The 56,558-nt window shown below is 69.4% G+C and carries 59 protein-coding genes (2 of these 59 cut by a window edge); 34 read left to right on the top strand and 25 right to left on the bottom strand.

The window, feature by feature from the left end; genetic code table 11:
* Together AU194_RS06625 and AU194_RS06620 are read left to right on the top strand one after the other, a co-directional pair.
* Positions 1-395: the 3' portion of a TetR family transcriptional regulator gene (locus tag AU194_RS06625; RefSeq protein ID WP_059088438.1), read on the top strand. It extends 205 nt beyond the left edge of the window; the window shows 395 of its 600 coding nt (coding positions 206-600); the start codon falls outside the window, past its left edge; its stop codon occupies positions 393-395.
* A gap of 34 nt (positions 396-429) precedes the next feature.
* Entirely contained in the window at positions 430-1,287 is an 858-nt protein-coding gene (locus AU194_RS06620) for an alpha/beta fold hydrolase (RefSeq protein WP_059088437.1), read from the top strand.
* A 54-nt stretch (positions 1,288-1,341) separates the two neighbouring features.
* Here AU194_RS06620 and AU194_RS06615 read toward each other — a convergent pair whose 3' ends face one another.
* Positions 1,342-2,955, bottom strand: a complete 1,614-nt coding sequence (locus AU194_RS06615; RefSeq protein ID WP_059088465.1) for an NAD(P)/FAD-dependent oxidoreductase — start codon at positions 2,953-2,955, stop codon at positions 1,342-1,344.
* Positions 2,956-3,044: 89 nt separating this feature from the next.
* Between AU194_RS06615 and AU194_RS06610 the strand changes: the two genes are divergently transcribed.
* The 8 genes from AU194_RS06610 (at position 3,045) to AU194_RS32515 (ending at position 10,554) form a co-directional block, all read left to right on the top strand.
* Positions 3,045-4,067, top strand: a complete 1,023-nt coding sequence (locus AU194_RS06610) for a ferredoxin--NADP reductase (RefSeq protein ID WP_059088436.1) — start codon at positions 3,045-3,047, stop codon at positions 4,065-4,067.
* An 87-nt stretch (positions 4,068-4,154) separates the two neighbouring features.
* Positions 4,155-5,336, top strand: coding sequence for an acyl-CoA dehydrogenase family protein (locus AU194_RS06605; protein WP_059088435.1), 1,182 nt, complete (start codon positions 4,155-4,157; stop codon positions 5,334-5,336).
* Positions 5,337-5,350: 14 nt separating this feature from the next.
* Entirely contained in the window at positions 5,351-6,259 is a 909-nt protein-coding gene (gene bphC, locus AU194_RS06600; RefSeq protein ID WP_059088434.1) for a biphenyl-2,3-diol 1,2-dioxygenase, read from the top strand.
* Positions 6,256-7,716 (top strand): FAD-dependent oxidoreductase, encoded by a 1,461-nt coding sequence (locus AU194_RS06595; protein WP_059088433.1) that lies wholly within the window; start codon positions 6,256-6,258, stop codon positions 7,714-7,716. The genes bphC and AU194_RS06595 overlap by 4 nt, the downstream gene beginning before the upstream one ends.
* Positions 7,717-7,886: 170 nt before the next feature.
* Complete coding sequence (locus AU194_RS06590) at positions 7,887-8,708, top strand: IclR family transcriptional regulator (protein WP_059088432.1); 822 nt, start codon at positions 7,887-7,889, stop codon at positions 8,706-8,708.
* Positions 8,705-9,631 carry an alpha/beta hydrolase gene (locus tag AU194_RS06585; RefSeq protein WP_059088431.1) on the top strand — a complete coding sequence of 309 codons (927 nt, stop codon included), beginning with the start codon at positions 8,705-8,707 and terminating at the stop codon, positions 9,629-9,631. Before AU194_RS06590 ends, AU194_RS06585 begins: the two co-directional genes overlap by 4 nt.
* Positions 9,624-9,965: a hypothetical protein gene (locus AU194_RS32520; RefSeq protein WP_059088430.1), complete on the top strand. Its 342-nt coding sequence runs from the start codon at positions 9,624-9,626 to the stop codon at positions 9,963-9,965. Before AU194_RS06585 ends, AU194_RS32520 begins: the two co-directional genes overlap by 8 nt.
* A complete protein-coding gene (locus AU194_RS32515; RefSeq protein ID WP_059088429.1) occupies positions 9,958-10,554 on the top strand; it encodes a Dabb family protein in 597 nt (198 codons plus the stop codon). The genes AU194_RS32520 and AU194_RS32515 overlap by 8 nt, the downstream gene beginning before the upstream one ends.
* A gap of 8 nt (positions 10,555-10,562) precedes the next feature.
* Here the strand turns inward: AU194_RS32515 and AU194_RS06570 are convergent, their stop codons facing one another.
* Together AU194_RS06570 and AU194_RS06565 are read right to left on the bottom strand one after the other, a co-directional pair.
* On the bottom strand, positions 10,563-11,450 hold the full coding sequence (locus AU194_RS06570; protein WP_059088428.1) for an SDR family NAD(P)-dependent oxidoreductase: 888 nt from the start codon (positions 11,448-11,450) through the stop codon (positions 10,563-10,565).
* The gene (locus AU194_RS06565) at positions 11,447-13,330 is read right to left on the bottom strand and encodes an NAD(P)/FAD-dependent oxidoreductase (protein WP_059088427.1); all 1,884 of its coding nucleotides are present in this window, start codon (positions 13,328-13,330) and stop codon (positions 11,447-11,449) included. The genes AU194_RS06570 and AU194_RS06565 overlap by 4 nt, the downstream gene beginning before the upstream one ends.
* A 101-nt stretch (positions 13,331-13,431) precedes the next feature.
* On the opposite strand from AU194_RS06565, the gene AU194_RS06560 reads away from it, so the two are divergent.
* From AU194_RS06560 to AU194_RS06520, 9 genes are all read left to right on the top strand, one after another.
* Positions 13,432-15,012 carry an acyl-CoA synthetase gene (locus tag AU194_RS06560; RefSeq protein ID WP_059088426.1) on the top strand — a complete coding sequence of 527 codons (1,581 nt, stop codon included), beginning with the start codon at positions 13,432-13,434 and terminating at the stop codon, positions 15,010-15,012.
* 14 nt (positions 15,013-15,026) lie between these two features.
* Positions 15,027-16,133 (top strand): zinc-binding dehydrogenase, encoded by a 1,107-nt coding sequence (locus tag AU194_RS06555; protein ID WP_059088425.1) that lies wholly within the window; start codon positions 15,027-15,029, stop codon positions 16,131-16,133.
* Between the two features lie 13 nt (positions 16,134-16,146).
* On the top strand, positions 16,147-17,565 hold the full coding sequence (locus AU194_RS06550; RefSeq protein WP_059088424.1) for an aldehyde dehydrogenase family protein: 1,419 nt from the start codon (positions 16,147-16,149) through the stop codon (positions 17,563-17,565).
* A gap of 66 nt (positions 17,566-17,631) precedes the next feature.
* Positions 17,632-18,114: a nuclear transport factor 2 family protein gene (locus AU194_RS06545; protein WP_059088423.1), complete on the top strand. Its 483-nt coding sequence runs from the start codon at positions 17,632-17,634 to the stop codon at positions 18,112-18,114.
* Between the two features lie 4 nt (positions 18,115-18,118).
* Positions 18,119-18,970, top strand: a complete 852-nt coding sequence (locus tag AU194_RS06540; protein WP_059088422.1) for an SDR family oxidoreductase — start codon at positions 18,119-18,121, stop codon at positions 18,968-18,970.
* A gap of 12 nt (positions 18,971-18,982) precedes the next feature.
* Positions 18,983-19,771: an SDR family oxidoreductase gene (locus AU194_RS06535; protein WP_059088421.1), complete on the top strand. Its 789-nt coding sequence runs from the start codon at positions 18,983-18,985 to the stop codon at positions 19,769-19,771.
* A complete protein-coding gene (locus AU194_RS06530) occupies positions 19,768-21,357 on the top strand; it encodes an FAD-binding protein (protein WP_059088420.1) in 1,590 nt (529 codons plus the stop codon). The genes AU194_RS06535 and AU194_RS06530 overlap by 4 nt, the downstream gene beginning before the upstream one ends.
* Positions 21,354-22,295 (top strand): alpha/beta hydrolase, encoded by a 942-nt coding sequence (locus tag AU194_RS06525; RefSeq protein WP_059088419.1) that lies wholly within the window; start codon positions 21,354-21,356, stop codon positions 22,293-22,295. Before AU194_RS06530 ends, AU194_RS06525 begins: the two co-directional genes overlap by 4 nt.
* A gap of 93 nt (positions 22,296-22,388) precedes the next feature.
* Positions 22,389-23,465: a hypothetical protein gene (locus tag AU194_RS06520; RefSeq protein ID WP_059088418.1), complete on the top strand. Its 1,077-nt coding sequence runs from the start codon at positions 22,389-22,391 to the stop codon at positions 23,463-23,465.
* A gap of 58 nt (positions 23,466-23,523) precedes the next feature.
* Here the strand turns inward: AU194_RS06520 and AU194_RS06515 are convergent, their stop codons facing one another.
* From AU194_RS06515 to AU194_RS06495, 5 genes are read right to left on the bottom strand one after another with little or no spacing between them, the layout of a single operon-like run.
* A complete protein-coding gene (locus AU194_RS06515; protein ID WP_059088464.1) occupies positions 23,524-24,321 on the bottom strand; it encodes an SDR family NAD(P)-dependent oxidoreductase in 798 nt (265 codons plus the stop codon).
* 25 nt (positions 24,322-24,346) lie between these two features.
* The gene (locus tag AU194_RS06510; RefSeq protein WP_059088417.1) at positions 24,347-24,637 is read right to left on the bottom strand and encodes a hypothetical protein; all 291 of its coding nucleotides are present in this window, start codon (positions 24,635-24,637) and stop codon (positions 24,347-24,349) included.
* Positions 24,634-25,773, bottom strand: a complete 1,140-nt coding sequence (locus AU194_RS06505) for a Rieske 2Fe-2S domain-containing protein (protein WP_059088416.1) — start codon at positions 25,771-25,773, stop codon at positions 24,634-24,636. Before AU194_RS06505 ends, AU194_RS06510 begins: the two co-directional genes overlap by 4 nt.
* Positions 25,774-25,824: 51 nt before the next feature.
* Entirely contained in the window at positions 25,825-26,322 is a 498-nt protein-coding gene (locus AU194_RS06500) for a nuclear transport factor 2 family protein (protein ID WP_059088415.1), read from the bottom strand.
* A complete protein-coding gene (locus tag AU194_RS06495) occupies positions 26,319-27,113 on the bottom strand; it encodes an SDR family oxidoreductase (protein WP_059088414.1) in 795 nt (264 codons plus the stop codon). The genes AU194_RS06500 and AU194_RS06495 overlap by 4 nt, the downstream gene beginning before the upstream one ends.
* Positions 27,114-27,214: 101 nt before the next feature.
* On the opposite strand from AU194_RS06495, the gene AU194_RS06490 reads away from it, so the two are divergent.
* Positions 27,215-28,924 (top strand): 3-ketosteroid-delta-1-dehydrogenase, encoded by a 1,710-nt coding sequence (locus AU194_RS06490; RefSeq protein ID WP_059088413.1) that lies wholly within the window; start codon positions 27,215-27,217, stop codon positions 28,922-28,924.
* A gap of 9 nt (positions 28,925-28,933) precedes the next feature.
* Positions 28,934-29,731: an SDR family NAD(P)-dependent oxidoreductase gene (locus tag AU194_RS06485; RefSeq protein ID WP_082698505.1), complete on the top strand. Its 798-nt coding sequence runs from the start codon at positions 28,934-28,936 to the stop codon at positions 29,729-29,731.
* Here the strand turns inward: AU194_RS06485 and AU194_RS06480 are convergent, their stop codons facing one another.
* Genes AU194_RS06480 through AU194_RS06465 form a run of 4 tightly spaced genes read right to left on the bottom strand, consistent with a single transcriptional unit; the run spans position 29,732 to position 32,980 of the window.
* Positions 29,732-30,583, bottom strand: a complete 852-nt coding sequence (locus tag AU194_RS06480) for an LLM class F420-dependent oxidoreductase (RefSeq protein WP_059088412.1) — start codon at positions 30,581-30,583, stop codon at positions 29,732-29,734.
* Between the two features lie 10 nt (positions 30,584-30,593).
* The gene (locus tag AU194_RS06475; protein WP_059088462.1) at positions 30,594-31,022 is read right to left on the bottom strand and encodes a hypothetical protein; all 429 of its coding nucleotides are present in this window, start codon (positions 31,020-31,022) and stop codon (positions 30,594-30,596) included.
* Between the two features lie 8 nt (positions 31,023-31,030).
* Entirely contained in the window at positions 31,031-32,257 is a 1,227-nt protein-coding gene (locus AU194_RS06470; protein ID WP_059088411.1) for an NADH:flavin oxidoreductase, read from the bottom strand.
* A gap of 57 nt (positions 32,258-32,314) precedes the next feature.
* Positions 32,315-32,980 (bottom strand): PadR family transcriptional regulator, encoded by a 666-nt coding sequence (locus AU194_RS06465; protein WP_059088410.1) that lies wholly within the window; start codon positions 32,978-32,980, stop codon positions 32,315-32,317.
* A 100-nt stretch (positions 32,981-33,080) separates the two neighbouring features.
* On the opposite strand from AU194_RS06465, the gene AU194_RS06460 reads away from it, so the two are divergent.
* Positions 33,081-34,640 (top strand): FAD-binding protein, encoded by a 1,560-nt coding sequence (locus tag AU194_RS06460; RefSeq protein WP_059088409.1) that lies wholly within the window; start codon positions 33,081-33,083, stop codon positions 34,638-34,640.
* Positions 34,637-35,206 carry a PaaI family thioesterase gene (locus tag AU194_RS06455; RefSeq protein ID WP_059088408.1) on the top strand — a complete coding sequence of 190 codons (570 nt, stop codon included), beginning with the start codon at positions 34,637-34,639 and terminating at the stop codon, positions 35,204-35,206. The genes AU194_RS06460 and AU194_RS06455 overlap by 4 nt, the downstream gene beginning before the upstream one ends.
* Here the strand turns inward: AU194_RS06455 and AU194_RS06450 are convergent.
* From AU194_RS06450 to AU194_RS06440, 3 genes are read right to left on the bottom strand one after another with little or no spacing between them, the layout of a single operon-like run.
* Entirely contained in the window at positions 35,203-35,682 is a 480-nt protein-coding gene (locus AU194_RS06450; RefSeq protein ID WP_231743192.1) for a twin-arginine translocation pathway signal, read from the bottom strand. The two genes, AU194_RS06455 and AU194_RS06450, sit on opposite strands and share 4 nt — an antisense overlap.
* Positions 35,679-36,299: a hypothetical protein gene (locus tag AU194_RS06445; protein WP_231743191.1), complete on the bottom strand. Its 621-nt coding sequence runs from the start codon at positions 36,297-36,299 to the stop codon at positions 35,679-35,681. Before AU194_RS06445 ends, AU194_RS06450 begins: the two co-directional genes overlap by 4 nt.
* On the bottom strand, positions 36,296-36,676 hold the full coding sequence (locus AU194_RS06440) for a hypothetical protein (RefSeq protein WP_369804038.1): 381 nt from the start codon (positions 36,674-36,676) through the stop codon (positions 36,296-36,298). The genes AU194_RS06445 and AU194_RS06440 overlap by 4 nt, the downstream gene beginning before the upstream one ends.
* 148 nt (positions 36,677-36,824) lie before the next feature.
* Between AU194_RS06440 and AU194_RS06435 the strand changes: the two genes are divergently transcribed.
* Positions 36,825-37,328: a hypothetical protein gene (locus AU194_RS06435; protein WP_059088406.1), complete on the top strand. Its 504-nt coding sequence runs from the start codon at positions 36,825-36,827 to the stop codon at positions 37,326-37,328.
* A 1-nt stretch (position 37,329) separates the two neighbouring features.
* Here the strand turns inward: AU194_RS06435 and AU194_RS06430 are convergent, their stop codons facing one another.
* The 9 genes from AU194_RS06430 to AU194_RS06390 all read right to left on the bottom strand — a co-directional run bounded on the left by AU194_RS06430 (position 37,330) and on the right by AU194_RS06390 (position 47,211).
* Positions 37,330-38,844 (bottom strand): MCE family protein, encoded by a 1,515-nt coding sequence (locus AU194_RS06430; protein WP_059088405.1) that lies wholly within the window; start codon positions 38,842-38,844, stop codon positions 37,330-37,332.
* Positions 38,844-40,019 carry an MCE family protein gene (locus tag AU194_RS06425; RefSeq protein WP_059088404.1) on the bottom strand — a complete coding sequence of 392 codons (1,176 nt, stop codon included), beginning with the start codon at positions 40,017-40,019 and terminating at the stop codon, positions 38,844-38,846. Before AU194_RS06425 ends, AU194_RS06430 begins: the two co-directional genes overlap by 1 nt.
* Positions 40,016-41,428, bottom strand: coding sequence for an MCE family protein (locus AU194_RS06420; protein WP_059088403.1), 1,413 nt, complete (start codon positions 41,426-41,428; stop codon positions 40,016-40,018). The genes AU194_RS06425 and AU194_RS06420 overlap by 4 nt, the downstream gene beginning before the upstream one ends.
* Positions 41,425-42,507, bottom strand: a complete 1,083-nt coding sequence (locus AU194_RS06415) for an MCE family protein (RefSeq protein WP_059088402.1) — start codon at positions 42,505-42,507, stop codon at positions 41,425-41,427. The genes AU194_RS06420 and AU194_RS06415 overlap by 4 nt, the downstream gene beginning before the upstream one ends.
* Complete coding sequence (locus tag AU194_RS06410) at positions 42,507-43,532, bottom strand: MCE family protein (RefSeq protein WP_059088401.1); 1,026 nt, start codon at positions 43,530-43,532, stop codon at positions 42,507-42,509. Before AU194_RS06410 ends, AU194_RS06415 begins: the two co-directional genes overlap by 1 nt.
* On the bottom strand, positions 43,529-44,716 hold the full coding sequence (locus AU194_RS06405) for an MCE family protein (RefSeq protein WP_059088400.1): 1,188 nt from the start codon (positions 44,714-44,716) through the stop codon (positions 43,529-43,531). Before AU194_RS06405 ends, AU194_RS06410 begins: the two co-directional genes overlap by 4 nt.
* A gap of 10 nt (positions 44,717-44,726) precedes the next feature.
* A complete protein-coding gene (locus AU194_RS06400; RefSeq protein WP_059088399.1) occupies positions 44,727-45,584 on the bottom strand; it encodes an ABC transporter permease in 858 nt (285 codons plus the stop codon).
* Positions 45,585-45,587: 3 nt separating this feature from the next.
* Positions 45,588-46,304, bottom strand: a complete 717-nt coding sequence (locus AU194_RS06395; protein WP_157575927.1) for an ABC transporter permease — start codon at positions 46,302-46,304, stop codon at positions 45,588-45,590.
* A gap of 244 nt (positions 46,305-46,548) precedes the next feature.
* On the bottom strand, positions 46,549-47,211 hold the full coding sequence (locus AU194_RS06390) for an FMN-dependent NADH-azoreductase (RefSeq protein ID WP_231743190.1): 663 nt from the start codon (positions 47,209-47,211) through the stop codon (positions 46,549-46,551).
* Between the two features lie 32 nt (positions 47,212-47,243).
* Between AU194_RS06390 and AU194_RS06385 the strand changes: the two genes are divergently transcribed.
* A complete protein-coding gene (locus AU194_RS06385; protein ID WP_059088398.1) occupies positions 47,244-48,041 on the top strand; it encodes a siderophore-interacting protein in 798 nt (265 codons plus the stop codon).
* A 199-nt stretch (positions 48,042-48,240) separates the two neighbouring features.
* On the opposite strand, the gene AU194_RS06380 is transcribed toward AU194_RS06385, so the two are convergent.
* Complete coding sequence (locus AU194_RS06380; RefSeq protein WP_231743189.1) at positions 48,241-48,825, bottom strand: dienelactone hydrolase family protein; 585 nt, start codon at positions 48,823-48,825, stop codon at positions 48,241-48,243.
* A 110-nt stretch (positions 48,826-48,935) separates the two neighbouring features.
* Here AU194_RS06380 and AU194_RS06375 point away from each other — a divergent pair, with 110 nt between their 5' ends.
* The 9 genes from AU194_RS06375 to AU194_RS06335 all read left to right on the top strand — a co-directional run.
* Positions 48,936-49,535: a LysE/ArgO family amino acid transporter gene (locus tag AU194_RS06375; protein WP_059088397.1), complete on the top strand. Its 600-nt coding sequence runs from the start codon at positions 48,936-48,938 to the stop codon at positions 49,533-49,535.
* Positions 49,536-49,844: 309 nt separating this feature from the next.
* Entirely contained in the window at positions 49,845-50,642 is a 798-nt protein-coding gene (locus AU194_RS06370) for an SDR family oxidoreductase (RefSeq protein WP_059088396.1), read from the top strand.
* Positions 50,643-50,791: 149 nt separating this feature from the next.
* Positions 50,792-51,898 carry a YeiH family protein gene (locus tag AU194_RS06365; RefSeq protein ID WP_059088395.1) on the top strand — a complete coding sequence of 369 codons (1,107 nt, stop codon included), beginning with the start codon at positions 50,792-50,794 and terminating at the stop codon, positions 51,896-51,898.
* A gap of 16 nt (positions 51,899-51,914) precedes the next feature.
* Complete coding sequence (locus AU194_RS06360; protein WP_059088394.1) at positions 51,915-52,880, top strand: ABC transporter substrate-binding protein; 966 nt, start codon at positions 51,915-51,917, stop codon at positions 52,878-52,880.
* Positions 52,881-52,892: 12 nt separating this feature from the next.
* Positions 52,893-53,573: a queuosine precursor transporter gene (locus AU194_RS06355; RefSeq protein ID WP_059088393.1), complete on the top strand. Its 681-nt coding sequence runs from the start codon at positions 52,893-52,895 to the stop codon at positions 53,571-53,573.
* A gap of 47 nt (positions 53,574-53,620) precedes the next feature.
* Complete coding sequence (locus AU194_RS06350) at positions 53,621-54,277, top strand: allophanate hydrolase subunit 1 (protein WP_059088392.1); 657 nt, start codon at positions 53,621-53,623, stop codon at positions 54,275-54,277.
* Between the two features lie 2 nt (positions 54,278-54,279).
* Complete coding sequence (locus AU194_RS06345; RefSeq protein ID WP_059088457.1) at positions 54,280-55,170, top strand: 5-oxoprolinase/urea amidolyase family protein; 891 nt, start codon at positions 54,280-54,282, stop codon at positions 55,168-55,170.
* The gene (locus AU194_RS06340; protein ID WP_197417532.1) at positions 55,157-56,101 is read left to right on the top strand and encodes an alpha/beta fold hydrolase; all 945 of its coding nucleotides are present in this window, start codon (positions 55,157-55,159) and stop codon (positions 56,099-56,101) included. Before AU194_RS06345 ends, AU194_RS06340 begins: the two co-directional genes overlap by 14 nt.
* 44 nt (positions 56,102-56,145) lie before the next feature.
* Positions 56,146-56,558, top strand: partial view of a GNAT family N-acetyltransferase gene (locus AU194_RS06335; protein ID WP_059088391.1) — the 5' portion only. Its footprint extends 163 nt past the window's final position; 413 of the gene's 576 nt are visible here — the first part of the coding sequence; it begins with the start codon at positions 56,146-56,148; its stop codon lies beyond the right edge, outside the window.

Here is a 56,558-nt window from a genome sequence, read left to right as displayed (position 1 = left end):
GGGACGCCGGCCTGCCCGAGCTGCTGTCGCCGTACGACCGGCTCCTGCACGTTGCCGACGTCATCACCCGGCAACTCTGGGCACAGCCGCTGCTCGCCGACGCCGTCACCCGCGCCTACCTGTGCGCGGACAGCGTGGCGGCCGCTAACGCGGAGCAGGTCCGAACCAGCCTGCGCCAGATGCTGGCCGCGGCGATGGGGCATCGGCACCCCACACTGCGCCAGCGGCAGATCGCCGAACTGGTGGCCGACATCTGGGCGGCATCGATGCTGGCGGTGGTCCAGAACCGCGCCACCGCCGACGATTCCCGCGAGCGGCTGGCCAAGACAATCGCGTTGATCGCCCGACACGACGCCGAGGAAGGCCTCACGGCCGCGGGAGTTCGGGCAGTCTGAGCGCCGAACCATCACAGGGAACGAGGAGCCGTCGATGACCGCGACATCTGACCAGTTGCCGCTGCAGGAGCTGTCCACGCCGAAGGGCACGCTGCGTTACTACGACACCGGTACGGGGCCGACGGTGCTGTTCCTGCACGGGTCCGGCCCGGGGGTCACCGGGTGGCGGAACTTCCGTGGTGTCCTGCCCACGTTCAGCGCCCACTTCCGTTGCCTCGTCCTCGAATTCCCCGGGTTCGGGGTGAGCGACGACGCCGGCGGCCACCCGATGATCGACGCCCAGGGGGCGGTGGCCCCGTTCCTCGACGGCCTCGGGGTGGATCGGGTGGACATCGTCGGCAACTCGATGGGCGGCGGTGTGGGCATCAACTTCGCCATCCATCAGCCCGATCGCGTACGCCGGCTGGTCACCATCGGCGGGATCGGCACCAACGTGTTCAGCCCGGGGCCGAGTGAGGGGATCCGGCTGCTGCAGGAGTTCACCGAGGATCCCACGCGGACGCGGCTGATCGACTGGCTGCGGTCGATGGTCTACGACGAGGCGCTGGTGACCGAGGAGCTGATCGCCGAACGTTGGGAACTGGCAACCGATCCCGAGACGCTGGCCGCCGCCCGCCGGATGTACGGCAAGAAGGCGTTCGCGCAGATGATGGCGTTCATGCGGTCCTCGGACATCCCGCAGCCGTGGACCCAGATGCACAAGGTCACGGCGCCCACGCTGCTCACCTGGGGCCGCGACGACCGGGTCAGCCCGCTCGACATGGCGCTCATCCCGATGCGCAGCATCCCCAACGCCGAACTGCACGTGTTCCCGAACTGCGGGCACTGGGCGATGATCGAGGCCAAGGCCGCGTTCGAGGCGACGGTGCTGTCGTTTCTGCTGCGAGCGTGAGCTTGTTTGCGAGATCTCGTCGAGAACTCGCACACGAGCTCACGCTCGGCGGGCTCATTTGAGCAGCGCGAAACCCTTGTAGCCGGCCTCGGCCACCTCGGCGCAGATGTCGAGGTAGACCCCGAACCCGCCGATGAACAGCATGAACACCCGCGGCTTACCCGGCATGTTGGCGCCCATGTACCAGGAGTTCGCCTGCGGGAACAGCGTCGCGTCGGCCCGGCGGGTGAGTTCGACACCCCAGTCGTCGACCGCCTGCGGGGTGGCCTCGATGGCCGCGTACCCGTGGCTGTCCAGGTACTCGATGCAGTCGGCGATCCAGTTCACGTGCGCCTCCGCGTGCAGCACCATGTTGGCCAGCACCGCCGGGGCCCCCGGGCCGGACACGATGAACAGGTTCGGGAATCCGTCGACGCCCAGCCCGAGATACGTCCGGGGCCCGTCGCGCCAGTCGTCGGCGAGTTCCTCACCGCCGCGGCCGATGATGTCCATCTTGGCCAGCGCGCCGGTCATCGCATCGAAACCCGTTGCAAGCACGATGATGTCGACGTCGTAGTGCGCGTCGGTGGTGGCGATGCCGGTGGCGTCGACCGACTCGATCGGGGTCTTGCGGACGCTGATCAGTTCGACGTGCGGTCGGTTGAAGGTCTGGAAGTAGTTGGTGTCGGTGCAGATCCGCTTGGTGCCGATCGGGTGATCGGTGGGGATGAGCAGGTCGGCGACCGCGGGGTCGTCGATGACCGCGCGGATCTTCTCCTCGTAGAACCGCCGGGCCTCTTCGTTGGCCTGCGGGTCGATCATCTGGTCGCGGAACGTCTTCGAGAACAGCACCCCGCCGAGTTCCCACCGCTTCTCGAACGCGGCCCTGCGCTCCTCGGCAGAGACCTCCATCGTCAGCTTGGGATGCGCGATGTGGGGTGAGCCGCCGCCGCTGCGCCACGACAGCTCCCGCCGCTCGGCGTAGTTCGCCTTGACCGTCGCGAGGTCGTCAGCGGTCAGCGGCCGATTGCCCGCGGGCACACTGTAATTCGGCGTGCGCTGGAAGACGTAGAGCTGGGCGGCCTGGTCGGCGATGATCGGGATCGACTGGATACCCGACGATCCCGTGCCGATCACGGCGACCCGCTTGCCGGTGAAGTCCACGTCCTCGTGCGGCCAGTCCGCGGTGTGGTAGATGTCGCCGGCGAAGGTGTCCAGGCCCGGGAACCGCGGCGTGAGCGCCGCCGAGAGCGGCCCGGTCGCCATGATGCAGAACCGGGCGCTGACCACCTCGCCGGCGTCGGTCGTGACGGTCCAGCGCAGCCTCGCTTCGTCGAGCACCGCAGAGGTGACCCGGGTGTCGAACGTGATGTCGCGCCGCAGGTCGAGTTTGTCGGCGACCCAGTTGATGTAGCGCAGGATCTCGCCCTGGGTGGCGTACTTCTCGCTCCAGTTCCACTCCTGCTGGAGTTCGTCGGAGAACGAATAGCAGTAGTCGACGCTCTCGACGTCGCAGCGGGCGCCGGGGTACCGGTTGAAGTACCAGGTGCCGCCGACGTCGGGGGCGGCCTCGAACACCCGGACGGTCAGGCCGGCCGAGCGCAGCTTGTGCAGGGCGTAGAGCCCGGCGAATCCGGCGCCGACGACCACCGCGTCGACCTGGTCGGGCAGCTGAGCCGAGGTGTCCACGGTGATCAAGCTAGGCGGGTCGCCCCGCTGGAGTGGGCAGCCCTCCCGGTCAACGGACGCCACATTCCGGCCGCCCGCGGGCTGCCCTCATGATCGCCGACGTGAATCCGGTTCAGCTCACCGTCGCCGAGGTGATCGAGGAGAGCCACGACGCCCGCTCGCTGGTGTTCGCGGTCGCCGAGGGCACCCGGCTCGACTACCGACCCGGTCAGTTCCTCACGTTGCGGGTACCCGGGGCGGACGGAACCGCGGTGGCACGCTGCTACTCGCTGGCCAGCTCACCGCACACCGATCCGGCGCCGAAGGTGACGATCAAGCGCGTGGACGGCGGGTACGGGTCGAACTGGTTGTGCGACAACGTGGTTGCCGGTCAGGTGATCGAGGCGCTGCCGGCGTCGGGGGTCTTCACCCCCGCCGATTTCGACCGTGACCTGCTGCTGTGGGCGGGCGGCAGCGGCATCACCCCGGTGATGTCGATCCTGAAGTCGGCGCTCGCGCTCGGCGGTGGGCGTATCACGCTGGTCTACGCCAACCGCGACGAACGGTCGGTGATCTTCGCCGCCGAGCTCCGCGACCTGGCCGCCCGCCATCCCGATCGGCTCACGGTCGTGCACTGGCTGGAATCCGTCCAGGGCCTGCCCCGGCAGGACCAGCTCACCGCGCTGGCGCGCCGGCTGGCCGGCGACGAGGCGTACCTGTGCGGGCCCGCCCCGTTCATGGCCGCCGTGCAGATCGCTCTCGGCGAGGCCGGGATGGCCCGCGACGCCGTACACACCGAGGTGTTCCGCTCCCTGACCGGCGATCCGTTCGCTGCCCCGGTCACCGCCGAACCCGACGCCGACGCCGTCGACCTGAGCGTCGCCCTCGACGGCGACGAACACCGGCTGCGGTGGCCGCGCACCGCCACCCTGGTCGACGCGATGCTCACCGCGGGCCTCGACGTCCCCTACTCGTGCCGCGAAGGGCAGTGCGGATCGTGCGCGGCCACCCTGGTCGACGGCCGGGTGGACATGCCCGCCACCGACATCCTCGAACCCGAGGACGTCGCCGAGGGCACGATCCTCGGCTGTCAGGCGACGCCGGCCTCCGACGAGGTGCGGATCGAGTTCTGACGGCGTTTCCATTCATCGGGATTCGGCCACGAGCCGCGCGCGATCGCGGTAGACCATCGAAGAGACCTCACGAGAGAAGGACGCCTCATGACCGAGCGGGTAATCGACCGGGTGATGGAACTGGCCGACCAGTTCAGAGAGCAGGCGGTCGAAGCCGAGCGCCTCGGCCAGCTCACCGACGCCACCGTCAAGAACATGAAGGCGATCGGCAACATCCGGTTGCTGCAGCCTGCGGCCTACAGCGGCTACGAGGTGCACCCGCGCGAATTCGCCGAGACCGTGATGGCCACCGCGGCGCTGGACCCGGCGGCCGGATGGGTCAACGGCGTCGTCGGGGTCCACCCCTACCAGCTGGCCTACGCCGATCCGAAGGTGGCGCAGGAGATCTGGGCCACCGACCACGACACCTGGATCGCCTCCCCCTATGCCCCGCAGGGCGTGGCCAAACCCGTCGACGGCGGCTACCTGTTCAACGGGCGCTGGCAGTTCAGCTCCGGCACCGACGCCTGCGAGTGGATCATCCTCGGCGCCATGGTCGGCGACGCCGACGGCAGACCGGTGATGCCGCCGCAGATCCTGCACATGATCTTGCCGCGCAGCGACTATCAGATCGTCGACGACTCGTGGGACGTGGTCGGGCTGCGCGGGACCGGCTCGAAGGACGTCATCGTGCGCGACGCGTTCGTGCCGACCTACCGCACGATGGACGGCATGAAGGTCATGGACGGCACCGCGCAGATCGAGGCGGGTATGACCAAGACCCTCTACAAGATGCCGTGGTCGACGATGTTCCCGCTCGGCATCAGCGCCGCCACGATCGGCATCTGCGAGGGGGCGCTCGCCGCGCACCTCGACTACCAACGCGAACGGGTCAACGCCAGCGGCGTCGCCGTCAAGGACGACCCCTACGTGATGTACGCGGTCGGCGAGGCCGCCGCCGACATCGAGGCCTCCCGTCAGGCCCTGCTCGCCAATGTCGACCGGATCTACGACATGGTCGACGCGGGCAAGGAGGTGACGTTCGCCGAACGCGCCGCGGTGCGCCGTAGCCAGATCAAGGCGGTGTGGCGGGCGGTCATGGCCGTCGACCAGATCTTCTCGCGGTCGGGCGGCAACGCGCTGCGCATGGACAAACCGCTGCAACGGTATTGGCGCGACGCGCACGCCGGGGTGGCGCACGCCATCCACACCCCCGGCACCATCTACCACGCCTCCGCGCTGAGCTCCCTGGGCGTCGACCCCCAGGGTGCGCTGCGGGGCATGATCTGAGAACGGGAGCACACATGACTGCGCTGAAGAGCCTCGGCTACGTCACCGTACAGACCGCCGACATCGACCGGTGGCGCCATTTCGCCTTCCAGGTACTGGGTTTCGCCGAGGGCAGCGGCCCCGACGAGTCGTGCCTGTACCTGCGGATGGACGAACGCGCGGCCCGCATCATCGTGCGCCCCGGCGACGCGGACCGGATCATCACGGTGGGCTGGGAGGTCCGCGACCACGCCGCGCTCGAACAGGTCAAGGCCGACCTGGACGCCGCCGGGGTGCCGTTCAAACAGCTCACGCTGGAGGAGGCCGACGCGCGCCGCGTCGAGGAGGTCATCGCGTTCGAGGACCCCGCGGGCACCTCGCTCGAGGTGTTCCACGGCGCGGTGCTCGACCACAGCCCCGTCGTCACGCCCTACGGCGCCCGATTCGTCACCGGCGCACAGGGTCTGGGGCACGTCGTGCTCCCCGCCCTCGATGTCAACGGCGTCTTCGACTTCTACACCGAGGTGCTGGGCTTCCGGTCGCGCGGCGCGTTCCGGGTGCCGGTGCCGCCGGAGTTCGGGCCCGTGCGGGTGCGGTTCCTCGGCATCAACGAACGCCACCACAGCCTGGCGATCTGCCCGGCGTCGACCGTGCGCGACCCCGGTCTGGTGCACATGATGGTCGAGGTGGACACCCTGGACGCCGTCGGCCAGGCGCTCGACCGGGTCAACACCGACGGCTACCAGCTGTCGTCGACGCTGGGCCGGCACACCAACGACAAGATGGTGTCGTTCTACGTCCGGGCGCCCGGCGACTGGGATATCGAGTTCGGCACCGAGGGGATGCGCGTCGACGAAACCTATTACACCGCAGAGGAGATCACCGCCGACAGCTACTGGGGTCACCAGTGGGTGGGTGACCTCCCGGCCGCAATGCGGCCATGACGGTCGACGACGTCCGTCCCGTTCCGGCCGCGTCGGTCACCGGGTGGGACCACGAGGCCGACGTGGTCATCGCCGGCTACGGCGTCGCCGGTGCGGCCGCCGCGGTCGAGGCGGCTCGAGCCGGCGCCGACGTGCTGGTGCTCGAACGCATGGGCTCCTGGGGCGGCGCGGCGTCGATGGCGGGCGGGTTCATCTACCTCGGCGGCGGCACGCCGATCCAGAAGGCCTGTGGCTTCGACGATTCCGTCGAGAACATGGCGGCGTTCCTGACCGTGGCCATGGGTCCGGGCGCCGACACCGCCCGCATCGCCGACTACTGCGAGGGCAGCGTCGCCCACTTCGACTGGCTGGTCGAATGCGGGGTGCCGTTCAAGGCCGAGTTCTTCGGCGAACCCGGCTGGGAGCCGATGGGCGACCAGGGCCTGATGTACAGCGGCGGCGAGAACTCCTATCCGTTCAACACCATCGCCACCCCGGCACCGCGCGGACACGTCCCGCAGATGTCGAACAAGAAGCAGGGCGAGGCGAGCGCGGGCTACATGCTGATGAAGCCGCTCGTCGAGACCGCCACCGCGGCGGGCGCCCGCGCGCTCTACGACGTGCGCGTGCAGCGCCTGATCGTCGACGGCGACCGGGTGGTCGGAATCCAGGCCCGGCAGTACGGCACCGAGGTGACCATCCGGGCCCGTCGTGGCGTCGTGCTGGCCACCGGCAGCTTCGCCTACAACGACGCGATGGTCGCCCAGTACGCCCCGCGCATCGCCGGACGCCCCGCCGCCTCGATCGAACAGCACGACGGGCAGGCGATCCGGATGGCCCAGGCCCTCGGCGCCGACCTCGCGCACATGGACGCCACCGAGGTCGCGATCTTCATCGACCCGCAGCAGCTGGTGCGCGGCGTGCTGGTCAACGAACGCGGTCAACGCTTCGTCGCCGAGGACACCTACCCGGGGCGGGTCGGGCAGTTGACGCTGTACCACCAGAACAACACCGCGTACCTGATCATCGACGGCGACGCCCAGGAGGAGGCCATGTCGTCGTTGTCCCCGCAGCTGATGCTGCGGCCGCCGACCTGGGTGTGCGAGACCGTCGCCGAACTCGAGGGCGAGATCGGACTGGCGCCCGAGTCGCTGCAGGCCACGATCGCCGCCTACAACGAGGGCGCCGCGCGCGGCGAGGATCCGCTGCTGCACAAGAAGCCGCAGTGGTTGCGCCCCGTCGGCTCCCCGGTCGGCGCGATCGACCTGCGGGAGAGCATCGGCGGGTTCACCCTCGGTGGTCTGCACACCTCACTGGACGGTGAGGTGCTGCACGTCAGCGGCGAACCCATCCCCGGCCTGTTCGCGGCCGGGCGCTCCACCGCGGGCCTCGCCGCCTGGGGATATGCCAGCGGTATCTCACTCGGCGACGGCAGTTTCTACGGCCGCCGCGCAGGCAGGTCCGCCGCCAAGGGCTGACGCCCTCGCGATTTGTGCACGGTTTCGCGCGCTCACCGCGCGAAACCGTGCACAAGTGTGTCCGGAGTCAAAGATCACCGTTCATGTGACACGGCGCACCTCAATGTGCTACAAACAGGCATATTCCTAATAGGAATATGCCTGTTCTGCACTCAGCCCCAGGAGGCGTCATGACGGCCCCGGCCACCACGGAATCCACCACCCCCAGCGCGGTCATCGACCGGGTGTCGCTTGTCCTCGACGCCTTCGACGGCCCCGGCCGGTTGACCCTGGCCCAGATCGTCCGACGCACCGGCCTGCCCCGGTCCTCGGCGCACCGCATGCTCGAGCGTCTGGTGCAGCTGCGCTGGCTGCGCCGCAACGGCCGCGACTACGAGCTCGGGATGCGGCTGGTCGAGTTGGGCTCGCTGGCCGTGCACCAGGACCGGCTGCACCGTGCTGCGGTACCGCTGCTGCACGATCTGCACCGCGCCACCGGCCTCGCGGTCCACCTCGCGGTCCTCGACGGCGCCGACGTGGTCTACCTGGAGAAGATCGGCGACCGGATGGCGGCCGCACTGCCCAGCCGGGTCGGCGGACGCCAGCCCGCACACTGCACCGCGATCGGTAAGGCGCTGCTGGCCTACAACTCAGACGCGTGTGACGACGTCGACCTGAACAACCGCCGCACCAAGTACTCCATCGGCAGCGCCGCCCAGCTCGCCGCCGAGCTGACGAAGACCCGCGCCCACGGCGTCGCCTTCGACCGGGAGGAGGCACTGCCCGGATTCGGTTGTGTCGCATCGCCGATCGGCGCACCGGGCGAAGCCGTCGCCGCGCTGTCGGTGTGCGGCCCGATGTCGCGGATGGCCTTCGATCAGCGCCTCGTCGCCCCGGTCCGGATGACCGCGATGGGCGTGTGGCGCAACGTCGACGGCGGACCGCAACGCGTCGCCCCCACTCTGCAGCAGGTGCGCCCGCTGCGCGGCGGCCCGGCCCTGCAGCCCGCATGACGCTGGATCCGCAGATCGCCGGCCTCATCGAGGCGCTCGACGGCGGCTTCCCGCCCGTCCACACGATGACCGGCGCGCAGGCCCGCGCCACCATCCGCTCGAGGTTCGTCGCCCCGGCCGAACCGGAGCCGGTCGCCGCGGTCGAGGATCGCACCGTATCCGGCATCCCGGTGCGGATCTACCGTCCGACCGACGCCGGGCAGCTCCCTGCGCTGGTGTACGCCCACGGCGGCGGGTTCGTGTTCTGCGATCTGGACAGCCACGACGGGCTGTGCCGGGATACCGCGAATCGCACTGGCGCCGTGGTGGTCTCGGTCGGCTACGGATTGGCGCCCGAGCACCCGTGGCCCGGTCCGGCCGAGGATGTGTACGCGGTGACCCGGTGGGTGGCCGACAACTGCATCGCACTCGGCGTCGATCCCGCGCGCATCGCGATCGCGGGCGACAGTGCCGGCGGCAACCTCGCCGCGGTGACCGCGCTGATGGCCCGCGACCGCGGCGGCCCCGCGCTCGCGGCGCAGCTGCTGATCTACCCGATGATCACCCCGGACTTCACCACCGAGTCCTACCGGTTGTACGGCGCCGGCTACTACAACCCGGCCGAGGCGCTGCGGTGGTACTGGGATCAGTACGTTCCCGACCACGCCGACCGCAGGCATCCGTATGTGTCCCCGGTGCACGCCGACCTGGAGGGGCTGCCACCCGCCGTCGTGGTCATCGCCGGCCACGACCCGCTGCGTGACGAGGGCCTGCGGTTCGGTGAGGCGCTCGCGGCGGCCGGGGTGCCGACGGTGGTGCGCCGGTTCGACGGCGGTATCCACGGGTTCATGACCATGCCGAGCCTGGACCTCGCACAGGCCGCGCGTGCGCAACTCTGCCGCGACGCCGCCGCCCTGCTGGCCGGGGTGGACGCCCGTGGCTGAGGTCTACGTGATCGACCGGGTGGTGACGCGGCCCGGGCGCACCCGCGAATTCGTCGACGCCTACCTCGCGGGTTACGCACCGGGTGCGCGCGAGCGCGGTATGACGCTGCAGCAGGTCTTGGTGAGCCCGCCGATCTGGTTCGAGAATCAACCCAACACCGTCACGATCACGTGGTCACTGCCGAGCGCGCGGGCATGGTGGGAGATGACCTGGCAGGGCAGGCCGGATCCGGCGGTCGGCGCGTGGTGGGCGGGGATCGCCGACCTCGTCGAATCCCGCAGCCGGGACGTCGCCGCGGCGGCCGACGACGTCGAGGCGCTCTGCGATGTATAGCGTCATCCGGTTGATCGACACCGACGAACCAGAACTCATAGAGGCGCTGCGCCGCAACAGCTTTCACGCGGACCATGTGCTCATCGAACCGACGCTGCCCGGCGTGCGCAACGGCGGCGACGTCCTTGTCCACCTGCGGTTCGCCGAACCCGCCGCGCGGGCAAAGGCCGTCGCGGACCTCGACCGACTGCTGACCCAGCCGGCGGTCCGGCACGTCAACGGCGCCACCTATCGCGGGACGACGACACCGGCCGCCGCCGGCACCGGAACCGTGTACCGGACGCTGCTGCTGCGCGTGCGGGAGGGCACCGACGAGGCGACCGTCCGCCGCTTCGAGGACGATCTGCGGCTGCTCCCCCGCTACGTGCGGACCATCCACTCGTGGCAGCTCAGCCGCGTCGAGGACGCCGTCGGCGCGTCACCGTGGACGCACGTCTTCGAGCAGGAATTCACCGATGTCGACGGTCTGATGGGGCCCTACCTCATGCACCCGATCCACTGGGCGTACGTCGACCGGTGGTTCGACCCGGAGTGTCCCGGCATGATCGTGCGGGACCGGGTGTGCCACAGCTTCTGCCGCACCGCCTGAAGACTGCGCTAGAGCCCCGCGGGCAGGATGTTCGGGTTCGCGGTCGCCGGCGGTTCCAGCGGCGGCAGCAGCGACGCCCCGTCGAGCGTGTGCACCGGCAGCCCCTGCGACCACGGGTAGTGCAGGCTGAACGCGACCAGCCCGGTCCGCTCGGCCGCGGGCCGGTGACACATCGCGAGCACGGTCTCCGCGAGGTACTCCACGGGTTCGGTCGGGAAGGTATCCGGGATCAGTTGCGCCGCACCGGGTGTGCGCACGGCGGTTGACGGGCCGACACAGTTCACCGCGATGTCGTCGTCGACCAGTTCGGCGGCCAGGCCCTGGGTGAACCGGTGCAGCGCGGCCTTCATCGACGCGTAGATGACGTCGCCAGAGGACTTGTTGTACTCGCGGAACGGCCGCACCGGCGCGATCCCGGTGACCGACCCGATGTTGACGATCCATCCGGCACCCTGCGCGCGCATGTGCGGGATCGCGTTCTGCGCCAACACGAACGGGGTCCGCAGATAGTGCTCGACGGTCCGGTCGAAGGTGTCCATCGACATCCGCTCGATGACCGAGTAGTCCGCGTACCCCGCGTTGTTGACCATGACGTCGAGGCGGCCGGTGCGCTCGAGCACGTCGCCGACCAGTCGCAGCCGCTGCGCGTGGTCCTCGAGGTCGGCGGCGACGGCGTATGCGGTGCCGCCGGCCGACTCGATCAACTCGACGGTCTCGCCGATGGTGCCGGGCAGTGCGGTGGCCGCACCCGCGCGGATCGACGGCGACGGGGTGTGCGATCGGGCGGTCACGACCACCGTCGCCCCCTCGGCGGCGAGGCGCTGCGCGATGGCCCTGCCGATACCGCGGCTGCTTCCGGTCACTAGTGCGGTCTTGCCGCTGAGCAGGCCGGTCATCGGATCACGAAGTGGTCTTCGGCGGGGGCGCGGTGCTGCTGCCACACGTCGACCAGGCGATAGGGCGTGGCGACCACGACCCGCCCCGATCCGGAGCGGTAGTAGGTGTGCGCGTTCGGCGTGTGGCACCACACGGTGCGTGACATCGCCTCGTCGATGTCGGCCACGTAGTCGTCGTAGGCCTGCTGGGTCACCTCGATGGTCGTCGCGCCGCGAGATGCCATGAGCTGCAGGCACTCCATGATGTAGTGCGCCAGCACCTCCATCGAGAAGTTCGCACCCGCGCCGTGGCCGGGGCTGTAGTTGGGCGCCGAGGTGATGAACAGGTTCGGGAACCCCGGCACCGTGCCGCCGCGGTAGGCCCGCGGGCTGTCGCCCCACTCCTCGCGCAGCGTCCGGTCGCCGCGGCCGCGGATGTCGACGGTGGACAGGAAGTCGAGGTGGTAGCCGGTCGCGTAAATGATGACGTCGAGGTCGATCTGCCTGCCGTCCTGGGTGACGATGCCCCGGGCGTTCACCTCGGCGGGTTCGCTGGCCTCGACGTCGACGTGGTCGCGGGTCAGCGCCGCGTAGTAGCCGCCCGGATCGCGGATGATCCGCTTGCCGTAGGGCGCGAAGTCGGGGGTGACCTTCTTCGCGAGTTCGCTGCCCTCGCCGAACATTTGGTTGATGTACTCGAGGCACATCTGCAACAGCACGTCGTTGGCGGGTGAGATCGACAGGTGGGTCTCGGCCCAGTCCGGATCACGCAGGATCACCGGGTAGTTGTTGTCGGCGGTGGCCCAGTAGGACTTGAGCCGGTGCCAGTTCGCGTAGTACGGCAGGTGGCGGCCGAGATACCGGCGGTGCTCGGGGACGTCGTCGGAGAGCCGCTTGCGGGGCGCCACCCAGTGGGGCTGGCGCTGAAACACGGTCAGATGGGAGACCTGGTCGACACACGCGTCGACGATCTGCACCGCCGTGCAGCCCGCGCCGATGATCGCGACGCGCTTCCCGGTCAGATCCAGTGACGGGTCCCACTGTGCGGAGTGAACGCTGATGCCCGCGAACGTGTCCCGCCCGGGAACCTCGGGCCAGCGTGGCCGGTTGAGGTAGCCGGCGGCGGTGATGACCACGCGCGCGGAGCTGATGCCGCGGGCGCCGTCACGGTCGACGGTGTGGATCTGCCACCGATCGTGGTCCTCGTCCCACCACAGCGCCTCGACCTCGGTGCCGAACCGGGTGTGCTCGCGCAGACCGTGCTTGTCGGCCAGCGAGACGAGGTAGGCCTGGTACTCGGCGCCCTGCGGGTAGTAGTTCGTCCAGTCCGGGTTGACCTCGCGTGACAGCGAGTAGTACGCCGACGGGGTGTCCACGCCGATACCCGGGTACCGCGTGGTCAGCCAGGTCCCGCCGACCTCGTCGTTGCGGTCGAAGATCTCGTAGGAGACCCCGGCATCCCGGGCGGCCAGCGCGGCGACGATACCGGCGATACCGGCGCCGACGATCGCGACGGTGGTGTCGGGAGGGATCGGCACGTCACGCGGCAGGGTGGGCTGGGAGAGCTGGAATCCGCCCTGCTCCAACAGCAGTGGGACGAATTCGTCGTCCACCTCGGCGCCGAGTGCGACCGGCAGCAGCCGGGTGAACAGCTTCGGGTCGTCGGCGGCGAATCCGCCGGTGCCCGGGTTGTCGAGCGCGGCGACGATCCGGTCGATCAGCGCCGTCATGGTGTCGGCGTCGGTGACCCCGGCGCGTTCGGGCGGATCGGGGACGTGGGAGATCGCAGGCGCGAACTCGTCGACCACCGAGGGGTCGCCGGTGAGCTGGGCCAGCACCGCCACGAGCACTCCCGGGTCGGCCTGGCGCAGGTGGCTCGTCAGCTCCGCTTCACTCGTCACGCCGACGAGTATCTGGCGGCTGCCGCACCCCGGACATCGCGCTGCCTACTGAGCGGGACAGCTCCCCTAACCGGGCCGTTCACCGTGTTTACGTTGCCGCCATGGATGCCGCCATGGACGCAGTCATCGCACAGGCGCGCAGTCACACGTTGGGCGACATCCCCCGCCGGTCGGCGCGCAGACAACCAGACAAGACGGCGATCGTCGACGGTGACGTCGTGTTGACGTTCGCCGAGTTCGAGCATCTCGTCGACCGGGCCGCGGCGGCGTTCTCGGACAACGGGTTCGGGCCCGGCGATCGGATCGCGCTGCTGTCACACAACTGCTGGCAGTACGCCGTGCTCGCCTTCGCCACCGCGCGGGCGGGCGTGGTGCTGGTGCCGATCAACTTCATGCTCACCGCCGAGGAGATCTCCTACCTGCTGGGCCACAGCGGGGTGCGCGGGTTCATCGTCGAGGGGGCGCTCATCCCGACCGCCGAGGAGGCGATGCGGCTGGGCGGCGCGGTGACGACGAAGGTGGCGCTGGTGCCCGACGGAGACGCCCCAGCGAGGGGATGGGACGACTTCGCCGACTGGCTGGCCACCGACTCGCCCGCACCCGCGCCCGACATCGCCGACGATCAACTGCTGCGGCTGATGTACACCAGCGGCACCGAATCACGTCCGAAGGCGGTGATGCACACCAGCCGCAGCCTGCTGTGGCAGTACGTCAGCACCATCGTGGCCGGGTCGATGGCGGGTGACGACGTCGAGATCCATTCCCTGCCGCTGTACCACTGCGCACAGCTCGACAACTTCCTCGCCACCGACGTCTACCTGGGCGCGACGAGCATCATCCTGCCCCGCCCCGACCCCGAGCTGGTGTTGCGCACCATCGAGCGGTACGGCGTCACGAACTACTTCGCCCCGCCCACGGTGTGGATCAGCCTGCTGCGCTGTCCGGTGATCGACGCGGTCGATCTGTCGAGCCTGCGCAAGGGCTACTACGGCGCCTCGGCGATGCCGCGGGAGATCCTCGCCGAGATCCGCGACCGACTGCCGAACCTGCGGCTGTGGAACTTCTACGGCCAGACCGAGATGGCGCCACTGGCCTCGGCGCTGGGTCCCGACGAACAGGACGCGCACGCCGGGTCGGCGGGACGGCCGGTGGTCAACGTGGAGACGACGATCCTCGACGAGAACGAGGCTCCCGTCGCCGCGGGCGTGGTCGGCGAAATCGCCCACCGCAGCCCGCATCTCATGCTCGGCTACCTCGACGATCCGACCAAGACCGCGGAGGCGTTCCGCGGCGGCTGGTTCCACTCGGGCGACCTCGGTTACTACGACGAGCACGGGCTGCTCTACGTCGTCGACCGCAAGAAGGACATGATCAAGACCGGCGGCGAGAACGTCGCCAGCCGGGAGGTCGAGGAGGTCCTGTACCGGCACGCCGGTGTGCAGGAGGCAGCGGTGTTCGGCGTGACCGATCCGGTGTGGGTGGAGGCGGTCGTCGCCGCCGTGGTGTTGCGCGACGGCGCCACGGCCACAGAGGACGACATCATCGCGCACTGCCGCACCCACCTGGCCGGCTACAAGACGCCCAAACAGATCTTCTTCGTCGACGCGCTGCCGAAGAACCCGAGCGGCAAACTGCTCAAACGCGATCTGCGCCAACGGTTCAGCGCCATCCACAGCCACTGAGAGGGAACACTGCCGTGTTCGAAGGACGGATCGCGCGGTTCGACGCGCCCGGACAACCGTTCGTGATCGACACCGTCGCGCTCGCCGACGTCGGTCCGGGGGAGATCCTGGTCAAGGTGGCCAGGACCAACATCTGCGGATCGGATCTGCACGCCTGGCACGGCACCTTCGCCACGCGCGGACTCGGGGGTCAGCTGCCGACGGTGCTCGGCCACGAGATGGTCGGCGCCGTGGCCGCACTGGGCGACGGGGTCAGCGCCGATTCGAACGGTGCGCCGTTGACCGAGGGCACCCGGGTGGTGTTCCCGTACTTCTACTCGTGCCACCGCTGCCGCAACTGCCTGCTGGGTCGGCGGGGCGCCTGCCTGAACCTGGCGATGGCGATGCTCGGCCGCGCCGACGAGACCCCGTATTTCGTCGGTGGGTACGGCGACTACTACCTGCTGCCCGCGGGCGCGGTCGTGTACACGGTCCCCGACACCGTGTCCGACGACATCGCCTCCGGTGCCAACTGCGCACTGTCACAGGTGATGTACGGGCTGGAACGGGTCGACCAGCAGCTCGGCGAGACCGTCGTGGTGCAGGGCGCCGGGGCGCTCGGCCTGTACGCAGTGGCGGTGGCCAAGGCCCGCGGCGCCGCGCAGGTCATCGCGATCGACGGCGTACCCGAACGGCTGGAACTGGCGACGGCGTTCGGCGCCGACGCGGTCGTCGACCTCAATGAGGCGCCCACGGTGAAGGACCGCGCGAAGATCGTGCGCACGCTCACCGGCGGTCACGGCGCCGACGTGGTCGTCGAGGTCGTCGGCCATCCGTCGGCGATCGACGAGGGTCTCAAACTGCTCGGCCAGTTCGGCCGGTACGTCGAGATCGGCAACATCAACATCGGCAAGACCTTCGAATTCGACCCGTCGCGCTTCGTGTTCGGCAACAAGACGATGGTCGGGGTCTCGCTCTACGATCCGGCCGTGCTGTCGCGGGCGCTGACCTTCCTCGACCAGCACCAGCACCGCCTGCCGTTCGACCGGCTCGCCGCCGCGCACTACCCGCTCGACCACATCAACGAGGCATTCGCCGCCGCCGACGGCAAGCGCGACGTCCGCGCGAGCATCATCCCCTGAAGCGAAGGACCCCATGCACGACTACACCCGCAAAACCCTCTTCATCGACGGCCGGTGGGTGACACCCGACGGCACAGACGTGATCGAGGTGATCGACCCGGCCACCGAGCAGGTGATCGGATCGGTTCCGAACGGCACCGCCGCCGACGTCGACACCGCCGTGGCCGCCGCACGGCGCGCCTTCGACCCGCTGATCACCGTCGCCGAACGGCGCGACCGGCTCGCCCGCGTCATCGCCGCGATGGAGAAGCGCCTCCCCGACATCGCCGAGACCATCACCCGCGAGATGGGCGCTCCGGCGCGGATCGCGCAGGGGGTGCAGACCAAGGTGCCGCTGGCGGTGGCCCGCGGTTTCGCCGACGTCCTCGAAGGCTTCGAATTCGAAGAGCGCGTGGGCAATTCGCTGGTCGTACGCGAACCGTACGGAGTGGTCGGGGCCATCACCCCGTGGAACTATCCCCTGTACCAGGTGGTCGCCAAGGTGCTGCCCGCGATCGCCGCCGGCTGCACCGTGGTACTGAAACCGAGCAACGAGGCACCGCTGTCGGTGTTCGAGTTCGTCGAGGCCGTCGAGGAGGCGGGTCTGCCCGCGGGCGTGGTGAACCTCGTGTCCGGCAGCGGACGGGTGGTGGGTGAGCGGATCGCCGAGCATCCGGATGTGGATCTCGTGTCGTTCACAGGATCGACCGGGGTCGGCAGGCGGGTCGCCGAACTCGCCGCGGCCTCGGTGAAGAAGGTGGCGCTGGAGCTGGGCGGCAAGTCGGCCAACGTGATCCTCGACGGCGGAGACCTGGCCACCGCGGTGAAGGTCGGTGTCGGCAACGCGTTCCTCAACGGCGGGCAGACCTGTATGGCGTGGACGCGGATGCTGGTCCCGCAGAGCCGCTACGCCGAGGCGCTCGACCTCATCGAGGCGGCCGTCGCCAAGTACACCGTCGGTGACCCGCTCGACCCGGCCACGCGTATCGGCCCGTCGGCGTCGAAGGCGCAGTACGAGACCGTGCGCGGTTTCATCGAACGCGCGCAGCGCGACGGGGCCCGGCTGCTGACCGGCGGCGCCGAAAAGGTCCGCGACGTCGGCTATTACATCGCCCCGACGGTGTTCGCCGACGTCGACCCGGATTCCGAACTCGGGCAGGAGGAGGTGTTCGGGCCCGTGCTCGCGGTGATCCCGTTCCGCGACGAGGATGACGCCGTGCGGATCGCCAACGGCACCCCGTACGGGTTGGCCGGTGCGGTGTGGGCCGAGGATCTGGACCGGGCGATCGCGTTCGCGCGCCGCATCCAGACCGGACAGCTCGACCTCAACGGTGGTGCGTACAACCCCGTCGCGCCGTTCGGGGGGTACAAGAAGTCCGGCGTCGGACGGGAACTCGGCCGCGCCGGCTTCGAGGAGTTCCTGCAGACCAAGTCGTTGCAGCTGCCCGCGTGAGGACGGTGTTCCGCTGACCGGGCGGGCCGGGTGTCAACCCGTCCGCGCGGCGGTTGACTGCAGGCCATGAGCAACGAGATCGCGCTGTCCGACCTGCAGGAATTCGTATCCGGCTTCTGGTACGACTACGACGAAGCCCACTACGACGAGATGGCGGCGGCCTTCGCCGACGACGCCCGGTACATCAGCCGCAGCGACTCCGGCGCCAGCCCGTTCGAGGAGTTGATGTCGCCGGAGCTGCAGGGCCGCGAGGCGATCATGGAGTGGCTGTCGGCTCATCGCAAGGAGAGCCCCTACCCGCTTCGGCACCACTCGACCAACCTGCACCGCACCGGATCCGACGGCGACGCCACCCGCGCGCGCTTCTACATCTTCGTCAACCAGATCACGAACTTCGTGCCGTTCGCGGTGTCCAGCGGGGTGGCCAACGTCGCCGTGCGGCGCGGTGCGAACGGGCTGGAGTTCACCGAGATGGAGGTCATCCTCGACACCACCAATTCGGTGCTGCTCTCGGAGTATTCGGCCACCGCCGCTCCCGCGGGCGCCTGAGGTCGTGGACGCCAGGCAGACGTTCGGCGGCGGCGTCGCGGTCATCACGGGTGCCGGTGCCGGGATCGGTGCCGGCCTGGCCCGTCACGCCGCTCACCTCGGCATGACGGTGGTACTCGTCGACGTCGACGCCGACGCGATCGCCGCGCTGCGCGACGAACTGGGTACGGGCGCCGTCGACATCATCTGCGACGTCCGGGATCCCGCCGCTGTCGAGGACATGGCCCAGCGGGTCCGTCGGGATGTCGGTCCGGTCCGGCTGCTCGTCAACAACGCGGGCGTCGAACAGTTCGGCTACCTGTGGGACACCCCCGTCGCGAACTGGCAGCGGGTCGTCGACGTCAACGTCAGCGGGGTGTTCCACGGTGTGCGCGCGTTCCTGCCCTCGATGATCGAGGCAGGCACGCCCGCATGGGTGTGGAATCTGAGCTCGATCGGCGGCGTAGCGGTCGTACCGCTGCAGGCCCCCTACATCATGAGCAAGCACGCCGTGCTGGCGCTGACCGAATGCCTCTCTCTCGAGGTGCAATTGGCCGGACACGACCACATCCACGTCCAGGCGGTGCTGCCCGGCGCGGTGGCCTCGAACATCTTCGAGTCCGCGGGCGGTGTGACCGACGGTGACGTCGCCGCCGCGGAGAGCCAGCGGCTGGCGATGCTCGACATCAAGGCCGCCGCCATGGATCCGCTGGACGCCGCGGAGGTGGTGTTCGAGCAGTCCGCCGAGGGCCGGTTCTACCTGCTGACCCAGCCCGACTACGTCGGGTCGGCGATGACCGAACGCGCCGAGGTGCTGAAAACCCAACGGGCACCGGCCCTGCGCACCAAACCCCGCTTCGACCCCGCGCAGCACTGAGAGGACCCCGAGTTGCGGATCGCCGACAGAGTGTTCGTCGTGACCGGTGCCGGTAACGGTATGGGCAGACAGGTGGTGCTCGGCCTGCTCGGCCGGGGTGCGCGGGTGGCGGCCGCCGACGTCGACGAGGCCGGACTGGCGGATACGGCCCGGCTCGCGAACGCCGGATCCCGGCTGTCCACGCACCGTCTCGACGTGACCGATCGGCAGGCGGTCGGCGCCATGCCGGACGTGGCGGCCGGCGTGCACGGCCACGTCGACGGTCTGGTCAACATCGCGGGCGTCATCCACCGGTTCGCCCCGTTCACCGACCTACCCGCGGACACGGCGGACCGCATCATGGCGGTCAACTTCATGGGCACGGTCAACATGTGCCGCGCCTTCCTGCCCGTGCTGCTGACCCGCCCGGAGGCCAACGTGACGAACATGTCCAGCCTGTCGGCGTTGCTGCCGTTCGCCAGCCAGACCCTCTACAGCGCCAGCAAGGGTGCGGTCAAACAGTTCAGCGAAGGCCTCTACGCGGAGCTGTGCGATACGAAAGTCCGTGTCGTGACGGTGTTCCCGGGCAACGTCGACACGAACCTGACCCGCAACTCCGGGGTCGAGATGCTCGACGCCGGCGACAAGAAGGTCCGGGCGACCACGCCGGAGACGGCGGGGCGCAAGATCGTCGACGGTATCGCCGCCGACCGGTTCCGGGTGCTCATCGGCACCGACGCCCGTGCTCTGGACCTCTTGTCGCGGGCGTCGGCCAAACACACCACGCGGCTGGTCGCCAAGCAGATCAAGTCGGTGCTGTGAACTACGACGTCATCGTCGTCGGATTCGGCGCCGCCGGTGCGGCGGCCGCGATCGAGGCCGCCGATCGCGGGGCGCGCGTGCTCGTCCTGGACCGCGGCTACGGCGGAGGCGCGACGGCGTTGTCAGGCGGGATCATCTACGCGGGCGGCGGAACCCCCGAACAGCGCGCAGGCGGATATCACGACACCGTCGAGGACATGCGGGCCTACCTCGAGGCCGAGGTCGGCGACGCGGTGTCGGCCGAGACGCTGGACCGGTTCTGCAGGCAGAGCCCGGCGATGATCGAATGGCTCAAGGCTCAGGGCGTCGAATTCCGCGGTGGTCCGGTGCCGTCCTACAAGACCTCGTATCCGACCGACGAGTTCTACCTCTACTACTCCGGCAACGAGAAGGCGTTCCCGTACGCCACCCGGGCCCGGCCGGTACCGCGCGGTCACCGCGTCCTCGCACCGGGGATGAGTTCCGGCAAGGTGCTGTTCGAGCACCTCGCCCGCTCGGCGAAAAGCCAAGGTGTCGAATTCATCCCGCTCGCGCGGGTGCATGCTCTCGTCACCGATGACGACGGCCGCGTCACCGGGGTCCGCTACCGGGCGATGCCGCCGACACACCCGAAGGCGCGCCGCCATGCGCTGCTGACCAGGCTCACCGGAAAGGCGGGCACCTGGATGCCCGGACTGGTCGCAGGCGCCGTCGCGCGCGCGGAGAAGATCCGGGCCGCCGCGGCCGTCGACGCTGAGGCCCACGCACCCGCGGTGATCCTCGCGGCGGGCGGCTTCGTCCACAACCGGGAGTGGATGCAGAGGCACGCACCACAGTTCATGACGGTGTCCCCGCTCGGGACGGTCGGCGACGACGGCACCGGTATCGCGCTGGGCATGTCGGCCGGCGGGACGACGGCCAAGATGGGCAACGTCACGGCATGGCGGTTCCTCTCCCCGCCGAGCGCGTTCCTCGAGGGCCTCACCGTCGGCGCGGACGGCCGCCGCATCACCAACGAGGACCTCTACGGCGCCACCCACGGCAACGTGATGATGCGCGAGTTCGGCGGCACCGGGTGGGCGATCTACGACGCGACCACGTGGCGGAAGGTCAAGAGCCAGATCCGTTCGCAGACACAGATCTTCCAGCGGCTGCAGCTGATCTACCTGTTCACGACCGGACACCGGAAGGCCGCCTCGATCGAAGCGCTCGCCGCGGCGAACGGTATCGACCCCGCGGGGCTGCGGCGCACGGTCGACGAATACCACCACGGCCTCGACTCCGGCACCGGCGATCCCGCGCACAAGGATCCCGAGCTCTGCCCGCCGCTGCGGACGCCGCCGTTCTACTCGATCGACATCTCGGCCGACTCGTCGATGTTCTTCCCGATCCCCGGCCTCACCCTCGGCGGCCTCGTCGTCGACGAAGGCACCGGGGAGGTGCTGCGCCCTGACGGCGGCCCGGTGCCCGGGCTGTACGCCGCCGGTCGCGCCGCGGTGGGCGTGTGCTCGAACAGCTACGTCAGCGGGCTCTCTCTGGCGGACTGCGTCTTCGGTGGTCGGCGCGCGGGTGCGCATGCGGCAGAACGATTCCGGGTGGCGCCGTGACGGTGCCGTCGCTCGACCCGGACGCCGCCGCCCGCGTCGCCTCGTTCGGGCCGATACCCCCGATGCGGGAACGCGGGCTGGAGGCGGTACGGCGAGCCGTCGAGGCGACGCCGCATCCCCCGGACATGCCGGCGATGGTCGACGTCGCGGATGCGTCGATATCTGCTGCGAGCCACTGTATCCCGGTGCGGATCTACCGGCCGACCGACTGCCAGCGGGCACCGGTGCTGGTGTACTTCCACGGCGGCGGCATGGTCATGGGGTCGAACCACGCCTTCGAACCGCTCGCTCGGACGCTGGCCGCGCACAGCGGCGCGACGGTGGTGTCGGTGGAGTACCGGCTGGCGCCGGAGGCGCCCGCACCCGCACAGTTCGACGACGCCTACACCGCGACGGCGTGGGTGGCGGACAACGCCGATGCGCTGCGGGTCGACCCGGAGCGCCTCGCCGTGGTGGGCGACAGTGCGGGCGGATCCCTGGCGGCGGCGGTCGCCCTCGCGGCGCGTGACCGGGGCGGCCCGCCGATCTGCGCTCAGGTGCTGCTGTATCCGGGGCTCGACCACGATATGAGCTGCGAGTCAATCCGGTTGCTGGCCCACGCGCCGATGCTGACCCGTGCCGACATCGACTTCATGCACGAACTCGCCGACCGGGGCGTCGCATCCGCACCCGATGCCTACCGATTCCCCGCGCTGGCAACCGATCTCGGTGGTCTGCCGTCGGCGATCGTGGTGACCGCCGAATGCGACCCCATCCGTGACTGGGGTGAGCGCTACGCGGCCCGGCTGCGCGACGCCGGCGTGCAGACCACCCAGACCCGCTACCCGGGCGCCTATCACGGCTTCCTGATGCGCTCGGACGCCACCGCCCGCGGCCGGCTGGCGATCGCGGAGACCGGTGCGCTGTTGCGGGCCAAGTTCGCCGCAACCTCCCGATGACCGGACTGCTGCCGTCGACCACGCCGCACACAGCCGCAGAATCGGAGCAACCCCAGGGGCGCCGACGGCGCCGATGAATGAAGGAGAGATTCGATGCTCACTGATGATCGGCGGTTGCAGCTGTCCGACGTCCTGCGGCCCGCGTCACCGCCCAAGGAGATCGACCACATCTACACCGACGACCAGCGCGACCGGTTGCTCGATGTGGTTCGCACCAAGGGGCCGTGGCGGCTGATCATCGCCCAGCACTTCGCGTCGGCGGAGGAGCTGATGGCGACCATGAGCGGGGCGTTCCCGGAGGGGTTCGAGCCGTCGCTCGACCTGTTCCTCACCCCCACCTTCCGCGGGTACCTCGCCAACTACGGCACGGTGCTCTACCCCGAACTGCACGACTGCTTCTACAACGAGAAGTTCCTGGCGCACGCCAAGAGCTACTGGAACGCCGAGTACGCCAAGCCCGAGATGATGCTGTTCAACATCAACGGCCCGTGCGCGAACCGCGATCCGGGACATCTGGATTCGCCGAGCTTCCGCGGCGTGCGGCACGAGAACGCGCCGACGTGGCTCACCAGCGTGATGGGCAAGTCCGGCCTCTTCCAGGACTACCTGATCAAGATGGCGCAGGTGATCACCTGGTTCTCCCTCGACGAGAGCAGCGGGTTCACCTACTGGCCGGAGGGTCCGCTGAAGGCGCCGCAGCGTCTGCTGCCGCCGGTGTACAACCGTGGCGTGGTGGTGCAGAACGAGATGATGGTGCACCGCGGTGAGGCCAACGGTCCGCTGGAACAGCAGGTTCCGGCCGGCCTGGCGTTCGACACGGTGTTCACCGGCGACCCGGCCGACCGCGACCACTGGGTGCTCAAGAACGGCGACGACGTGATCGCCCGCCACCACACCGACGAACTGCGGTTCCTGGTCCACTGGTCGGCGGAGGTGTACTCCGACTACGACGAGTTGAAGAAGAACATGGACCACTCCGACGACCTCACGATCGAGCGGGCCATCGACACCCTGGTCAAAGACGTGAACGCGCAGGGTATCTCGCTGAAGATGCCCGACAATCCGCTGCACGACCCGCAGTTCATCGGCACCCTCAACGCCGCGTACGACCTCGGCGGTCCGGCGGTCTACCCGTCCGAAGCCCCGCTGTCGGCGTTCCAGCTCGCCTGAGCCCTTCCGCCGAGCGTGAGCTCGCGCACGAGATTTCGACGAAAACTCGCGCACGGGCTCACGTTCGGCGTACGTAAGTGGGTGGTGCGCCCAACATCTCCCGGTGCGACACCGGCTGTCTGCCGCCCTCGTCGGTGATCCCGTACCGCAGGCCGAGTTCCGCGCCGATCAGCGTGTGCCCGCTGAGGGTCTCGCGCTCCGGGTCGCGGAAGAGCGCGTCGAGCACGTGGCCGGTGAACTCGGGGGTCTCGGCGTGGTCGGCCATCGCGTCCAATCCCTCCGGATTGCCGTCGAACGCCGCGCGCATCTTCTCGGTCAGCAGGATGCCCATCCAGACGGAGACGGTGTGCACGGGCGTGCCCCGGAAGTCGACGGCCATGTCGGCCGCCATCTTGTCCACCCCCGCCTTCTGCGCACCGTAGGCCGGACCGTGCAGGTAGCAGACCGACCCCGGCGACGAGGTGAACGCGATCAACCCGCGCGGGCCCCGCAGCAGCAGGGGCGCCGCGTGCCACGCCGACACATACGACGAGCGCAAGCCGACGTCGAGGATGCCGCCCAACTCGACAGGCTTGTGCCAGAACGGTTCCCTTCCGACCAGCGAATCGTGGACGGCGGCGGCGTTGTTGACCAACAGGTCCAACCGGCCGGCGTCGCGGTCCACGCGGGCGAAGAACTCCCCGACAGCCGCATCGTCGCGGTGGTCGAGCGGCACCGCGATAGACCCCGCACCGAGGCCCTCGACGGTGCGGCCGGTCAGGTACACCCGCCAGCCGCGCGCGAGCAGCGCCCGCGCGATACCGCGTCCCGCACCGCGCGACGCCCCGGTCACCACCGCCACCGGCGGATCGGTCATGAGGTGTTCGGTCACGAGCGAAAGACTACGGCGCGGCGTCCACCGTTTCGTCGACGATGGCCAACTGCCCGGTCCGCACCGCGTCGACGATCGACTCGGAGAGCTCCGAACACGACAGGAACACCGTGGGACGGCCGTGTCCGGCGAGCGCCTCGCTGTCGCGCCGCTGCGGACAGCGTTGCGCCGCATCGGCATTCCATTGCACGCTGGTCTGTTCCCAGCTGCTCTTACGCGCCGACACCCGCGCCCCGCAGGCCCGGCATGTCACCGGCACCATCGGCGCGTCGGCGAGCCGGTTGTCGGGCCGGATGCTCATCCCGCGCTCGTCGCCGACGCCCGAGCGCTGAGGTTGGCCTCCACGATCTTCATCCACTCCTCCCGCGGCCGGGTGGTGTCGATCTCATACTCGAATCGATCGACCATGTCGGCGGTGACGTCGGCGGCGTCGACGTAGAACTGCTCGTACCAACGCCGCAGCTGGTACACCGGCCCGTCCTCCTCGCACAGCAGCGGATTGTCGATGCGCGCCTTGTTCTTCCAGATCTCGACGTCCTGTTCGAACCCCATCTTGACGAAGTCGCCGAGGGCGACGGCGGTCTGCATCGCCAGGTCGTCGGGCAGGGCCTCGGACTTCTTCACGATGATCCCGTACTGCAGCACAAAGGAATTCGCGTCGATCGGGTAGTGGCAGTTGATCAGCACGGTGTGGTGGTCGGCCTGCTCGTAGTGATAGGTCAGCTCGTCGATCATGAAAGACGGACCGTAGTACGACGCGACCGACGTCGTGCCGAGCATCTTCGGACCCTCCGGCGGTTGCAGATCCTCGCGCCCCGCACTGTTCATGTACTGGGTCGCGACGTGGCCCTCGAAGATGTTCTTGAAGTGCGTCGGCAGCGATCCGTGGATGTAGAAGAAGTGCGCCATGTCGACGACGTTGTCGATGACCTCACGGCAGTTGGTGTTGACCACCGTGGTGTACCAGTGCCAGTCGGTCCACTCGTCGCTGGTGGCGCCCCCGATCCGCGGGATCGTGACGTTCTCCGGCGGCGGTTTGCGCTCCGGGTCGTTCCAGACGAACAGCATGCCGTCCTGTTCCAGCGTCGTCCACGTCGCCGTGCGAGCCAGCCGCGGCGCCCGCTTGCTGTAGGGCACCTGCTTGCAGCGGCCGTCGCCGCCCCAGCGCCAGTCGTGGAACGGGCATGCGATCTCGTTGCCCTTGACCTCACCCTGGCTCAGGTCGCCACCCATGTGGCGGCAGTAGCCGTCGAGCACGTTGATCCGGCCGTCCCCGCTGCGGAACACGACCAGCTTCTGCCCGAAGGCGTTGACCGTGTGCGGTTTCCCGTCCCCGAAGTCCCGGGTGAGCCCCAGGCAGTGCCACCCGCGGGCGAACCGGGACGGGGCGGCGTCGGCTTCGATCTGCCGGACCTCGTCGATGTCGGAGACAGTCATAGGACTGTTCTACCGCCGTCGGCGGCGTCGCGGACCCGAATGTTCCGCTGATCAGGACGGGTCGATGCGCTCCCCCGCGACGCCGGCCATGAGCAGCCGATGGGCGTCCGGATCGCCGTTCAGCAGACGTGTCGTGCGCGCCGCGATCCGCCAACCGGCCGCCTCGCGGCGCAGCTGGAAGTGATTCGCCGCCGCCCGCCACACCCGGTATCCATCGGCGCCGGACCGCAGCACCACCGATTCGCACAGCGCGACCGCCTCGTCGCCGTCGACGGTGACGACCGCCGGTCCGAGGAAGTGACAGCACCCGGCGGCCACCAGGGCCCGGTGGCCGTCGGATTCGACCATCGCGCGCACATCGGCGCGGCTGTTCATCCGCCAGCCCTCGACGTCGTAGCTGCCGTCCTCGGCCCACAGGTCGGCGGCGCCCGCGGCGTTCGCGGCGTCCACGCACGGGCCGTAGCTCGCCACGATCCGCGCGATCTCGCGCTCGTCCTCGAGCCGGCGCAGCCTGGCCTCCAGAGCGGCGAGCCGGTCCTCGGCGGTCATTGTCTGGCCCCGATCAGCCGCTGGATCGCCAGGTGCGATTCGAGCACGATCGTCGCGCGGTCGGGTCCGCTGTTGCGGGCGGCCTGGTCGGCGTTGCCGCCCGCGACGTGCACCGGCCCGTCACCGAGGTGGGCGAGTCCCTCGCGGGCGACGTCGGCGGGATCGCTGACCACGAAACCCGGGATGTCGAACCGCAGCCCCACGCGCTCCATCGCCGGGGTGCGGGTCACGCCGAGCACCAGTTCCAGGACGTCGACACCCTGTTCGCGCAATTCCACCCAGAGGCTCTCGGCGAAGATCCGGCCGAATGCCTTCACCCCCGCATACACCGTGTGCCGCGACGAGCCCATGTATCCGGACAACGATCCGACGAGGAGGATGCCGCCCCGTGACCGCGCCACCATCGACCTGCCGAAGTGCTGGGTCAACTCGAGCATGCGGGTGACGTTCAGGTCGATGATCTTGCGCCACTCGGCCAGGTCGGCGTCGAGGAACGGGTCGTTGCACGTGCTGGCGCCCGCGTTGTAGATGAGCAGACCCACCTCGACATCGGCGGTCGCGTCGACGATCCGCGCGGTGGCCTGATCGTCGAGCAGATCCTGCGCCAGCGTGCGCACCTCGGCGCCGAGTTCGCGGCACGATGCGGCGGTCTCCTCCAGCGGTCCGGGTTTGCGGGCGATCAGCACCAGGTTGAAGCCGTCCGCGGCGAGTTGGCGTGCGAATTCGGCGCCCACGCCCTCGGATCCGCCGGCGATGACGGCCCACGGCCCGTACTTGTCGAGGTCAGTCATGGCACCGATCCAACACGGTGCGTTCCTGGCGCCCGCGGGGTGTTCCGCTGAACGGGCGAATCGGGTGCTGGACGGACGGTCCACGCCCTAGCGTCACGCTGGTGACATCTGCGCGTACGGCCACGATTCCCGGCGGACTGCCCGTCAACGACACCACCGTCGACCTACTGGTGGTGGGCTCCGGCACCGGGATGGGCGCGGCGCTGGCTGCGCAGGCGCGCGGCCTGTCGGTGCTGATCGTCGAGAAGTCCGAGTACGTCGGCGGTTCGACGGCGCGGTCCGGGGGCGCCCTGTGGTTCCCGGCCAGCGACATCATCGCCGGTGCCGGCGGCGGCGACACCGCACAGCGCGCCGCGACCTACCTCGACGCCGTGGTCGACGGCACCGCGCCCGCGGCCCGCTCGAAAGCCTTCCTCGACCACGTCGACGCCACCGTCGACCTGCTGCGCCGCACCACGCCGATGCGGCTGTTCTGGGCGCGGGAGTACTCCGACTACCACCCGGAACGGCCCGGTGGCTCGGCGGCGGGACGCACCTGCGAATGCAGGCCGCTGGACACCGCGGTCCTGGGCGAGCAGCTGCCGAGGCTGCGGCCGGGTGTGATGGAGGTGAAGATCCCCATGCCCACCACCGGCGCCGACTACCGCTGGCTGAACCTGATGTCGCGGGTGCCGCGCAAGGGAATCCCGTTGGTGGCCAGACGGCTTGGGCAGGGTGTCGGTGGTTTGTTGCTCGGGCGCCGATACGCCGCAGGTGGTCAGGCGCTGGCGGCGGGCCTGTTCGCCGGCGTCCTGCGGGCCGGAATCCCCGTCTGGACCGAGACCGCGCTGCAGAGCCTGGTCAGCGACGACGATGGACGGGTCACCGGCGCCGTCGTCGACCACCTCGGGCGTGAGGTCACCGTGACCGCACGCCGCGGCGTGGTGCTGGCCGCGGGCGGATTCGACCACCACATGGACATGCGGTGGAAGTTCCAGTCCGAGCGGCTGGGCGAGCACGCCAGCCTCGGCGCGGACACCAACACCGGCGACGCCATCCGGGTCGCCCAAGACCTCGGCGCCGCAATCGATCTCATGGACCAGTCGTGGTGGTTCCCGGCGGTGGCCGCGCTTCCGGGTGGCGATCCGAAGGTGATGCTCGCCGAACGGTCGCTGCCGGGTTCGCTGATCGTCGACCAGACCGGTGAGCGGTTCGTCAACGAATCGTGCGACTACATGTCGTTCGGGCAGCGGATCCTCGAACGCGAACGGGCGGGCAACCCCGTCGAGTCGATGTGGATCGTATTCGACCAGCAGTACCGCAACAGCTACGTCTTCGCCGCGGAGCTGTTCCCGCGCATGGCGATTCCGAAGGCCTGGTATGCCGCGGGCATCGCCCACCGCGCCGACGACCTGGCCGAGCTCGGACGCAAGATGGGGGTGCCGGACGCGCGGTTCGCGGGCACCGTCGAGCGGTTCAACGAAATGGCGCACGCCGGACAGGATTGCGACTTCGAACGCGGCCGCAGCGCCTATGACCGGTACTACGGCGACCTCACCGTCACCCCCAATCCGAACCTGCGCGCGCTGGAGCGCGGGCCGTTCTACGCGGTGAAGATGGTGCTGTCCGACCTCGGCACGTGCGGCGGTCTGCGCGCCGACGAGCGGGCGCGTGTCGTGCGGGAGGACGGTACACCGGTCGAGGGTCTGTACGCGATCGGCAACACCGCCGCCAACGCGTTCGGCGCGACGTATCCGGGCGCGGGCGCGACCATCGCGCAGGGCCTGGTGTACGGCTACATTGCCGCACAGGACGCCGCGGACGCCGGCTGAGGAGGACTCATGACCGTCTCGCGTTACACCGACCGTCGCGTGCTGATCACCGGCGGCGGCTCGGGGATCGGGCAGGCGTGCGTGCTGCGCATCCTCGACGAGGGCGGCCACGTGGTCGCCACCGACATCAGCGAGGCCGGCCTGGCCGACACCGTGGACAAGGCGCGGTCCGACCGGTTGACCACGGTGGTCATGGATGTCGGGGGCGAGGACTCGGTGCGCGCCGGGGTGGCCGAGGCCGTCGGCACCCTCGGCGGGCTCGACACGCTGGTCAACGTGGCGGGGATCCTGCGGTCGGCACGCCTGGAACAGACCACGCTGGCTGATTTCGAGCGGGTGCTGCGGGTGAACCTCGTCGGCACATTCCTGGTCACCCGGGAGGCGATCCCCGCGCTGCGCGCAGGAAACGGCCCGGCGGTGGTCAACTTCAGCTCGACCTCGGCGCAGTTCGGCCATCCGTACATGTCGGCCTACGCCGCCTCCAAGGGCGGCATCCTCTCGATGACGCACACGCTGGCGCTGGAGTTCGCCAAGGACGGTATCCGCTTCAATTGCGTTCAGCCGGGCTCGATCTCGTCGGGGATGACCGACGGCACCGGTAAGGCCCGGCAGAGCGTGGGCCCCGGGCTGCCCGACGACGCCGACTACGCGCTGTTCGCCAGACTGCAGCCGATGCTGGCCATCGACGGCGGTGCGATGTTCGCCGACCCGTCCGCCGTCGCGTCGGTGGTGGCGATGCTCGGCTCCCCCGACGCGTTCTTCGTCACCGGCACCGAGGTGCGGGTCGACGGCGGCACCCACATGTGACTAGAGGGCATCGGCGACCGCGCGCAGCGCCTCGAGTTGGTCGCGATAGTGGGCGGCCGACGTCGCCGACAGCGTGACGGTCACGGCGGTCGCGCCGAGATCGCGCAGCGCCTCGAGCCGCCGCGCGGCCCGGTCCGGATGGTCCGACGGGTCGAGCGGTCCGGCCGGGAGGACGACGTCGAAGCCCGCGGACACCTCGACCGCGGCGAGCATGCCTACCAAGTCCTCGCCGCGCAGCCCGAACGGCATCCACCCGTCGCCCAGCTCCACGGCCCGGCGCAACGACCGCCGGGTGCGCCCACCCACCCAGATCGGCACCCGGGGCTGCACCGCGCACGGGTCGACGACCACGGAGTCGTAGCGGTGGAACTCGCCGTCGTAGGCGGGCCGCGGCGTCGACAGCGAGACCCGCAGGGCACGGAGCGCATCGTCCGCGCGGCGGCCGCGATCATCGAATTCCGCACCGAGAAGCTCGAATTCGGCGGCCAGCGAACCCACCCCGACACCGAGCGTCAGCCGGCCGCCGCTGACCCGGTCGAGGGTGCCGTACCGTTTGGCGATCTCCAGCGGGTGGTGGTAGCCGAGCACGAGCACCGATGTCGCCAACCGGATCCGCGAGGTGCAGGCCGCCAGGAACCCCAGCGTGGCGAGCGGATCCCAGTAGACGGCGCCTCGCTCCTCGGCGTCGGCCGCGGGCACCGCGACATGCTCCGAACAGGTCAGGAAGTCGAAACCGAGCGCGTCGGCGGTCTCGGCGATGGTCTGCAGTTCCTGGATCCCCGCGTCGCGTTCCCACTCCGACGCCACCCCGGGCACCTGCACGACCACCGGCGTCGACAATCCGATTCGCATGCAGAGCTTTCTACAGGCGAACCAGCCGGAACGGGTAGGTGAACGTGCCCCCGGGCGCGCCGTCGCATCCGGCGGCGAACGACGAGGCCACTGTTCCGGAGCGGGTCACCGCATCCCAGGTGTACACATCGCGGGTCGGGATGACGGGGCCGTAATAGACGTTGCCGCAGCGCAATCCCTCGGGGACGTCGACGGTCATGGTGTACTGGCCGTCGGCCAAGTGCGCGTCGGCGCGGAACGGGAATGCCCTGGCGACGGGTTGGGCGATGGCCTGGACGCGCAGGCACTCCCCCTCCGGCTGGCACCGGGACACCGCCCACAGCCAGGTGTGGAAGTCGTAGCGGCCCTGGATCTGCATCTCGAAGTTCCCGTAGGGCGTCTCGGCCTGCGCCGACGCCGGCCACAGCACCGCGGTCAGCGTGAGCGCCACGCCCAGCAGTGCGCGCCTCACGCGCGGCTCTCCGCGGGCCCGTACCGCTGGACCGGATCGAGGACGCAATGGGTCCTGCCGAACACCGTGACCATGCACTTGTTGTTGTGGTTGCAGAGGCTGCGTTTGGCCGGTTGTTCGCGAATCTGGTTGACCAGATCCGGTTCTCGCAGCAGGGCCCGGCCCATCGCGACGAAGCCGAAGCCCTCGTCCATCGCCTGCTGCATGTGCTCGCGCGTGGTGATGCCGCCGAGCAGGATCAGCGGGGTGTGCTGCACGACCGGCACGAACTGTCGCGCCGAGTCGAGCATGTAGAGGTCGTGGTAGGGGTAGGTGCCGAGCGCCAATTTTCCCACCATCCGCACCCCGAGGTTCATCGGCGGCGGCATCACGGCCGCGAACTCGTCGACGGGGGTGTCCCCACGGAACAGGTACATCGGTTTGAACACCGAAGAGCCCTGGGTGAGTTCGATCGCGTCGAGATTGCGGTCGGCGTCGAGCAGCTGGACCACGCGCAGCGATTCGGTCAGCGCGATCCCGCCCCGCTTTCCATCCTCCATGCTGAGTTTGGCGATGACGGCGATGCGGGTGCCGACGACCTCGCGGACCCGGCGGGCGATCTCACGGACGAAGCGCGCACGATTGTCGATGCTGCCGCCGTACTCGTCCTTGCGCCGGTTCATCAGCGGGCTGAGGAACGAGCTCGGCAGGTACAGGTGACCGAGGTGCAACTCCACCGCGTCGAACCCGGCGTCGACCGCGACCTGGGCCGCATCGCCGAATTGGTCGGTGACCGTGTGGATCTCGTCGCGGGTGATCGGGCGGCAGTAGTCGAAGGACTGGGGGTTGACGAATCGGCTCGGCGCCTTCGGGGTGACCTTGTTGACCTTGCGGGTGGCGACCACCCCGCCGTGGCCGAGTTGCGCGGAAACCGCCGCCCCCGCCTCGTGCACGGCGTCGGCGAGGGCGCGCAGACCCGGCACCGCCCGCCGGCTCATCAGGATCTGACCGGGTGCGCTCGCGGCATCGTCGGCCACCGTGCAGTACGCGACGGTGGTCATCCCGACGCCGCCGTCGGCGAAGCGCCGGTGGAAGTCGATCAGGTCGTCGGTGACCAGACCGTCGGGCGACCTGCCCTCCGAGGTGGCCGCCTTGATGATGCGGTTGCGTAGCCGCACGGGTCCGAGCATCGCCGGTTGCAGCGGGTCGACCCTGGTATCGGCCTGCGCCGCGTCACGCCCCATGCGTCGGTTCTAGCAGCGGCCGGGCGCCACGGCGGACCGCCCGTCCGCTCACCGGAACTACTCGCCCTCTTCGGCCTGCACCTTGCGCTCGATCTCGTACCAGTAGTCCCGGGACATCGGTGGGGTGCGCTGACTGGCCTCCGCGGACGCCTTGGCGAACGCCTCCTCGGCCTCGTCGATGTCCTTGATGACCTCGAGAGCCATCTCGCGTTCGGCGGCGTAGTAACGCTCCGCCCACTTCAGGGCCACGCGACCGTACGCCCATGCCGGCTCCACCTCGGCCCACCGCGCGTCGAGCGCCGCCTCCCGCTGCATCCGGTCGGCGTACGCGACGTGGTCCTGCATGATTTGCTTGAGCCGGCGCGGATTCGTCAGATGCCCGAACGTCACCCGCAGCAACGGATTGTGTTTGAGCTGCGGCGGATCGACCGCCCCCTCGTCGGCCCAGTCCCGCAGCGCGTCCAGACCGGCCGGGGTGATCTTGTAGAGCCGCTTACTGCGGGCACCGCCGTCGCTCTCGACGCGCGATGTCACCAGACCGATGTTCTCGAGCTTCTTGAGTTCGGTGTAGATCTGGCTGTAGGCGGGGCTGCCGTAGAAGAACCGCAGACTCCACTCGGTCCACTTCTTCATGTCGTAGCCGGTGAGTTCGTCCTGGTAGGACAGGACGCCGAGCAGTGCCCAACCGGTGGCGGTCACGTTGGGGCCGTCGGCGGATTTCACTTACCCAGCGTATCAACGCGCCGTGACCAGCGACTTCGTGTGATCCACTGATCGGGACCAGCACTTGCCGGGTGGTGCGGCGGAACGGGAGGCTCGACGCATGGCTGCATTCGACGTGCCTCAGTTCGATGAGGAGGTCGACGTCGTCGTCGTCGGCTCCGGCGGCGGGGTCGCGGGCGCCTACACGGCTGCGCGCGAAGGACTGACCGTCGCGTTGGTCGAAGCGACCGCGCAGTTCGGCGGGACCACCGCGTACTCCGGCGGCGGCGGGATGTGGTTCCCCTGCAACCCGGTGGTCCGCCGCCACGGTGTCGACGACACCCCCGAGGATGCGCTCGCCTACTTCCACGGGGTCGTCGGCGACCGCACGCCGTACGACCTGCAACGCACCTACGTGCTGGGCGGCGCCCGGCTCATCGAGTACCTCGAGGTCGACGACCACTTCCGGTTCACCGAACTGCCCTGGCCGGACTACTACGGCGCGGTCGAACACGCCCGCGCCGACGGCCGCAGGCACATCGTGCCGGTACCGCTGCCCGCCGCAGAGCTCGGACCGCTCGCGGCGCGGATCCGCGGACCGCTGGACACCGAGCGGCTCGGCCATCCCGCTCCCGATCTGCTGACCGGTGGACGGGCCCTGATCGGCCGATTCCTGGCCGGTATCGCCGAATTCCCGCACGCGCGAATGTATCTGGAGGCACCGCTGGTCGACCTCATCGAGGACGGCGGTGCAGTGGTCGGCGCCGTGGTCGACCGTGACGGTGTGCCGGTCAGGATCCGTGCGCGCCGCGGTGTGCTGCTGGCCGCGGGCGGATTCGAACAGAATCCCGAGATGCGCGAGAACTGGGGTGTTCCCGGGCGTTCCGAGGACACGATGGGGTGCCCGGGCAACACCGGCGCCTGCCACCGGGCCGCGCTGCGAGTCGGCGCGGTCACCGACCTCATGGACCAGGCATGGTGGTCGCCCGGGCTGACCCATCCCGACGGGCGGTCGGCGTTCGCGCTCTGGTTCACCGGCGGCATCTTCGTCAACCAGCGCGGCGAGCGGTTCGTCAACGAATCCGCGCCGTACGACCGGCTCGGCCGCGCTGTCCTCGACGAGATCGCCTGCGATACAGCGCGTCTGCCGTTCTGGATGGTGTACGACGACCGCGAGGGCACGGTGCCGCCGGTCAAGGCCACCAACGTCGCGATGGTCGACACCGAACGGTACGAGAGCGCGGGGCTCTGGCACACCGCCGACACCCTCGAGGGTCTGGCCGCGTTGATCGGGGTGCCCCCGGACGCGCTGATCGCGACCGTCGACCGGTTCAACGCCATGGTCGCCGCCGGCCGCGACACCGACTTCGGTCGCGGTGACGAACCGTACGACCGGGCGTTCTCCGGCGGGGAACTCCCGCTGGTGTCGATCGAGCGGCCGCCCTTCCACGCCGCGGCGTTCGGCGTCTCCGACCTCGGTACCAAGGGCGGGCTGCGCACCGACACCTGCGGCCGTGTCCTCGACACCTCCGACCGGCCGATCCCGGGCCTCTACGCGGCGGGTAACACCATGGCCGCCGTCAGCGGCACCACCTACCCCGGCGGCGGCAACCCGATCGGCGCCTCGCTGTTGTTCAGCCACCTCGCCGCGCTGGACATGGCCGCCGCGGAGCCGCGGTGACCGATCCGCACGAACCGTTGACCGCATCGGTCCGGTCGCTGATCGACGCGGTGATCCGCACCGAGGTGGACTCCGAGAGCCTCGCGGCCGCACACGCCCACGTCGCGGCGGCGCTCGACATCCTCGGCGAGCGAATGATGCCGGGCCCCTATGGAGTTCGCACCGGCCCCGACGGCAGCAGCGCACCCCGCGGCAACGTCCTCATCGGGCAGCGGAACGCGATCGCCCCGCCGCTGGTGGTCCATCGCGACGCCGACGGACTGGTCAGCAGCGAGGTCGACCTCGGTGCGGCGTACGAAGGGCCGGTCGGGCACGTGCACGGCGGGGTGTGCTCACTGATCCTCGACCACCTGCTCGGCGCGACCGCGCACCAGCCGGGCGCGCCTGCGTTCACCGGGACCCTGCAGTTGCGCTACGTCCGGCCGACCCCGCTGGGCCGGCTGCGGGCCGAAGCGTGGGTGGAACACGAAAGCGGCCGCAAGACCTACGCTCGCGGCCGCATCGTGTGCGCGGACCAGACCACCGTCGAGGCGCAGGGTGTGTTCATCCGGCCGCGAGTCGACTAGAGCGGGTCGAATGCCGAGATCAGCCAGCGCCCATCGACTTCAATCAGGCTGACCATGACGCTGCTCGCACTCGGTACGGCGTCGGGGCGGTCCCGGCTTGCCGTCGTCTGGTTCACGTAGACCAGCACCTTGGCGGTGCCGGGGTGGATCTCGACGGGCGCGGCCCGGACGACCGACGCCTCGGCGGTCACCGCACGGTCCTTGGCGGCAGGTTGGAGTATCTCGTCGCTGAATTTGCTGTAGTAGGTGAGGAATTCGCCGGTCAGATGCGCCTTGGCGGCCGTGAGGTCGGAGTCCAGAGTCTCGGGGCGGTAGGTCAGCAGCGCGGTGGTGCCCTCCGATGCGGCGTCCACCGCCGAAGACGCTGCGGCCGCGTCGGCCTGCACATCGGTGCGGTACCAGGTGATGTAGAGCGCGACGGCGGCGGCGACCGACGCCATCGCGACCAGCACCGCCGCCAGCAGTCGCCGGCTCACGGGACGAACTCCATCTTCGACATCTTGAGCCGGTCGCCGTCCCGGACGACGTCCACGCTGAGCCGCCATGTCCGCGGCTGTTTGTCGCCGCCCGCGGCGTTGCTCACCGTCGACGTGGCGGTGACGAGGACCGTTGCCGAGTCCGCCGTCCTGGATTCCACGGCCGCGCCGGTGACCTTGACGTCGGTGACGACCTTGCCGTCTTCGGCGAGCTTGACGAAATCGTCGGCGGCGGCTTCGAACTCCTCACGGAAGTCGCCCGTGGAGTTGTCCAGGATCTGCTGCACGCTGTCGTCGGCCTTGGCGGCGTCGATGGACATGAGTGTCAGCACGATCTGGCGGGCCGCCGCCACGAACTCGGCCGACTGCTGTTGGGCCCGAACCGCTTCCCGGTGGTGCCACGCCATGTACCCGCCCGCGGCCACCGCGGCCGCCGTGACGAACGCGGCCAGGACCGCGACGACGGTGTGCCACCGCCGGCGCGCGTGTTGCGGTGCCGCGGCCTCGACACGCAGGCGCTGCGCACGGGCGTGGGCGGCCTCGGCAAGGGCTTCGGCCGCGGCGACTTCGGCGTCCTCGGCCGCGATCCGGTCGTCGATGGTGTCGGTCACGGTCACCGGTTCCTCAGTGAGCACAGCGCACCCCTCGGCCCCTCGCCGGTCGCGACGACGACGCCGTCCACGGCGAGTTCGCACCGGAAGTTGGGGGTCACCGGCTCCGGCCCGCTGGTGGCCGTCACCATGGCCCAGCGGCCGGGGTCGACCAGCGTCGCCTCGAACACCCACGGCGCGTCCGGTTCGAGGACCACCTCGGCCTTGGGGCTGAATTGATAGGGGTTGTGGCTGTAGTCGGCCCAGTTGGGCGGATCGACTTCCCGGTAGTAGATGTCGGCCTGCGTGGGCTGGTCGGCGACGACGGTGTACCGCACCTGATGCGGCGCCTGTGCAAGTGCCGCAGGCACACACCCCCCAGGGACCAATGCCGCCGCGACCAGAGGGACTGCCAGGACGGTGCGCACGGCCCCACTGTGGCATCGACGGCGGTCGCCGCACCCCGATCGTCCCGCTCAGCGGCCGCTGCGGCGTCCGCGCCGGTGACGCCGCTGTTAGCGTCGCGCAACGCCGGGTGCGAAGGAGAGAGCGTTGCGGGTGTTGGGCACGGTCACCACGGTCGGCGCGCTCGTCGTCGGCCTCACGCAGGCGGCTCCGGCCGCGGCCTCCGCCGAATGGGGGCTCAACGGAACCTATTCCGCGACGTCGAACGGCGAGTGGGCCAAGAAGAACGAGGTCTTCTACGACCAGGCCACCGTCCGCGCCACCTGGACGATCGAGACCGTGTGCAGTTACCCCACCGAATGCACCGGCACCGTCCGCAGCGATCAGGGCTGGGAGGCGCCGATCTACAAGAAGGGCGGCATCTGGTACGTCAAGCACACCGTGCCGCGCTGGGAGCCGTGCCCGGACGGATCCGCCGCCGACGGTCTGCAGGTGTTCCGGTTCGTGCCGACGGTGCCCGACGGCAGCATGACCGATCCGGCGTCGACGACGCTGGTCGGCGAGGACCAGACCACCGGCCCCAGCGGGGCCTGCGGGGTCAGCAGGCCGCTGTTCATCACGATGCCGTTCAAACTCGTCAAGCTGAGCTGACTCACGTCCCCGTCGGCAGCAGGTCCTGCCACGTCTTGTCCTGCGCCGCCGTGCCGTTCGCACCGAGGTCGGCCTGCTGGTAGACCTTGCCGTCGGGGGTGGCGTACCGCCCGGTCTGCGGATCGTAGGTGGCGACCGCGACCGACGGCCCTTCCGCGCCGGCCGGGGTGAACGCGCTGGGTGCCGTACCGGGTGCGTTCGGCGGTGGCGGCGGGGTGCCCTCGATGGGCCCGAAGAGGTGCTCGTCGGCGGTGACGCGATCGTCCGGCGGGATGCCCTGGGCGATCAGCGACGGGTCGAACGGGTACGGCCCGAGCGGATGCTGGCGCATCGCGAGCGGTTCGAACGGTCTGTCGCTCGCACACTGTTCGACGGTGGCCGCCCGCTTACCCGGCTGCCCCATGCACGGGTAGTTGCGTGCGCCGCGGACCGCGATCGGGGAGTCCTGCGGCAGTTTGCAATACAGCCCGTCGGGGGTGTCGATGTCGCTCTCGTCGTCGGGTGAGCGCCACGACGACGGTGGCAGGAACCCGACGGTACACGCGGGCGGATCGTTGAGGTTGAGCGTGAAGTCGCCCAACGACATCCCCGTCGGGTTGTTACGGGACACGCCGACCGTCTGTGTGGCGGCCACGTACGGTGGCAGCAGCACCAGGAGTTGTTCGAGTGAGGCGTGGTAGGTGACCGCGACCTGGCCGACGGTGGTGAGGTTCGCCAGCAGCACGGGCAGGGTCGGCCGCACGGCGTCGAACAGCCGCGAGGCCTCGTCGGCGGCCGCGGGCCCGGTCTCGAGGATGGTCCGCACCGCCTGGTCGTCGGTGGCGACCTGGCCGGTGATGCCCGCCATGCTGCGGGCCCAGGTGCGGAGTTGATCGGCGGTCTGGGCCTGACCCTCGAGCAGCGGACGGCTGTCCTCGATCACCGAACGGAGTTGTGCGGTGGTCTCTTTCGCGTCGCCGACGATGGTGGCCGAGGAGTCCAGCATCGATCCGATCTCGTAGCCGGAGCCGTTGAGCGCCTTGGCCGATTCGTCGAGCAGCCCGCTGATCTTGTCCCGGGGCACGCTGTCGATGAGCGCGCTGACCTGGTCGAGCATCGGACCGACCGCCTGCGGGATCGACGTGTTCTGCACCGGGATCACCGAACCGTCCCGCAGGAACGGGCCGGATTCGTCGGTCGGTTGCAGGTCGACGTACTGCTCACCGACGGCGGACACGCTGCGCACGGCGGCGTGCGAATCGGCGGGGATGTCCTGATCGGCGGCGATCGACAGCGTGGCCACCGCGCCGTCGCGGGTGGCGTGCACCTCGGTGACCTTGCCGACCTCGACACCGCGGTAGGTGACGTTCGAGAACCGGTACAGCCCACCGGTTCCCGGGAGCTCCAGCGTGACCGTGATCCGGCCGATGCCGAGCAGTGTGGGGGTCTGCAGGTAGCCGAACACCATCACCCCCATCGCGACGACGGCGGTGACCGTGAAGATGACCAGCTGGGTGCGGACGAAGCGCGTCAGCATCAGTTACCCCCGGGGTCGACGGTGTCCACGCCGGCGGAGGTCTCGGCGAGCTCCGGGACGGGTGCCACCTCGGTCGGCGGCGTGACCGGGGCGCTCATCGGGTCGAGTGTGTAGTTGAGGTACCACGGATCGCCCGGGGCAGGCACCATCGGCGTACCCTCCTCACCCCACCGGGTGCCGAGGAACAGCCCCCGCTTGAGCCGCGGAATCGTCAGGTCGAAGATGATGAACTGGTTCATGTAGTCGCCCCGGATGGCCCGGTCGATGAACCCCTGGGTGTAGGGGAAGGTCGGCGCGTACGCCAACGCCGTACCGAGATTCGGCCCGACGTCGGCGAGCGCGGCGAGGGTCGGTTCGAGGTTGCGCAGGTTGCGCACGATGTCGTCTCGGGTCTCTTCGACCAGCCCAGTGGCGGTGTCGCTGAAGATCCGCAGCTTCTCCAACGCCGTCGTGATCCGGGGCCGTTCCCTGATCAGCACGTCGAGGGCGGGCGGAATGCGTTGCAGCGCGGAGGTGATGACCTCGCGCTGACCGGCGAGGGTGCCCGCGAGCCGCTGCAGCGCGGTGATCGTGGCGTTGATGTCGTCGCGCTGGTCATCGAGCATGCCCACGAAGTCGTTGAGCCGCACCAGCAGATCGCGCAGCCGGGGTTCGCGGCCGTTGAGCACCGCGTTGAATTCCCGGATGAGGTCGCCGGCCTGTCCGAGGCCCCCGCCGTTGACCACGACGGACAGCGACGACAGCGTCTGCTCGGTCGAGGGGTAGGTCGAGGTCCGGTCGAGTCCGATCGTGGTGCCCGGTCGCAGGCGGCCCTCCGGATTCTGGCCGACCGGCGGGTCGAGCGCCAGGTGCATCGACCCGAGCAGGCTGGTCTGACCGACCGTGGCCACGGCGTTGGCGGGGATCACGACATCGGGGCGCACGGAGACCTCGACGTCGGCGTGCCATCCGCGCAGCGTCATCTTGCCGACGGCCCCGACCACGACGTCGCTGACCATCACCGGCGAATTCGATTCCAGGGTGCCGACATTCGCCAGCTGGACGTGGTACACGCTCGACCCCGAGCCGGTGCCGACCGTGCCCGGCAGGGCCACCGAGTTCAGTCCCTGGAAGGTGCAGCCCGAGGCGACGAGCGCGACACCTGCCGCGAGCGCCGTCAACCGTGACGACTTCATGCGGGCGGTCCTTCCGCGGGGAGCAGCATCTGGGGCAGTGAGGTGGGCGCCGACGGGCCGGGCACCGGTGCGCCCGGGAACAGCGCCGGGCTCGGCGCCGCGGGGAGCCCGTTGGGCGCCAGGGCACCCCCTGGCGGGGCCGGCGGTGCGCCCCAGTCTGCGGGCGGCGGGACGTCGCCCGCGCCGGTGAAGGCGGACACCGCGGGCGGGGTCGGTGCAGGCGGCGCGCTGCCACCCGCGCCGCCGGGTGCCAGGGCGGGGTCGGAGTAGACGAGGTTCTCCGGGCTGGGCGACTTCTTGAGGTAGGCGTTGATCGGCATCGGCAGGTAGTTGAAGTTCATCAACCGCAGTGCGGGGCCGAGGTACTCCGTGCACATCCGCGACGACTCGGCGGCCGTGGCGTTGCGCACCGCCCCGATCGCCGAGCAGATGAGCTGGACCGGGTTGGCGAAGTTGCCCATCGCGAAACCGCCGAGCATGGTGCCGGTGTCGGGATGATAGATGTTGTACCCGTTGGCGATCGCGTTCGGCGCGACGTGCAGGACGTTCTCCAGTGCGGTGCGGTTGTCGGCGACGTTCTGGGTGATGTCGGCCAGGCGCTTGATCTGTTCGGCGGTCTGGTCCCTGCTGCCTGCGATGAACCGGCGTACCTCGCCGATGGCTTCGGACAGATCGGTCAGTGCGGCGGACATGTCGGCACGGCCGCCGTCGACCACGCTGCTGACCGTCGCGAGGCGGTCCTGGAACTGGATGATCTGGACGTTGCTGTCGCGCAGCGCGGTGACGAACACCTGCATGTTCTTGATGATCTCGACGATGTCGCCGCTGCCGTCGGCGAGGATCCGCCCCACCCCGGACAGCTGGGCGATGGTCTCCCGCAGCTTCTCGCCGTTGCCCTCCATCGCATTGGCCGCACTGTCGATGAACCGGCTCATCGAGGTGCCGGACACCCCACCGTTCGGGCCGAGTTCGGTGGCCAGGCGCGCCAACTGCTCCTTGACCTCGTCCCACTCGACCGGCACCGCGGTGCGTTCCACACCGATGACCGCGTCGTCGGGCAGCACCGGACCGCTCGTCTCGTAGGCCGGGGTCAGCTGGACGTAGCGGGCCGAGATCAGGTTGGGCGCCACGATGATCGCCCTGGCGTCGGCCGGGACGGGCACGCTGCGGTCGACCGCGAGCCGGAACCGGGCCGCAGCGCCCGCTGGTTCGATGGATTCGATGGTGCCCACCTTGACGCCGACCACGCGGACCTCGTCACCCGGGTAGATCGAGGTGGCCGAGGTGAAGTAGGCGGTGATGATCCGCGGTGCGAAGAACGCGTGCCGCACGACGACGGCGACGCCGGCCACCAGCAGCGCCACCAGCGCGACCGTGAGGAGTTTGGTGATCCTGGTGCGGCCGATCATCGTGAACCACCCGGGATGCCGTTGTAGGGGAAGGGGAATTCAGCGCGCGGGCCCGCGTTGTCCGGCGGCTGGCCGGCGTTGACGCCGCGGCGGTAGCCGAGCGCGTAGTCGAGGAACGGTTGCAGCGCCCCGCCCGGCAGCAGGTTGCCGATGAACGCGTTGTAGTAGAACCCGTTGTTGACCGCTTCGCCCTGAGTCACTTGATATTTCGCGAGCCCGTTGAGCGCCTTGGCGATGTTGTCGCGGTTGCGCTCGAGCATCTCCGACACCGTGTTGAGCTTCTCCAGTGTGGGCGCCAGTTCCTGTTCGTTGTCCCGCACCAGGCCGGTCAGCTGCTGCGACATCGCCGAGGTATGGGCCAGCAGGTTGACGATCGCGTAGCGGCGCTGCTCGAGGACCGCGAGCAGATCGTTGGCGGACAGCAGCAGCGAGTTCACCTGCTGGCTGCGCTCGGACAGGATGCCGGTGACGTCGGCGGCGGTGGCGAACAGGTCGCCGAGGGTCTCGTCGCGGTCGTTCAGCGACCGGGACAGCTGGGTCAGCCCGTCGAAGGTGGGGCCCAGCTGGGGTGCGATCCGGTCGATGGTCTCCGACAGCGTGTCCAGCGACTGGTTCAGCGACGCGGTGTCGGTTTCGGCGGTGTTGGAGGCGAATTCGCTCACGGCGTCGGTCAGCGAGTACGGCGAGGAGGTGCGTGTCACCGGGATCGTGTCGAGCGATCGCATCGCCCGGGATCCCTTGGGCTCCAGCGCCAGCATCCGTTCGCCCAGCAGGGTGCCGGTGCGGATGTGTGCGGTGGAATCGTCGCCGAGCCGCACCGTCCCGTTGAGGGAGAACGTGACCAGCGCCTTGCCACCGTCGAGCACCACGTCGGAGACCGTGCCGACGGTGACCCCCGAGACCTTGACCTCATTGCCTGCGGTCAGCCCGCCCGCCTCGGCGAACACCGCGCGGTACTGCACCGACGTCGCCATCGACCACAGCTGCTGCGGTTGCAGGCCGACGGCGATGATGAGCACGATGAGTACCAGGCCGATGAAACCGGTACGGACGAGCGCTCTTCCACGGTATTTCAGCATCAGGGCTCCGCACACCTTCCGGTGTCTTGCTTGATCCACGGGAAGTAGGCGGTGCGGCCCTGCAGATCGGTGACCCGCACCGACAGCCCGCAGAGGTACTGGTTGAGCCAGCTGCCGTAGGCGCCGAGGCGCACCAGCTTGCGGTAGTTGCCCGGCGCCTTCTGCAGCGAGATGTCGAGCAGTTCCTTGTCCTTCTCGAGCAGCGGCGCGACGCGGTTGAGTTGATCGACCGAACCGGCCAGCGGCGGCCGGGCCTCGGTCATCAGGTCGGCCAAGGTCGCGGTGCCGTTGTCGAGGGATTCGATGGCCGCACCGATCGGATCGCGTTCCTGCGCCAGCCCGGTCACCAGTTCCTCGAGCCGCGCGACGGCGCCGGAGAACTTCTCCCCGTCGCGCGCCATGGTCCCCACGACGGTGTTGAGGTCGTCGATCATCTGGCGCACCGAATCACCGTTCGCGGCAATCGCGTTGGTGAACGAGGAGGTCTTGGCGAACAGCGACTCGACGTCGTTGCTCTGTCCCTGCAGGATCTGGATCAGCGACTGGGTCAACGCGTTGACGTCGTCGGGGTTCAGCCCACGGATCACGGGTTTGAGGCCGCCGAGCAGCAGGTCGAGGTCGAGCGCGGGTTCGGTGCGGTCCTTGGGGATCCGGGAGCCCACCGGCTGGATCTGGGTGGATCCGGGTCCGTCGACCAGTTCGAGGTAGCGGTCGCCGACGAGGTTGAGGTAGCGCACGGCCACCTTCGTCCCGGTCGTCAGCACGACGTCGCTGTCGGCGTCGAAGTCGACCACCACGGTGTTGTCCGGCTGCAGTGATACGCCCGTCACGGTGCCCACCCGGATGCCGGCGATCCGCACGGAGTCACCGGATTTCACGCTGGAGGCGTCGTTGAACACCGCGGAGTAGCCGTGCGCCGACCCGGCACGGTACTCACCGAAGATCGCGAACAGGCCCGCGGTGAGCACCGCCATCACTACCACGAAGACCCCGAACTTGACCACAGTCGGTCCCAGTCGCGTCATCCCGGCTGACCGATCTGCGCGGTGTTGCGTGGCGGTCCGTCCAGCGGCCCGAACAGCATCTGCTTGAGGCCTTCTGAGTTGAGCAGGATGCCCTGGTTGCCGTACTGCGCGGGGTTGGCGTCGACGTCGGACACGACGTAGGGGGCGCGGGTCTCGTAACCCACGTCGGGCAGCCCCACACACTGCGGTCCGCCGCGCGCGGCGACCTTCGGCAGGTTTCCGGGGTAGCGGTAGCGCTCGGTGCCGAGCACGAAGGAATCGAGCAGCAGCACCCCGGGCACCGGGGGCGGCGGCGCCATCGCGAGCGGGAGCATCCCCGCCAGGCCGCAGTTGAGCGCCTGGTGGTACTGATTGGTCAGATCCGTTGTGGGCGCGAGCAGGTGGATCAGCTCGGCGAACGCCGTGGAGTTGGTCGCCACCACGTCCTGGCCGATGTCGGCCAGGCCGATCGCGCTGACCAGCAGCGAGTCTAGGTCGGCCTGCTTCTCCACGAGCGTGTCACTGATCCGCGAGGCGTTGTCGGCGGTGGCGAGCAGATCGGGTGCGGCGTCGGCGTAGGCGTTGAGAACCTCTGGGGCCAGCGCGATGTCGCGGCTCAGGGTGTCCATCGCCGGGTCGAGGTCGGCCAGCAGCGTGTCGAGGTCGTCCAGGGTGGCGCCGAACTGTGCACCGCGGCCGTCGAGCCCCTGGGACAGCGCGGAAAGCGTCTCGTTGAGCTTGGTGGGTTCCACCTTGGCCAGCACGGCCACCAACTGTTCGAAGACGGTGTTGATCTCGACGGTGACGTGGCCGGCGTCGAGCACCTGCCCGGCGCGCAGCGGTTCCGGCGAGGGGTCCGGGGGTGGCACCAATTCGATTGCCTTGGAACCGAACACCGTCGTCGACCCCACGTTCACCAGCACGTTGGATGGGATGATCGACAGCTGCGACGGATCCATGGCCAGCCGGATCTCCGCCCGGCCGTCCGGCAGCGCCTCGATCGCGGCGACCGTGCCGACCTGGGCGCCGTGCAGTTTCACCTTGGCGTCGGGGTTCATCACCAGCCCGACGCGGTCGGAGACCACCGTGACCGTCGCGCTCCGGGTGAACGATCCGTTGAACAGCCCCACCGCCAACGCGACGACCGCGGCGATCGCCACCACGGTCAGTGTGCCCGCGACGTCGCGCGCGGCTATTGCTCTCATCGCCACGCCCCTATCCCGACAGGTTGAAGTTGCCGTTGGAGCCGTACACGGACAGTGAGACCAGCAGGGTGACCGCGATGACCACGACCAGCGAGGTGCGCACCGCGTTGCCGACGGCGACCCCGACGCCGGCGGGGCCGCCAGTGGCGAAATAGCCGAAGTAGGTGTGGATGAACAGCACCGTGAGCGCCATCAGGATGGCCTGCACGAACGACCACAGCAGGTCGATCGGGTTGAGGAAGGTGTCGAAGTAGTGGTCGTACAGACCGCCGGACTGGCCGAACAGCACGACGGTGGTGAACTGGCTGGCGACGAACGACAGGATCACCGCGACCGAGTACAGCGGGGTGATCGCAATCATGCCGGCGATGATGCGGGTGCTCACCAGGTATTCGATGGGCCGGATGCCCATCGTCTCCAGCGCGTCGATCTCCTCATTGATGCGCATCGCGCCGAGTTGGGCGGTCACGCCCGCGCCGAAGGTGGCGGCCAATCCGATGCCGGCCACGACGGGGGCGGAGATGCGCACGTTGATGAACGCGGCGAGGAAGCCGGTGAGCGCCTCGATGCCGATGTTGCCCAGCGAGCTGTACCCCTGCACCGCCAGCGTGCCGCCTGCGGCGAGGGTGAGGAATCCGACGATCACGACGGTGCCGCCGATCATGGCGAGTGTGCCTGCACCCATGGAGATCTCGGCGATCAGCCGGATGATCTCCTTGCGGTAGTGCACTGCGGCGTGCGGGGTGCCTGCCAGCGCACGGCCGTAGAACAGGATGTGGTCCCCGAGGCGGCCCAGCAGCGAGACCGGTTTCCGGAACTGGCTGACGACGCGGGGATACGCCGCGCCGAGAGTGGCGAGTGTGCCCATCGGCTAACCCGTCGTCATCCGGATGCCGATGGCGGTGACCAGCACGTTGATCACGAACAACGCCATGAACGCATAGACCACTGTCTCGTTGACCGCGTTGCCCACGGCCTTGGCGCCGCCGCCGGAAATCGTCAGCCCCCGGTAGCAGGCCACCAGGCCGGCGATCAACCCGAACAACGCGGCCTTCACGCACGAGATGACCACCTCCGGCACCCCGGTCAGCAGCGTGATGCCCGCCGCGAAGGCACCCGGATTGACGTCCTGGACGAACACCGAGAACACGTAGCCGCCGAGAATCCCGATGATCACCACCAGGCTGTTGAGCAGCAGCGCCACCAGGCCCGAGGCCAGCATGCGCGGAGTCACAAGGCGCGCAACGGGATTGATGCCCAGCACCTCCATCGCGTCGATCTCCTCGCGGATGGTGCGCGAGCCGAGGTCGGCGCACATCGCCGTGGCGCCCGCCCCGGCGACGATCAGCACCGTCACCATCGGACCGACCTGGGTCACCGCGCCGAACGCCGCACCCGCACCGGACAGGTCGGCGGCGCCGAGTTCACGCAGCAGGATGTTGAGGATGAAGCTCACCAGGACGGTGAACGGAATCGCCACCAGCAGCGTCGGCGCCAGTGACACCCGCGCGACGAACCAACACTGCTCGATGAACTCCCGCCACTGGAACGGTCGCCGGAACGCGAACCGCACCGCGTCGAGGGCCATCCCGAACAGACCGCCGACCGCCTCGAGCGGGCGATCCAGATCTGCCCGGTTCACCAACGTGTCCTCCTGCACTACCGCCGTGGTTCGAGGGGAAACAGTGACATCGCGGTGAGCGGGGGCACATCTGTCGTCCCGCCCATCGGGATGACGCGTCCGCGCCTGAGTTCAGTAGGCAATGCCCAGCTAGGGCTTCGGCAGGCCGGAGCTCGTCACGCTGCTCGGCGGGACGGTGTCGCAGTAGGCATCACCGCCAGCGGGCGGCACATGCGAACAGGTCGGCTTCCACCTGCTCCGGGGATCGATGGAAGTCACCCGCTGCGGCGGGTGGCTCGGTGTGCGCGACGAAGCCCTCGACATCCATCGCCATGAACTCACCGAGGATGGTGAAGAACGGGCCGAGGACGAAGTCCGCACGTGGATCGACTCCTGTCGGGGTCGCGCGCGTCGAGACGACGACGACCGGCTTTCCCCGCAGTGGACACACCCCTTCCGCCGCCGGGGATGTCACGCCGATGACATGCACGTAGTCGAGCCATGCCTTCAGCGTCGAGGGCATGCAGAAGTTGTACATCGGCGCACCGATGACGACGCCTTCTGCTTCCGACAGTTCGGCGAGCAGCTCATCTTGAAGTGCCACCGCCGACGGCGAGGGCGCCGCGGCATCCTGCGGTCGCTGTCCCGCGGCGAAGTGAAGCGCATTCGTCGGCAGATGGGGGATCTGCTCGGTGTGTAGATCGCGCCTGCGGATCGTGCGTCCGGGTGCGGCATTCACCCACCGCTGCGCGAACTCTCCAGTCAACCGGCGGGACACAGAGGAAGCGAGGTTGGCGGAGGAATCGAGCTGCAAGAGGTAGGGCACGGGATCATTGTCCATGGCCGTATCGGCCCGCGTGGTTTCGGTGGTCACCCCAGCACCGCGGGATCGGTAACGTCGCGCTGGTGCCGTTCTCCCATGCCACCGTGGTCGAGACCGCCGTCCTGAGCCCACGCCTGCGGCGGATCGTGCTGCGCGTCCACGATCCCGACGCCCTCGCCGTCCGACCCGGCGCCGACAGCGCCGTCGGCGTGTACTTCTCCGATGACGAGGGCCGCAACTACTCGGTGCGCCACCAGGACGGTGCGCTGATCACCCTCGACGTCGTCGTCCACACCCACGGCCCCGGTTCGGCCTGGGCGGTGTCCACCGTCGCGGGCGACCGTGTCGGCCTCGACCACGCGCGCGACTGGTACCGCCCCGACTCGGCGACCGACTGGCAGCTGCTGGTCTGCGACCTGTCCGGGTTACCCGCCGCCTCCCGCATCATCGAGGAACTGCCCGACGGCACCCCAGCCACGCTGATCGTCGAGGTCGCCGACGCATGCGACCTCGACCACCTGCCACACCGCGACGAGGTGACGGTGCTGCACCGCGTCGGCACCGGGAACGGCTACGGGCCGAGCGCACTGGCGCGCAGCGTGCGCGAGTTCGCCATGCCCGCGGGCCGGGGCTACTGCTGGTTCGCCGGGGAGGCCGCCGAATCCCGGGCGGTGCGCAAACACCTGCGCGCGCTCGGGTGGGCGATCGACCAATACGACGTGGCCGGCTACTGGCGGTTCGACTCCGAGGCCTGGGATCGGCGGTTCGCGGAGGTGGTCGACGACGTGCTGGCCGTCTACGAGCGCGCGTTGAGCGAGGGCAAGGGCGACAAGGTCGCGTTCGAGGAGTTCGACGACGCCTGCGAGAGGATCGGGCTGTGAGCCCGACGACCGAACCGCTGGTTTTTCAAGCGGTCTCGGGCAAGGTCCCGAAAGTCTCGCCGAACAGGTCGAGCACCGCACGCCACGCGCGCGGAGTGTGCGTCGGGTGGTAGCCGACGCCGGGAACGGTGGGCTCGGTGTGAGTGGTGCCCCCGTCGGGGTTCGTCGGGCGGGCCCAGAAAGCGTGCTCGGCGCCCCCTTAGACAGTGACGCGCCAGTCGACGCCGGCGGACTGCAGCGCGCGGCTGAACGTCATGAGCTGGTCGGGGCTGCACAGTGGGTCTTCGGAGCCGGTTCCCAGCAGGTACGCGCCGGTCAGGTTGGTCCAATCCTCGACGGTGATGTCCGGCAGCGCGGGATGGACGAGAGCGACGGCCTGGAACGGCACCCCCGCACGGGCGAGCTCGAGCACGATACGGCCGCCGGCGCCGTAACCGAGTGCGGCGAGCCGGTCAGGGTCGACGCCCGGCACCGCGAGAAGCGCATTGAGCGCGGCACGGCCGATCGCATGCATCCGCTCGGCGTCGGCCAACAGGGGCATCACCCGGGCCAACATCGCTTCCGGCCTACCGAAGAACACCTCGCCGCCGTGGTAATCCATCGCCAGGGCCACATAACCCTGCGTGGCCAGGTCGTCGGCGCGGCTCCGCTGGTAGTCCTCGAGGCCTACCCCGTCGTGTCCGATGAGCACCGCCGGCCACGGCCCTTCGCCGGCAGGCAACGCGAGGTGAGCGACCATGGTCAGACCGTCCACGTCGTAGGTGACTTCACGCGTCAGACTCACGGCACACACGCTAGCGAGCGTCGGACCGTGCATTCGGTTCTGAAGCGTTGCTAATGCTGATACAAAATCTTTAGCTGTACTGATCCAATGCGAATTCGTACCGTCGAGACGTGACCTCCCCCGTCGTCTTCGGATTCCTGTCCTCGCTCGCCCTGATCGTCGCCATCGGTGCGCAGAACGCGTTCGTCCTGCGCCAGGGCATCCGGGGCGAGCACGTGGGGGCGGTCGTCGCGCTGTGCGCGACCTCCGACCTGCTGCTGATCACCGCGGGCATCGCGGGCTTCGGCGCACTCGTCACCGCGCTTCCCGCCGCGATGACCGTGGCGCGCTTCGGCGGCGCGGCGTTCTTGCTCGGCTACGGCCTGCTGGCCGCCCGGCGCGCCATCCGGCCGTCCGCACTCATCCCGTCCGAGGCTGGGCCCGCGCGGTTGCTCGGCGTGCTGGTCACCTGTGCGGCGCTGACCTTTCTCAACCCCCACGTGTACCTCGACACCGTGGTGCTGCTCGGCGCACTCGCCAACGAGCACCGCGACGACCGCTGGCTGTTCGGTGTCGGCGCCGTCACCGCCAGCGTCGTGTGGTTCGTCGGCCTCGGATTCGGCGCGCGGCGCCTGGCCGGACTTTTCTCCACCCCTTCGACCTGGCGGATACTCGACGGCCTGATCGCCGCGACGATGATCGCGCTCGGGGTCATATTCGCCATCGGCTGACCGATTTCGTCACATTCGAGTACCGCGAAAAGCTGTGCTTCAGCGAATTCGGAGCGTAACCTAGCTGCAGGCCTGGGACTTTCCTGAGCGGTTGTTCTCCCTAGCGCCGCGAGGGGGGGTTCCAGGCCATTTCGCGCACTTTCGCGCCCGCTCAGGCGTCTCCTCCGTCACATCAGTCACTCCTGGCGCGTGCGCCGCGGCAGTTACCCGCAAATACTGACGCCATTGGCTATTCCCGCCAGATTTTCGTCATATTCGGCGTCGGGACGAAGACGTTTGATGAATCGTTTCAATGGGCGACTATGACGTATGCGCACCTCCAAATCCGTGTTCATCACCGGCGCCGCAGCCGGTATCGGCCGTAAAACCGCCATCGCCTTCGCCCGGAAGGGCTACACCGTCGGTGCCTTCGACATCGACGACGTCGGACTGAAGTCCCTCGCCGAGGAACTGCAACGGGTTCAGACCACGCTCGTGACCGGACACCTCGACGTCACCGACGGTGATGAGGTGGCACAACGCCTGAAGGAGTTCGCCGAGGCCACCGGCGGACGCCTCGACGTCCTGATCAACAACGCCGGCATCCTGCGCGCGGGCCGCTTCGAGGAACTCGACCTCGCCGGCCACGTCAAGGAGATCGACATCAACGCCAAAGGCGTGGTCAACGGGCTGTACGCGGCGTTCCCCTACCTGCGGAACACCCCCGGCTCGGTTGTGGTGAACCTGGCCTCGGCCAGCGCCATCTACGGTCAGGCCGAACTCGCCAACTACAGCGCCACGAAATTCTTCGTGCGCGGGATCACCGAGGCCCTCGACCTCGAGTGGAGCCGGTACGGCATCCGGGTCATCGCGATGTGGCCGCTGTACGTGCAGACCGCGATGACCGACAACATCAAGACCGGCACCACCGACTCGCTCGGCATCCGGCTGACCGCACAGGACATCGCCGACGCCATCGTCGCCGCGGTCGAACCGTCGGCGCTGCGCCGCGCGCTGCACCAGGTGCACTTCCCCGTCGGTGCGCAGTCCAAGGTCCTCGCCACCGGCGCCCGGTTCTCCCCCGCGTGGCTCACCCGCCTGGTCAACAAGAAGCTCGCCCACTCCTGAGGTTCGCCTCACGGTGAGCACAACCGGTGCCCGCACCCACGGGCGCCGGTAGCTTGCCCACGCATGAACGAGGATTGGCTCGCCGTCATCGTCGGCCTCGCCCTGCTCGCGCTCGTACTCGTCGGCGCCATCCCTGGCAGCGTGATCCCGTGAGCGAGCAGATCACCCGGACCGAACCCGACGACCGCACGTCGGGGATCGGCTACGCCGTCGCCGGAGTGCTCGTGGTCCTCGCACTCGGCGGGGCCACCCGCTTCCTCGAGGCCCAGGTGCCCCGCTGGGCGGACGGCACCGCCTTCGAGGGCGTCGCCAAGTCCATCGAGTTCCCGGTCTACGCAATCGCTTTGGGCCTCCTCGGCAACGCGGCGCTGAGCCGGCTGGCACTGCGGGACGCGCTCTCTCGAGGTTTCCGCACCGAGTTCTTCATCAAGACCGGGCTGGTGCTGCTCGGGGCGTCGATCAACCTCAAGGTCCTCGTCACCGCGGCGGGCCCGGCCATCGTCCAGGCGTTGCTGCTGATCTCGATCGTGTTCGGCTTCACCTGGTGGCTCGGCGGCCGCCTGGGACTGGAGGACAAACTGCGCGCGCTACTCGCGTCGGCGGTGTCGATCTGCGGGGTCAGCGCGGCGATCGCCGCCGCAGGTGCGGTGCAGGCCAAACGCGAACAACTCGCCTACGCCGCCTCGCTGGTCATCGCGTTCGCGCTCCCGTCGATCTTCCTGCTGCCCTGGCTGGCGCGGGTGTTCGGCCTGCCCGACGCGGTCGCGGGCGCGTGGATCGGCGGCAACATCGACACCACCGCCGCCGTCGCGGCCTCCGGCGCGCTCGCCGGCGAGGACGCCCTCCAGATCGCCACCATCGTCAAGACCACCCAGAACGCGCTCATCGGGATCGTCGCGATCGCGCTGACCGCCTACTTCGCGCTGAAGGTCGAACGGAACACCGCGGCCAAGCCCACCATCGGCCAGTTCTGGGAGCGCTTCCCGAAGTTCGTGCTCGGGTTCATCGCGGCGTCGGTCATCGGCACCCTGTACCTGCAGTGGGGCGGCGACAAGGCCACCATCTCCACGGTCAACGACCTGCGCACCTGGTTCCTGATCTTCGCGTTCGTCGCGATCGGGTTGGAGTTCTCGCTCAAGGGCCTGCGCGAGGCGGGGTGGCGTCCGGTCGCGGTGTTCGCCTCGGCCACCGTGGTCAACATCGTCGTCGCACTCGGGCTCGCGCTCGTGTTGTTCAGCGGCTTCGAGGTGGGTTAGCGGTTACGCTCGCCGCGTGTCATCTGCCTGGTCGCGGCGCACCTTCCTGACGGCGGCCGCCGCACTGGCCGGTTCGACCGCGCTCGCCGGGTGCGGGGACGCCAAACCGGGCGCCGTCGCCAAGGACGGGTCGGTCACCGTCACCCACGCCTTCGGCGAGACCCGTATCCCCCAGCCGCCCACCCGGGTGGTGAGCGCCGGGCTCACCGAACAGGACGACCTGCTCGCCGTCGGCGTCGTGCCGATCGCGGTCACCGACTGGTTCGGCGGCGAACCGTTCGGCGTATGGCCATGGGCGCGAACCCAACTCGGCCCCGCCCAGCCGACCGTGCTCACCCTCGCCGACGGCATCCAGATCGAGGCCATCCGCGGCCTCAACCCCGACCTCATCGTCGCCGTCAACGCCGGCCTCGACGCCGACACCTACGCCACGCTGTCGCAGATCGCCCCGACAATCGCCCAGAGCGGCACCGACGCCTTCTTCGAACCGTGGAAGGAACAGGCCACGATCGTCGGGCAGGCGGTGTTCAAGGCCGACGAGATGGCTTCCATCATCGCCCGCGTCGACGAGAAGTTCACCACCGCGGCGTCGTCGAACCCGCAGTTCAACGGGAAGAAGGCCCTGCTCCTGCGCGGCCCGCTCTACCGCGACAGCGTGCAGGCCGTGCCGCCCGGTTGGCGCACCGACTTCCTCACCCAGATGGGCTTCACCGTCGCCGACCCGGGCGATCCGCTGATCCCCCGCGACCGGATGGCCGCGGTGCTCGACGCCGCCGACGTGCTCATCTGGACCACCGAGAGCGAACAGGAACAGGCCGCACTGCTGGCCGATCCCGCGATCTCGGGACTCAAGGCCGTCGCGGGCGGACGCACCATCTTCACCGACAAGGAACTCGCCGGAGCGATCGCGTTCGCCTCGCCGCTGTCCTACCCGCTGGTGGCCGACCGACTGCCGCCGCTGCTGGCGCAGATCCTGGCCTGAGAGAATGTGCCGATGACCGGCACGGCGACAGATCACCGCGGTTCGGCGACCATCGGTTCGGCGTACTACCCCACACTCGTCGCGGTGTTCACCGGGCTGGTGCTGATCTCCAACGTCGCCGCCACCAAGGGGGTGGCGTTCGGACCGCTGCTCACCGACGGCGGCTTCCTCGTCTTCCCCCTCACCTACGTCATCGGGGACGTGCTCAGCGAGGTCTACGGCTTCCGCGCCGCGCGCCGGGCGGTGTTCATCGGCTTCGCGATGCAGGCCCTCGCGGTGGTGGTGCTGTGGACGACGGTGCGACTGCCCGGCGCGCCCGACTACACCAACCAGGAGGCGCTGGCCAGTACGGTCGCCGCGATCACCGGGCTGGCGGTCGCGGGACTGTCCGGCTTCCTGGTCGGCCAACTCGTCAACGCCTGGGTGGTGGTGCGGATCAAACAGCGCACCAAGGAACGGCACCTGTGGGCACGGCTGCTGGGGTCGACCGTGGTCGGGCAGTTCGCCGACTCGCTGGTCTTCTGCGCGATCGCCGCGCCCATCATCGGATTCGGCAACATCGGATCCTTCGCCGTCTACGCTGCGATCGGCTGGATCTACAAGACGGTGATCGAGGCGCTGCTGCTGCCGGTCACCTACCGGGTGATCGCGGCGATCAAACGCCGGGAACCCACCTACGAGCCCGCGGTCTGAGCCTCAGATCGAACCCGCGGCGACGTTACCCGGCGGTAGATTTGGGTATGACCGCAGCACCGATGAACGCGAAGGTCTCACTGCTCGACTACGGCGACCATGCGCTGCTGCTCGAGTTCGACAGCAGCGCTGAGGTATTGGCCTGGACCGACGCCATTCGCGGGGCCGATCTGCCCGGCGTCGTCGACATCGTCCCCGGCGCGCGAACCGTCCTGGTCAAACTCGACGAACCGCGCCACCTGGGCCACACCCGACAGCGACTGACCGCCCTGCACGTCGACCCCGCCGAGGTCACCGAAGCGGCCTCCCAGGGCAAGCGCGAGGCCGATGTCGTGCTCGACGTCGTCTACGACGGGCCCGACCTCGACGAGGTGTCCCGGCTGACCGGACTCACCGCCGACGAGGTGGTCGCCGCTCACACCGGCTCGCTGTGGAGGGTCGGATTCGACGGATTCGCACCGGGTTTCGCCTACCTGGTCGGCGGTGACGAACGACTGCGCGTGCCACGCCGCGCCGAACCCCGCACCAAGGTGCCCGCAGGCGCCGTCGGCCTGGCCGGCGAATTCAGCGGCGTCTACCCGCGCGAATCCCCCGGCGGCTGGCAGTTGATCGGGCGCACCGATGCGGTGCTGTGGGATGTCGACCGTGACCGACCCGCGCTGCTCACCCCGGGTATGTGGGTGCAGTTCCGGACGAGGAGGTGACGATGACCGAGCTGGAGATCCTCCGGACGGGTCCGCTCGCGCTCGTCGAGGACCTCGGCCGACCCGGCCTCGCGCACCTGGGCGTCACCCGTTCGGGTGCGGCGGACCGCCGTTCGCACACCCTGGCCAACCGCCTGGTGACCAACCCCGCCGACCGGGCGACGGTCGAAATCGCCTTGGGCGGCTTCACCGCACGGGTGCGCGGTGGTGACGTCGCCATCGCGGTCACGGGCGCGGACACCGATCCGGCCGTCAACGGAAAGCCCTTCGGCATCAACAGTATTCACTACGCGCAGGACGGCGACGTGATCTCCCTGGGGGTGGCGTACTCCGGATTGCGCAGCTACCTGGCGGTACGCGGTGGATTCGACGTGGCGCCGGTCCTCGGCTCACGCAGCTACGACGTGATGTCGGCGATCGGCCCGCAACCGCTGGCCCCCGGCGACGTGTTACCGGTCGGCGAGCACACCGAGGACTTCCCGGAGGTCGACCAGGCGCCGGTGGCGGCATTCGACGACGACGTGCTCGAGCTTCGCGTGGTGCCCGGCCCTCGGGACGACTGGTTCGTCGACCCGGACATACTGGTCCGCACCAACTGGCAGGTGACCAATCGCAGCGACCGCGTCGGGATGCGTCTGGTGGGGATGCCGCTGGAGTACCGCAGACCCGACCGGCAGCTGCCCAGCGAGGGCGCCACCCGCGGGGCGATTCAGGTGCCGCCCAACGGGTTCCCGGTCATCCTCGGCCCGGACCATCCGGTCACCGGCGGCTACCCCGTGGTCGGCGTCGTGGTCGACGACGACATCGACAGGGCATCGCAGGCCCGCCCCGGTCAGACCGTGCGGCTGCACTGGTCGCGTCCGCGCAGGCCGTTCCGGAATGGTGCAGAATAGCCCGGTGAGTGGCCTGTTCCGACGCGGACGGCGCGCGGCCCCTGCGGCGTCGACCGAACCCCCGGACTGGTTCACCACCGCACTCGGACAGCAGCCGCACCACCACACGATCGAGGTCGCCGACTGTCCCGTCCACGTGCGGGCCTGGGGTGACCCGGACAATCCGCCGTTGGTGTTCGTGCACGGCGGCGGCGCCCACTCCGGGTGGTGGGATCACATCGCACCGTTCTTCACCGGTACCCATCACGTCATCGCGCCCGACCTCAGCGGACACGGCGACAGCGGTACCCGCCCCACCTACGCGGTGTCGTTGTGGGCCCGCGAGGTACTCGCCGCCGCGGACGTCTCTCGCTCGTCGGCACGGCCCACCATCGTCGGCCACAGCATGGGCGGCTGGGTCACCTCGGCCGCCGCCATCCGGCACGGCACCGACATCGACAGCGTCCTGATCATCGACTCCCCGCTGCGCGACCGGGCGCCCGAGGAGAACCGGCTGCGCAACCGGCGGCGGGACAGCCCCGGCTACCGGTCCGAGGAAGAGATCCTCGCCCGGTTCAAAGCCGTTCCTGCACAGGATGTCTCGCTGCCCTACATCGCCGGACACATCGCCAGGCAGTCGGTACGCAACACCGAGGCCGGCTGGGTGTGGAAGTTCGACCCGGAGATCTTCGGCGGCGATCTGCTCGCGCAGAGTCCCGACGAACAGCAGCTCGTCGGCGACACCTTCACCCGGCTGCCGTGCCGCGTCGGATACCTGCGGTGTGAGAACGGCATCGTGGCGCCGGACATGGCCGAACAGATCCGCTCGATGCTGCAGCTGCGCGGTCCGTTCGTCGAACTCGCCGAGGCCGGACACCACCCGATGCTCGACCAACCGCTGCCGCTGGTGGCGGCGGTGCGCACGCTGCTCGAGTTCTGGTCGATCACCTGAGCGTTGCCGTTGTGACCCGCACGCCGCGCTGGTAGAACCAAGGTGTGTTGCCGCAGCTGGCCGGGGAGGTCCGTACGCACGGGGTGGTCCACACCGCGCGGCTGATCCACACCGCCGACCTGGACACCGAGACCCGCGAGGGCGCCCGCCGCATGGTCATCGAGGCCTTCGACGGTGACTTCACCGACGACGACTGGGACCACGCGCTGGGCGGGATGCACGCACTGATCTGCCGCCACGGCGCGTTGATCGCCCACGCCGCGGTGGTGCAGCGCCGCCTGATGCACCGCGACGCCGTCCTGCGATGCGGCTACCTGGAAGCCGTCGCGGTCCGCGAGGACTGCCGCGGTCAGGGCCTCGGCTCGGCCGTGATGGCCGCCTGCGAACAGGTGATCCGCGGGGCCTACCACCTCGGCGCGCTGGCGACCTCCGAGATGGCGCGGCCGATGTACGTCGG

It is taken from the genome of Mycobacterium sp. GA-2829, assembly GCF_001499965.1.
GTDB lineage: Bacteria > Actinomycetota > Actinomycetes > Mycobacteriales > Mycobacteriaceae > Mycobacterium.
This window is presented reverse-complemented; position numbering and strand designations above follow the sequence as displayed.

What these genes read in the sequence shown, in the direction of transcription:
- AU194_RS06620 (WP_059088437.1), top strand. Translation starts at nt 430, where the DNA reads ATGACCGCGACATCTGACCAGTTGCCGCTGCAGGAGCTGTCCACGCCG.
- AU194_RS06610 (WP_059088436.1), top strand. Translation starts at nt 3,045, where the DNA reads ATGATCGCCGACGTGAATCCGGTTCAGCTCACCGTCGCCGAGGTGATC.
- AU194_RS06605 (WP_059088435.1), top strand. Translation starts at nt 4,155, where the DNA reads ATGACCGAGCGGGTAATCGACCGGGTGATGGAACTGGCCGACCAGTTC.
- bphC (WP_059088434.1), top strand. Translation starts at nt 5,351, where the DNA reads ATGACTGCGCTGAAGAGCCTCGGCTACGTCACCGTACAGACCGCCGAC.
- AU194_RS06595 (WP_059088433.1), top strand. Translation starts at nt 6,256, where the DNA reads ATGACGGTCGACGACGTCCGTCCCGTTCCGGCCGCGTCGGTCACCGGG.
- AU194_RS06590 (WP_059088432.1), top strand. Translation starts at nt 7,887, where the DNA reads ATGACGGCCCCGGCCACCACGGAATCCACCACCCCCAGCGCGGTCATC.
- AU194_RS06585 (WP_059088431.1), top strand. Translation starts at nt 8,705, where the DNA reads ATGACGCTGGATCCGCAGATCGCCGGCCTCATCGAGGCGCTCGACGGC.
- AU194_RS32515 (WP_059088429.1), top strand. Translation starts at nt 9,958, where the DNA reads ATGTATAGCGTCATCCGGTTGATCGACACCGACGAACCAGAACTCATA.
- AU194_RS06570 (WP_059088428.1), bottom strand. Translation starts at nt 11,450, where the DNA reads ATGACCGGCCTGCTCAGCGGCAAGACCGCACTAGTGACCGGAAGCAGC.
- AU194_RS06560 (WP_059088426.1), top strand. Translation starts at nt 13,432, where the DNA reads ATGGATGCCGCCATGGACGCAGTCATCGCACAGGCGCGCAGTCACACG.
- AU194_RS06550 (WP_059088424.1), top strand. Translation starts at nt 16,147, where the DNA reads ATGCACGACTACACCCGCAAAACCCTCTTCATCGACGGCCGGTGGGTG.
- AU194_RS06545 (WP_059088423.1), top strand. Translation starts at nt 17,632, where the DNA reads ATGAGCAACGAGATCGCGCTGTCCGACCTGCAGGAATTCGTATCCGGC.
- AU194_RS06520 (WP_059088418.1), top strand. Translation starts at nt 22,389, where the DNA reads ATGCTCACTGATGATCGGCGGTTGCAGCTGTCCGACGTCCTGCGGCCC.
- AU194_RS06515 (WP_059088464.1), bottom strand. Translation starts at nt 24,321, where the DNA reads ATGACCGATCCGCCGGTGGCGGTGGTGACCGGGGCGTCGCGCGGTGCG.
- AU194_RS06510 (WP_059088417.1), bottom strand. Translation starts at nt 24,637, where the DNA reads ATGAGCATCCGGCCCGACAACCGGCTCGCCGACGCGCCGATGGTGCCG.
- AU194_RS06505 (WP_059088416.1), bottom strand. Translation starts at nt 25,773, where the DNA reads ATGACTGTCTCCGACATCGACGAGGTCCGGCAGATCGAAGCCGACGCC.
- AU194_RS06500 (WP_059088415.1), bottom strand. Translation starts at nt 26,322, where the DNA reads ATGACCGCCGAGGACCGGCTCGCCGCTCTGGAGGCCAGGCTGCGCCGG.
- AU194_RS06495 (WP_059088414.1), bottom strand. Translation starts at nt 27,113, where the DNA reads ATGACTGACCTCGACAAGTACGGGCCGTGGGCCGTCATCGCCGGCGGA.
- AU194_RS06485 (WP_082698505.1), top strand. Translation starts at nt 28,934, where the DNA reads ATGACCGTCTCGCGTTACACCGACCGTCGCGTGCTGATCACCGGCGGC.
- AU194_RS06480 (WP_059088412.1), bottom strand. Translation starts at nt 30,583, where the DNA reads ATGCGAATCGGATTGTCGACGCCGGTGGTCGTGCAGGTGCCCGGGGTG.
- AU194_RS06470 (WP_059088411.1), bottom strand. Translation starts at nt 32,257, where the DNA reads ATGGGGCGTGACGCGGCGCAGGCCGATACCAGGGTCGACCCGCTGCAA.
- AU194_RS06460 (WP_059088409.1), top strand. Translation starts at nt 33,081, where the DNA reads ATGGCTGCATTCGACGTGCCTCAGTTCGATGAGGAGGTCGACGTCGTC.
- AU194_RS06430 (WP_059088405.1), bottom strand. Translation starts at nt 38,844, where the DNA reads ATGCTGACGCGCTTCGTCCGCACCCAGCTGGTCATCTTCACGGTCACC.
- AU194_RS06425 (WP_059088404.1), bottom strand. Translation starts at nt 40,019, where the DNA reads ATGAAGTCGTCACGGTTGACGGCGCTCGCGGCAGGTGTCGCGCTCGTC.
- AU194_RS06420 (WP_059088403.1), bottom strand. Translation starts at nt 41,428, where the DNA reads ATGATCGGCCGCACCAGGATCACCAAACTCCTCACGGTCGCGCTGGTG.
- AU194_RS06415 (WP_059088402.1), bottom strand. Translation starts at nt 42,507, where the DNA reads ATGCTGAAATACCGTGGAAGAGCGCTCGTCCGTACCGGTTTCATCGGC.
- AU194_RS06410 (WP_059088401.1), bottom strand. Translation starts at nt 43,532, where the DNA reads ATGACGCGACTGGGACCGACTGTGGTCAAGTTCGGGGTCTTCGTGGTA.
- AU194_RS06405 (WP_059088400.1), bottom strand. Translation starts at nt 44,716, where the DNA reads ATGAGAGCAATAGCCGCGCGCGACGTCGCGGGCACACTGACCGTGGTG.
- AU194_RS06400 (WP_059088399.1), bottom strand. Translation starts at nt 45,584, where the DNA reads ATGGGCACACTCGCCACTCTCGGCGCGGCGTATCCCCGCGTCGTCAGC.
- AU194_RS06395 (WP_157575927.1), bottom strand. Translation starts at nt 46,304, where the DNA reads ATGGCCCTCGACGCGGTGCGGTTCGCGTTCCGGCGACCGTTCCAGTGG.
- AU194_RS06370 (WP_059088396.1), top strand. Translation starts at nt 49,845, where the DNA reads ATGCGCACCTCCAAATCCGTGTTCATCACCGGCGCCGCAGCCGGTATC.
- AU194_RS06355 (WP_059088393.1), top strand. Translation starts at nt 52,893, where the DNA reads ATGACCGGCACGGCGACAGATCACCGCGGTTCGGCGACCATCGGTTCG.
- AU194_RS06350 (WP_059088392.1), top strand. Translation starts at nt 53,621, where the DNA reads ATGACCGCAGCACCGATGAACGCGAAGGTCTCACTGCTCGACTACGGC.
- AU194_RS06345 (WP_059088457.1), top strand. Translation starts at nt 54,280, where the DNA reads ATGACCGAGCTGGAGATCCTCCGGACGGGTCCGCTCGCGCTCGTCGAG.
- AU194_RS06340 (WP_197417532.1), top strand. Translation starts at nt 55,157, where the DNA reads ATGGTGCAGAATAGCCCGGTGAGTGGCCTGTTCCGACGCGGACGGCGC.